Source organism: Chryseobacterium sp. PTM-20240506 (genome assembly GCF_048296755.1).
In the GTDB taxonomy this organism is placed as follows: Bacteria; Bacteroidota; Bacteroidia; order Flavobacteriales; family Weeksellaceae; genus Chryseobacterium; species Chryseobacterium proteolyticum.
On record NZ_CP182581.1, the window covers coordinates 1,669,643 to 1,727,313 of the forward strand.

At 38.1% G+C, this 57,671-nt stretch carries 45 protein-coding genes (2 of these 45 running past the window's edge); 21 read left to right on the forward strand and 24 right to left on the reverse strand.

What is annotated here, in order from left to right; all coding sequences use genetic code 11:
- The 6 genes in view from ACNFU2_RS07340 to ACNFU2_RS07365 are tightly spaced (at most 36 nt apart) and all read right to left on the reverse strand, a layout consistent with a single transcriptional unit that may run on beyond the window.
- Nucleotides 1–299 carry the start of a lycopene cyclase domain-containing protein gene (locus ACNFU2_RS07340; protein ID WP_172279163.1) on the reverse strand. The gene continues 409 nt to the left of window position 1, outside the view, so 299 of the gene's 708 nt are visible here — the first part of the coding sequence; the start codon lies at nucleotides 297–299; its stop codon lies off the left edge, out of view.
- Nucleotides 296–748, reverse strand: a complete 453-nt coding sequence (locus ACNFU2_RS07345; protein ID WP_172279165.1) for a sterol desaturase family protein — start codon at nucleotides 746–748, stop codon at nucleotides 296–298. Before ACNFU2_RS07345 ends, ACNFU2_RS07340 begins: the two co-directional genes overlap by 4 nt.
- A 1-nt stretch (nucleotide 749) precedes the next feature.
- Nucleotides 750–1,217: an SRPBCC family protein gene (locus tag ACNFU2_RS07350; RefSeq protein WP_418124473.1), complete on the reverse strand. Its 468-nt coding sequence runs from the start codon at nucleotides 1,215–1,217 to the stop codon at nucleotides 750–752.
- Nucleotides 1,218–1,229: 12 nt separating this feature from the next.
- Nucleotides 1,230–2,066, reverse strand: a complete 837-nt coding sequence (locus tag ACNFU2_RS07355) for a phytoene/squalene synthase family protein (RefSeq protein WP_273648485.1) — start codon at nucleotides 2,064–2,066, stop codon at nucleotides 1,230–1,232.
- A 1-nt stretch (nucleotide 2,067) separates the two neighbouring features.
- Nucleotides 2,068–3,564, reverse strand: coding sequence for a phytoene desaturase family protein (locus ACNFU2_RS07360; RefSeq protein ID WP_273648486.1), 1,497 nt, complete (start codon nucleotides 3,562–3,564; stop codon nucleotides 2,068–2,070).
- A gap of 36 nt (nucleotides 3,565–3,600) precedes the next feature.
- Entirely contained in the window at nucleotides 3,601–4,257 is a 657-nt protein-coding gene (locus ACNFU2_RS07365; protein ID WP_418124475.1) for a MarR family winged helix-turn-helix transcriptional regulator, read from the reverse strand.
- Nucleotides 4,258–4,629: 372 nt separating this feature from the next.
- Here ACNFU2_RS07365 and ACNFU2_RS07370 point away from each other — a divergent pair, with 372 nt between their 5' ends.
- Complete coding sequence (locus tag ACNFU2_RS07370) at nucleotides 4,630–7,032, forward strand: hypothetical protein (protein WP_418124477.1); 2,403 nt, start codon at nucleotides 4,630–4,632, stop codon at nucleotides 7,030–7,032.
- A gap of 161 nt (nucleotides 7,033–7,193) precedes the next feature.
- On the opposite strand, the gene ACNFU2_RS07375 is transcribed toward ACNFU2_RS07370, so the two are convergent.
- The gene (locus ACNFU2_RS07375; protein WP_418124479.1) at nucleotides 7,194–7,805 is read right to left on the reverse strand and encodes a DUF4142 domain-containing protein; all 612 of its coding nucleotides are present in this window, start codon (nucleotides 7,803–7,805) and stop codon (nucleotides 7,194–7,196) included.
- A gap of 467 nt (nucleotides 7,806–8,272) precedes the next feature.
- Between ACNFU2_RS07375 and ACNFU2_RS07380 the strand changes: the two genes are divergently transcribed.
- The 4 genes from ACNFU2_RS07380 to ACNFU2_RS07395 all read left to right on the forward strand — a co-directional run bounded on the left by ACNFU2_RS07380 (nucleotide 8,273) and on the right by ACNFU2_RS07395 (nucleotide 11,482).
- The gene (locus ACNFU2_RS07380; protein ID WP_418124481.1) at nucleotides 8,273–9,895 is read left to right on the forward strand and encodes a hypothetical protein; all 1,623 of its coding nucleotides are present in this window, start codon (nucleotides 8,273–8,275) and stop codon (nucleotides 9,893–9,895) included.
- A gap of 163 nt (nucleotides 9,896–10,058) precedes the next feature.
- The gene (locus tag ACNFU2_RS07385) at nucleotides 10,059–10,772 is read left to right on the forward strand and encodes a 2OG-Fe(II) oxygenase (RefSeq protein WP_306614666.1); all 714 of its coding nucleotides are present in this window, start codon (nucleotides 10,059–10,061) and stop codon (nucleotides 10,770–10,772) included.
- Nucleotides 10,773–10,848: 76 nt separating this feature from the next.
- The gene (locus tag ACNFU2_RS07390) at nucleotides 10,849–11,127 is read left to right on the forward strand and encodes an Ada metal-binding domain-containing protein (protein ID WP_306614667.1); all 279 of its coding nucleotides are present in this window, start codon (nucleotides 10,849–10,851) and stop codon (nucleotides 11,125–11,127) included.
- Between the two features lie 178 nt (nucleotides 11,128–11,305).
- Nucleotides 11,306–11,482, forward strand: a complete 177-nt coding sequence (locus ACNFU2_RS07395; RefSeq protein WP_273648494.1) for a hypothetical protein — start codon at nucleotides 11,306–11,308, stop codon at nucleotides 11,480–11,482.
- A gap of 79 nt (nucleotides 11,483–11,561) precedes the next feature.
- Here the strand turns inward: ACNFU2_RS07395 and ACNFU2_RS07400 are convergent, their stop codons facing one another.
- Both ACNFU2_RS07400 and ACNFU2_RS07405 read right to left on the reverse strand, forming a co-directional pair.
- Complete coding sequence (locus tag ACNFU2_RS07400) at nucleotides 11,562–13,070, reverse strand: adenosine kinase (protein WP_418124484.1); 1,509 nt, start codon at nucleotides 13,068–13,070, stop codon at nucleotides 11,562–11,564.
- Between the two features lie 293 nt (nucleotides 13,071–13,363).
- Nucleotides 13,364–14,530, reverse strand: a complete 1,167-nt coding sequence (locus ACNFU2_RS07405) for a cupin domain-containing protein (protein ID WP_172279189.1) — start codon at nucleotides 14,528–14,530, stop codon at nucleotides 13,364–13,366.
- Nucleotides 14,531–14,766: 236 nt separating this feature from the next.
- On the opposite strand from ACNFU2_RS07405, the gene ACNFU2_RS07410 reads away from it, so the two are divergent.
- Nucleotides 14,767–15,408 carry a FadR/GntR family transcriptional regulator gene (locus ACNFU2_RS07410; RefSeq protein WP_418124486.1) on the forward strand — a complete coding sequence of 214 codons (642 nt, stop codon included), beginning with the start codon at nucleotides 14,767–14,769 and terminating at the stop codon, nucleotides 15,406–15,408.
- A gap of 126 nt (nucleotides 15,409–15,534) precedes the next feature.
- Here the strand turns inward: ACNFU2_RS07410 and ACNFU2_RS07415 are convergent, their stop codons facing one another.
- From ACNFU2_RS07415 to ACNFU2_RS07425, 3 genes are all read right to left on the reverse strand, one after another.
- The gene (locus ACNFU2_RS07415) at nucleotides 15,535–16,140 is read right to left on the reverse strand and encodes a hypothetical protein (protein ID WP_418124488.1); all 606 of its coding nucleotides are present in this window, start codon (nucleotides 16,138–16,140) and stop codon (nucleotides 15,535–15,537) included.
- A gap of 1 nt (nucleotide 16,141) precedes the next feature.
- Nucleotides 16,142–16,642 (reverse strand): RNA polymerase sigma factor, encoded by a 501-nt coding sequence (locus ACNFU2_RS07420; protein ID WP_228456965.1) that lies wholly within the window; start codon nucleotides 16,640–16,642, stop codon nucleotides 16,142–16,144.
- 124 nt (nucleotides 16,643–16,766) lie between these two features.
- On the reverse strand, nucleotides 16,767–18,038 hold the full coding sequence (locus tag ACNFU2_RS07425) for a retropepsin-like aspartic protease (protein ID WP_418124490.1): 1,272 nt from the start codon (nucleotides 18,036–18,038) through the stop codon (nucleotides 16,767–16,769).
- A 1,223-nt stretch (nucleotides 18,039–19,261) separates the two neighbouring features.
- Here ACNFU2_RS07425 and ACNFU2_RS07430 point away from each other — a divergent pair.
- From ACNFU2_RS07430 to ACNFU2_RS07485, 12 genes are all read left to right on the forward strand, one after another.
- The gene (locus ACNFU2_RS07430; protein ID WP_418124492.1) at nucleotides 19,262–26,323 is read left to right on the forward strand and encodes an SDR family NAD(P)-dependent oxidoreductase; all 7,062 of its coding nucleotides are present in this window, start codon (nucleotides 19,262–19,264) and stop codon (nucleotides 26,321–26,323) included.
- 19 nt (nucleotides 26,324–26,342) lie between these two features.
- Nucleotides 26,343–30,581, forward strand: a complete 4,239-nt coding sequence (locus ACNFU2_RS07435) for a beta-ketoacyl synthase N-terminal-like domain-containing protein (RefSeq protein ID WP_418124494.1) — start codon at nucleotides 26,343–26,345, stop codon at nucleotides 30,579–30,581.
- A gap of 14 nt (nucleotides 30,582–30,595) precedes the next feature.
- Nucleotides 30,596–30,868: an acyl carrier protein gene (locus ACNFU2_RS07440; protein ID WP_273648502.1), complete on the forward strand. Its 273-nt coding sequence runs from the start codon at nucleotides 30,596–30,598 to the stop codon at nucleotides 30,866–30,868.
- A complete protein-coding gene (locus tag ACNFU2_RS07445; protein WP_273648503.1) occupies nucleotides 30,859–31,659 on the forward strand; it encodes an alpha/beta fold hydrolase in 801 nt (266 codons plus the stop codon). The genes ACNFU2_RS07440 and ACNFU2_RS07445 overlap by 10 nt, the downstream gene beginning before the upstream one ends.
- Nucleotides 31,652–34,057 (forward strand): glycosyltransferase, encoded by a 2,406-nt coding sequence (locus ACNFU2_RS07450; RefSeq protein ID WP_418124497.1) that lies wholly within the window; start codon nucleotides 31,652–31,654, stop codon nucleotides 34,055–34,057. Before ACNFU2_RS07445 ends, ACNFU2_RS07450 begins: the two co-directional genes overlap by 8 nt.
- Nucleotides 34,058–34,060: 3 nt before the next feature.
- Nucleotides 34,061–35,332, forward strand: coding sequence for a condensation domain-containing protein (locus ACNFU2_RS07455; RefSeq protein WP_172279206.1), 1,272 nt, complete (start codon nucleotides 34,061–34,063; stop codon nucleotides 35,330–35,332).
- Between the two features lie 209 nt (nucleotides 35,333–35,541).
- A complete protein-coding gene (locus ACNFU2_RS07460) occupies nucleotides 35,542–36,813 on the forward strand; it encodes a condensation domain-containing protein (protein WP_172279208.1) in 1,272 nt (423 codons plus the stop codon).
- Nucleotides 36,810–38,069 carry a condensation domain-containing protein gene (locus tag ACNFU2_RS07465; protein ID WP_172279210.1) on the forward strand — a complete coding sequence of 420 codons (1,260 nt, stop codon included), beginning with the start codon at nucleotides 36,810–36,812 and terminating at the stop codon, nucleotides 38,067–38,069. Before ACNFU2_RS07460 ends, ACNFU2_RS07465 begins: the two co-directional genes overlap by 4 nt.
- 2 nt (nucleotides 38,070–38,071) lie before the next feature.
- Nucleotides 38,072–38,605, forward strand: a complete 534-nt coding sequence (locus ACNFU2_RS07470) for a hypothetical protein (RefSeq protein WP_172279212.1) — start codon at nucleotides 38,072–38,074, stop codon at nucleotides 38,603–38,605.
- A 458-nt stretch (nucleotides 38,606–39,063) separates the two neighbouring features.
- Nucleotides 39,064–39,618 carry a hypothetical protein gene (locus ACNFU2_RS07475; protein ID WP_172279214.1) on the forward strand — a complete coding sequence of 185 codons (555 nt, stop codon included), beginning with the start codon at nucleotides 39,064–39,066 and terminating at the stop codon, nucleotides 39,616–39,618.
- Between the two features lie 82 nt (nucleotides 39,619–39,700).
- Nucleotides 39,701–40,396, forward strand: a complete 696-nt coding sequence (locus ACNFU2_RS07480) for an ABC transporter ATP-binding protein (protein WP_172279216.1) — start codon at nucleotides 39,701–39,703, stop codon at nucleotides 40,394–40,396.
- A gap of 76 nt (nucleotides 40,397–40,472) precedes the next feature.
- On the forward strand, nucleotides 40,473–40,913 hold the full coding sequence (locus ACNFU2_RS07485; protein ID WP_418124501.1) for a hypothetical protein: 441 nt from the start codon (nucleotides 40,473–40,475) through the stop codon (nucleotides 40,911–40,913).
- Between the two features lie 37 nt (nucleotides 40,914–40,950).
- Here the strand turns inward: ACNFU2_RS07485 and ACNFU2_RS07490 are convergent, their stop codons facing one another.
- From ACNFU2_RS07490 to ACNFU2_RS07535, 10 genes are all read right to left on the reverse strand, one after another.
- Entirely contained in the window at nucleotides 40,951–41,751 is an 801-nt protein-coding gene (locus ACNFU2_RS07490) for a patatin-like phospholipase family protein (RefSeq protein WP_172279220.1), read from the reverse strand.
- Between the two features lie 148 nt (nucleotides 41,752–41,899).
- A complete protein-coding gene (gene lpdA, locus ACNFU2_RS07495) occupies nucleotides 41,900–43,288 on the reverse strand; it encodes a dihydrolipoyl dehydrogenase (RefSeq protein WP_273648506.1) in 1,389 nt (462 codons plus the stop codon).
- 461 nt (nucleotides 43,289–43,749) lie between these two features.
- The gene (locus ACNFU2_RS07500; RefSeq protein WP_273648507.1) at nucleotides 43,750–44,010 is read right to left on the reverse strand and encodes a hypothetical protein; all 261 of its coding nucleotides are present in this window, start codon (nucleotides 44,008–44,010) and stop codon (nucleotides 43,750–43,752) included.
- Nucleotides 44,011–44,110: 100 nt separating this feature from the next.
- Entirely contained in the window at nucleotides 44,111–46,771 is a 2,661-nt protein-coding gene (locus ACNFU2_RS07505) for a glycoside hydrolase family 3 N-terminal domain-containing protein (RefSeq protein WP_418124504.1), read from the reverse strand.
- Nucleotides 46,771–48,213 carry an alpha-L-fucosidase gene (locus tag ACNFU2_RS07510; protein ID WP_418124506.1) on the reverse strand — a complete coding sequence of 481 codons (1,443 nt, stop codon included), beginning with the start codon at nucleotides 48,211–48,213 and terminating at the stop codon, nucleotides 46,771–46,773. The genes ACNFU2_RS07505 and ACNFU2_RS07510 overlap by 1 nt, the downstream gene beginning before the upstream one ends.
- A 183-nt stretch (nucleotides 48,214–48,396) precedes the next feature.
- Nucleotides 48,397–49,290, reverse strand: a complete 894-nt coding sequence (locus ACNFU2_RS07515) for a TIGR01777 family oxidoreductase (protein ID WP_172279228.1) — start codon at nucleotides 49,288–49,290, stop codon at nucleotides 48,397–48,399.
- A 41-nt stretch (nucleotides 49,291–49,331) separates the two neighbouring features.
- Nucleotides 49,332–50,036 (reverse strand): YqjF family protein, encoded by a 705-nt coding sequence (locus ACNFU2_RS07520; RefSeq protein WP_172279230.1) that lies wholly within the window; start codon nucleotides 50,034–50,036, stop codon nucleotides 49,332–49,334.
- Nucleotides 50,017–50,481, reverse strand: coding sequence for an SRPBCC family protein (locus ACNFU2_RS07525; protein WP_172279232.1), 465 nt, complete (start codon nucleotides 50,479–50,481; stop codon nucleotides 50,017–50,019). The genes ACNFU2_RS07520 and ACNFU2_RS07525 overlap by 20 nt, the downstream gene beginning before the upstream one ends.
- On the reverse strand, nucleotides 50,474–51,286 hold the full coding sequence (locus ACNFU2_RS07530) for a DCC1-like thiol-disulfide oxidoreductase family protein (protein ID WP_418124508.1): 813 nt from the start codon (nucleotides 51,284–51,286) through the stop codon (nucleotides 50,474–50,476). The genes ACNFU2_RS07525 and ACNFU2_RS07530 overlap by 8 nt, the downstream gene beginning before the upstream one ends.
- Before the next feature lie 142 nt (nucleotides 51,287–51,428).
- Nucleotides 51,429–51,932, reverse strand: a complete 504-nt coding sequence (locus ACNFU2_RS07535; protein WP_172279236.1) for a GbsR/MarR family transcriptional regulator — start codon at nucleotides 51,930–51,932, stop codon at nucleotides 51,429–51,431.
- Between the two features lie 206 nt (nucleotides 51,933–52,138).
- Between ACNFU2_RS07535 and ACNFU2_RS07540 the strand changes: the two genes are divergently transcribed.
- Both ACNFU2_RS07540 and ACNFU2_RS07545 read left to right on the forward strand, forming a co-directional pair.
- Nucleotides 52,139–53,341 carry an aminopeptidase C gene (locus ACNFU2_RS07540; RefSeq protein ID WP_273648510.1) on the forward strand — a complete coding sequence of 401 codons (1,203 nt, stop codon included), beginning with the start codon at nucleotides 52,139–52,141 and terminating at the stop codon, nucleotides 53,339–53,341.
- A gap of 179 nt (nucleotides 53,342–53,520) precedes the next feature.
- Nucleotides 53,521–53,682 carry a bacteriocin-like protein gene (locus ACNFU2_RS07545; protein ID WP_273648511.1) on the forward strand — a complete coding sequence of 54 codons (162 nt, stop codon included), beginning with the start codon at nucleotides 53,521–53,523 and terminating at the stop codon, nucleotides 53,680–53,682.
- 136 nt (nucleotides 53,683–53,818) lie between these two features.
- Here ACNFU2_RS07545 and ACNFU2_RS07550 read toward each other — a convergent pair whose 3' ends face one another.
- Nucleotides 53,819–56,251: an alpha-ketoacid dehydrogenase subunit alpha/beta gene (locus tag ACNFU2_RS07550; RefSeq protein WP_273648512.1), complete on the reverse strand. Its 2,433-nt coding sequence runs from the start codon at nucleotides 56,249–56,251 to the stop codon at nucleotides 53,819–53,821.
- 137 nt (nucleotides 56,252–56,388) lie between these two features.
- On the opposite strand from ACNFU2_RS07550, the gene ACNFU2_RS07555 reads away from it, so the two are divergent.
- Nucleotides 56,389–56,682, forward strand: a complete 294-nt coding sequence (locus ACNFU2_RS07555; RefSeq protein WP_172279244.1) for a hypothetical protein — start codon at nucleotides 56,389–56,391, stop codon at nucleotides 56,680–56,682.
- A gap of 212 nt (nucleotides 56,683–56,894) precedes the next feature.
- Here ACNFU2_RS07555 and ACNFU2_RS07560 read toward each other — a convergent pair whose 3' ends face one another.
- A protein-coding gene (locus ACNFU2_RS07560; RefSeq protein WP_172279246.1) for a polyprenyl synthetase family protein crosses the window boundary here: on the reverse strand, nucleotides 56,895–57,671 show its 3' portion. The gene runs 201 nt beyond the window's last position; 777 of the gene's 978 nt are visible here — the last part of the coding sequence; its start codon lies off the right edge, out of view — the gene reads right to left on this strand; its stop codon occupies nucleotides 56,895–56,897.

Below are 57,671 nucleotides of genomic sequence, written 5' to 3' on the forward strand. Positions count from 1 at the left end.
AAAAATTTGTCCAGACAGTAGTAGGTAAAAACACACGCAAAGGGAATGCAGAAAAAAAACAGCCACTCTTCAATAGGAAGTCCGGCCATCTTAAATCCCATAGTGTACCTGAGATCAAACCACCACACCCCTTTTGCAGTGAACCATATATCCCAGCCAATAAAAGGAATGGCTACAATAGCAGAGGAAATCAAAAACTTTCCGAAAAGCTTATGAAACTGTATTCTCTTATCAAAAGAAGCCAAAAAGCAAATGATAACAGTGAAAAAATTGATTAGTATGTAAGTATAAGGCATCATTTTTTATTGAAATACATTTTAAAATATTTTACAGGAACCCACAAAAAACCAAAGCACTCCCCGCTTTCCTTTCCCAGATGTTTATGATGCTGTTTATGGGCACGTCTGATGGCAAGGAAATACGGATTCTTTGTCTTAGTAAAGACCTTTGCCCTTTGATGAATAAAAATATCATGCACAAAGAAATAGGCCATTCCATAAAGGCTTATTCCAAGGCCTACAAAAAAAAGATAACTGAATTCCTGTTTTACTCCAAGGTATAATAGAGCAATGGCCGGGCTTGCGAAAATGAAAAAGAAGAGGTCATTTCTTTCCAGTTTTCCATCATGACTATGGTCATGATGATCGCGATGCAGGCTCCAGAGAAAACCGTGCATAATATACCTGTGGATGAGCCATGTTGCGCCTTCCATTGAAATAAAAACACCTAAGACGATCAGAAAATTCATGTTAATAATCATTATTGTTAAAAAGAGCATTTAAAACGCCGGACCTTAAATCGAATATACTTTCGAGCTTTTTCTTTATAAATAACCGATGGGCTATTCTTCCTATGATCCCCAGGGGAAGTTCATAATCTACGGTATCTTTCATCAATACTCCTTTATCATTTGGAATGAATTCATGAAAATGATTCCAATACTTATACGGACCTTTTTTCTGGAAGCCGGTAAAGCTTTTATAATCTTCTACCTGGCTGATCATCATTTCCCATTTGATCGGGCTTCCTAAAAAAGACAAGACCCTATACTCTATTTCCATTCCTTTAAAAACCGGCCGGTCCAGAATACCCGAAACAACCAGAAAATTCATTACTTCAGGAGTTGCTTCAGAAAAATGATCATGCGATGAGAAGAAATTCCAGACCGATTCGATAGTACAATTTAACTGTTGCTCCCTGTATAATCTGTGTAACATTCTTTTTATTAATTAGAAATAAGCAGCTTTGTATCTTATATAGCTTTTGAACGCAACAAAAAGTTTCTGTGAATTAGCGATCCTCACCCTTTGCTGTAAAATACGATGAGAGCTTGTCTTCTTTATTTTTTCAAACAATGACAGATAGTATCTGTATGCGAGGTATACTCCGAACATAGAGGAACCCGGTAATTTTTTAATCCCCTGTAATGCTTCTTTAAATTCTCCTTCAATTTCTTTTTCGATCTGCCCTTTCACGGTGTTATCAAAGACAGACATATTTACAGACGGGAAATAGGTTCGTCCAAGGACCTGATAGTCATCTTTCAAATCCCTTAAAAAATTAACTTTCTGAAAAGCAGAGCCCAATTTCATGGCAAACGGTTTCAGCTTTTCAAATTGCTGCTTGTCACCTTCAGTAAAAATCTGCAGACACATCAAACCCACCACTTCAGCAGAGCCATAGATATATTCATCATAGAGTTCCGAGTTATAATCAATTTTATGAAGATCCATTTCCATGCTGTGTAAAAACTGCCTGATCAGCCTTGTATCGATATCATACCTGCGAACTGTTTCCTGAAAGGAATGCAAAATGGGATTCAGCGATATACCCTCTTCCAGTGCCCGATAGGTTTCAGCTCTTAATCTTTTCAAAAGTCTCTCTTTATCATAGCAATGAAAACTATCAACAATTTCATCTGCCAGGCGTACATAACCATAAATAGCATAAATAGCAGGTCTGATGGATGGCTTCAATGCCAATATTCCTAGTGAGAAACTGGAACTGTATTTTTGTGTGGTGCTCTTACTGACTTCGTAAGACAATTCATCAAACAATTTTTTCATATTAATTTATTTTTAGTTTACTAACTTCAGCCGCTACAATTTTTCCGGAAATTACTGACGGAGGAACACCCGGTCCCGGAACTGTTAATTGTCCTGTATAAAAAAGATTCTTAATCTTTTTGTTTCTTATTTTAGGTTTTAAAACAGCCGTCTGGGATAATGTATTGGATAATCCGTACGCGTTACCTTCATAAGCATTATAATCTGAAATAAAATCGCTGACACAATAACTTCTTTTGTATTCAATTCTGGATAGGAGACCGCTTTCTCCCGTATGTTTTTCAATTCTTGCAAGCATTTTCATCAGATATTGCTCTCTTAGAGACTCTTCGTCATGTATTCCCGGAGCAAGAGGCAACAGCAAGAAAAGATTTTCGCCATCCTGAGGTGCTACATCCGGATCTGTCTTTGAAGGACAGCATACATAAAACAAGGGTTTTGACGGCCACTTCTTATCTTTATAAATACAATCTATATGATCATCAAGCTCATTTTCAAAAAACAGGGTGTGATGCTTTAAATGAGGAATTTTCCCTTTAACACCGAGATAATAGATGAGACATGAAGGAGCAAAGGTTCTGGTTTTCCAATAGGCATCGGTATAGTTTCTGAGGGATTCAGGAATTAATGTTTCAGTATGATGATAGTCTGATGAGGCAATGACGGCATCAAATTCATGGTCTTCCCCATTGATCCTGATGGAAGTAACTTTGCCTTTTTCCGTATTGAACTGCTGTACGTTATGGTTAAAATGGAAAGTTGCGCCTTGTTTTTCTGCCACCTTCTTCATGGCAAGAACAAGCTGATAAAATCCTCCCATAGGATATTTTGTTCCCAGGACATATCCTCCGTAATTCATCAGGCTGTACAATGCGGGAATATGTTGCGGTGAAGCACCGAGGAATATAACCGGAAATTCCATCAGTGATCTGAGCTTCGGATCCGAAAAGTAGCCCGAAACATATTTTCTGAAATTACTTACAAGATCAAGTTTCAGAGCACTGCCCGCTATTTTTAAAGACGCGAATTCAAGCCAGCTGTAACATGGTTTTGTCACAAAGTCTTTCATCCCCGTTTCATATTTGAATTGAGCAGACTGCATAAACTGATCATAACGCCGGCCAGCTCCGGGTTCTATTTTTTCAAATAAATCCCGGATTTCACTGTTTTTCTCGGGAACTGAGACTTTCTCTTTTGAAAAAACCATTTCAAACTGAGGATCTAACGATACCAATTGAAAAAAATCGGATGCTTTATAATCAAAATCACTGAAAAAGTCTTCAATGATATCAGGCATCCAATACCAGCTTGGTCCCATATCAAAAACATACCCGTTTTCCGTTTTAAATTGTCTTGCCCGTCCGCCAGGCTGGTTATGCTTTTCAAATACATGTACTTCATGTCCTGATTTTGCAGCATACGCAGCAGCAGAAAGTCCGGAAAATCCCGAGCCTATCACGGCAATTCTTTTTCTTAAGCTATTGGTATTCGTTATCATTTATTTAATCATTTTAACACAGACTTTTAAACTTCATCAGTTCAGCTTTTTATAGACAGCGTCCAGTAATTCCTGGGCTTCCAGATTCATACGGTAAAGGGAATGATGAAATTCATCCAATTTAGAGAGTATGGCAATGAACAGCATTTGTTCAGAATGGGTAAGGTTTCCTACTACAGCCCTTGAGGCTTTACGGATTTCATCCATATGCTCATTTAATACAGTAAGGCCTTCCTGTGTTAGCTGAACATGTTTTGTTCTTTTATCTTTTTGAGAAATCTCCTGTTTTACCCAGCCATTTCTGATCAAACGATTAATAATAAGAATGCCCGAAGATTTTTCATGCACATTACGTCTTATCAATTCCATTTTGGTCATGGGTCCTACAGACTTCAGGCTTACAAGGTAAATGAAATCATCCTGGCTTGAAAAAACGGAGTGGTAGGTTGCTGATCGCGAGTAAGATTTTGCATATCTCCCCATCCTTGTCAATAAAGTATTGATAATACTGTCGGTGCTCCTTCCTGATTCCATCCCCAGCCATCCAGGTTCTGATTCAGAATCCTCAGGATGCGAAATAATTAACCATTCCGCAAAACCCTGGATGTCGTTACTGTATAGAGCTTTGTCTTCATTTTGCTCCATAAATTGCTGAATAAGCTCTACCACTGTTTTGATAAGATCATAATTCATAGCGAATAAATTAGTACACAAATATACTTATAAAAGAATATAAATATACTTTTATTGTATTTTATTTTTGTTCAAAGTCGTATAAGTCAATTGGTAAGAGCATTTAAATTAAAGAATACCATGTGATCATAAAATCCAATAACATACTGATAAACAATTAATTAAATAATTTCAAAACACCAAGGAACAGAATAAAAAGAGAGGAAAAAAAAATGTATATTAATAAACTATAAACAAGCTTATAACCAAAATTTTATATATAAATCTCATAATTAATTAAAATCTCATTAATTTTTTAAGTTAAAAGACAAATATCAAATTCGGAATCTTTAATTGAGTAATTTAGCATTGGACAAATGCACTAAGATTTTTATGAAAAATATCTTCTTTTTAATGCTGATTTCAACGGTTCAACCCTTATTATCACAAACCAAACTGGAAAAAGCAATCACTAATCTTGAAAATAATTACGAACAGGAAAAAGTATACCTCCTTACCGATAAACCTCAATATGCAGCGGGAGACCAGATCTGGTTTAAAGGTTTTGTATTTGACGGTTACAACCGTTCGACATTATCCACCACCCTGTTTGTGGAATTGTACGATTCCGATAAGAAATTAATAGACTGGAAAACAGTACTTCTTACCAATGGCGAAGGCAGCGGAGATTTCAAGCTTAAAGCAGACCTTCCGGAGCAGGTTTATTTTGTAAGGGCCTATACTCCGTACATGACGAATTTCAGCGATGATTTCCAAATTGTTAAAACCTTTCCGGTTTACAATCCTACCTCAACTAAAGCATTAGAAGTTGCTAAAAATTCAGATTGGTCCGCGAAAGCATTTCCTGAAGGTGGAAACTTCATTAATGGTACACCTACAAAATTTGCTATAAGACTTTATGGCAATGTTTCTCTTCCGGAAAAATGGAGTGGAAAAATAATAGACGTACAAAATCCAAATGTTCCTATAACCACTTTCACCTCGCTTGATAAAAATGTAGCTTCTTTTAAAATAACACCGGCATCAGGAAAAAAATACCAGGCCATCATTGAAGATAATGCAGGAAAAAAGCAAACCATCAATTTACCCGAAGTTACAGACAGCGGTCTTCATGTAGAAGTTTCCAGCTCGAATGAAGGGATAAAATACAGTTTAAAAGGAGTTAATTTAAAACAACAGCTTCAGAATTATAAAATTGTAGGGACCATTAATAATCACTTAGCTTACAAGGCAAATATTACCCAATTAACCAGTGAAGTCTCAAGCACGATCCCTACAAAAATCAGCAATGGGGCCAATGGTGTTTTACAGCTGGCTATTTTTGATGAACAGGACAATCTGGTCGCAAAAAGACTTTGCTTTATCAAACCGAATAATTTAAAGATTGAGAAAGCAGAAATTGTTGGCCAGAATTTAAAAGAAACACCAAGATCTTTCAACAGTATCGACCTTTCACCGGAATCTTATTTTAAAAATTATACGGTTCTGGTAAGTGAGGATGACGGAAGTAACATAACTGAAGAAGAGAATATCCTGAGCAGCCTTTGGTTAACGGGAGATCTTTCTTCAAAAATAGACAGTCCAGCCCAATACTTCTCTAAAAATGCCAATACCGAAGCTTTGGATGCCCTGCTTATTTCTGAAAACTGGAAAAGGTTTGACTGGAATTCAGTACTTAGCGGAACGGTTCCCGCCATTAAAGCCAATTCTCAGAAATTTCTTTCTTACAGGATAAAACCCCTTAAAGACAACGCCCTGATGAGAGATACCAATGTAAATGTAGTTCTAAAATTAGGGGAAAACGAACCCAGTATCAATCAGTTCAGAACCGATCAGATGGGATATATTTATTTGAACAATCTTAGTTTTGATGAACCCCTGAACGTTTCCGTATTTGCAAATTCTGAGAAGGGTAAGGAATCAGAAAATGATCATTTATTCGTGACGGTAGAACCCTTGGTTATCCCAACACCCTTTAAAGGAAGCTTGCCGGCTACGAAATACACATTGGTAACAGCCCCTGAGAATAAAAAACTTCCTCCGGCCATTTCAAAAGCCATCAACACTCAGAAAAATATTAAAAAGCTGGAACATATTGATGTCCAAATTGAAGAAGTCCAATTAACAGGAAAAAAGAAGGATCCCAAAGAAGAATTAAACAAACAACTATCCTCGGGAATGTTCAGTTCCGTGAATTCCACTATATTCGATTTCGTTAACGAGGACCAACATGTCGCCGGATCAACCAATATATTGGACTGGCTGCAGGGAAGAGCTGCCGGTTTAACATTCCAGAGAAATAACTCAGGGATCAATGTACCCTATATCCGTGGTCAGCAAGCCAAGCTTTACCTGGATGAAACCCCTACCGATGCAAGTATGATCACCAGCCTTCCGGTCAACAATATTGCCATGGTGAAAATTATTAAGGGTTCCGGACTAATCGGTAACGCAGTACTCATCTATACAATGAGAGGCAATATGAAATCTAAAAGTAACGAGAAGGATCCTCAAAAGAACAACCTATCGGTTATAAAGGGATACGACAAACCATCAGAATTTCCTATTGAAACACTGGATACGGATGATCCTGCAAAGAAAATTGAAAATGACACGCGGGAAACGCTTTACTGGAATCCTAATCTGTATGACAGTGATTATGTTCCTCCAAGAATTAAATTCTTCAATAACGACACCGCAAAACAATATAAGGTACTGATCATCAGTTTTGATGAAGATGACAATATTCTGTATGAAAACAGGGTGTTTAAATAGTATTTATCTATCTCCAAATAAAAAGATTCGAAAACTGCACGTTTTCGAATCTTTTATTATTTGTTAATCCGTAAGATTAATAAAATAAAGCCACAGGATCGAAAAAAACGGTTCACACATCATTCTAAGATTTACGTTTCTTACAATTTGTGGCTTTATTTTTACTTTATTCCGGATTTTGTTTTTTGTGCTTCCATTAAATGGTGATCCAAAGTTGGCAAGGTTTTGCTTGCAAATGACTTCAGTGAAGCTTCCTGACCATCAGCAGCTTCTTTTTTGAACTCTGCAATATCTTCTTTGTGGTCACTCACCATAAGATCACTATACATACGATCGAATTCTGCTCCTTTTTTAGACTTCAGCTCATCGTATTTCTTTTGTTTTTCAGCATCTAAACTTGTTGGTAAAGTATAACCAACTGTTGACGCCCAGCTTTTTAGTTCTTCATTCGCTTTACTGTGATCTTTTACCATCATTTCACCCAGGTTTTTTACATTTTTGTCGGAAGCATTCGTCGCGGCAAGCTTCCCCATCATTACCTCCATCAAACCTCCCTGAGCTGCCCCATCGGCAAATTTCTTATCCTGATCCGAAAGGGAGACTTTGGTATTGGTAGTGCCTGATACAGTGGTAGAATCGGCCGTCACAGCTGGTGAATCAACGGAAGGAGCCACTGCTGTACTGTCCATCGGTTGATTAACTGTCGTTGTTTCGCTTTTCTTACAGGCCAACATCGTGGAAACTGCAAGAAGGGTTAAAATTGAATTTTTCATAATATAATTAAATTGGTTTGGTCAGTAAATAAAAAAAATCATCCCTTACACCGGAGAAGATCATTTCTGTTTCACATCGAATTTAGAAAAGTAAAACCGGATACTTTATGACCTGAATCATATTCATCAATCACTTTTTATCTTTTTATGTTTCTAAAAGGGTAAATCTTTCTTATGGTAAAACATTGTAAAACCAATACCTCGGTAGTCTAAAACCTATATACTCAATTCATTAAGAAAAAAAGAAAACAATACCCCAATCCAACACCTGATTTACAAAAAATAGGGGTATGCCCTGAACCACAAATTCAATTTTCATAGGAAATTAGCAATACAAACCTGGTTTATGGAGATGTTTCGGGATTCAGTTCAATAGAATTCCAGAATCATAATGTCCCATAAGATGGAAAATCAAACCACAAAAATGGAGAGATGGAAATATTACATATCGCTTAAGAAATAATACTATGAAAGAAAAACTTGTAAAGCAAAAGGAAGAACTATCTCAGATACGAACTATTTTACAAAGCCTGGATATTGACAACGATGAAAGATTTCAATGGGGCTCAGAAGGATCACTACAGGACTATGAATATGACTTAAAGGTTGTAAAAAAAGATGTCAGCTTTTACCTGAAAGAGGATTTGTATTACATAAACCGTATAAGGCAAAATTACATCTCATCTGCACCCGATACGGAAGAGCAAAAAATCTTAGAAGCTGAGTTAAGCAGAATGAAAAAAATGTACAATTATAAGATCAATTATCTGACTATTATGTCTCACCTGAAAGATCTGGAGGATAAGCCTAAGATTGAATTGGCTAAACTTGAAAAAAGATACTCAGATCAAATTCGCCAGCTGGAATATGAACGTTCCAGACCAATACATTTCAGGCAACGTACCCATGAAGGATACAAGAGGAAAATAATCAGAAAGTCTGAGCGATCATATGATCAAAAAATAAAAAAAACAAAAAAAGACCTCGAAGATGAGAAAAAAGAAACAGCTATCAGGATAAAAAAAGAAGAAAAAGAGCTATTCAAAGAAGTTACTCAGTTTCTGAAAATTGATGAACGTTATATATCGCTTATAAAATCCGGTGTTATGTTATTGCCTAGTGACTCACGCCTGGCAGCAATTTTCCCAAAAAGCCGGTGGCTCACATTCAACAGTTCCAACAAAATTAACAGACATGAAATCATGCATCAGCATGCGCGCAAACTTTTAATGAAGCATAATTTGTTTACAGGAGAAACAGGCATATTACCTGGTAGCAGGAAAGGATGTATTTGTATTATGTACATTAAAGAGGGACATATGAAAGATCGTAGTGGAGCAACTTTCAGACCCGTCTTTGGAGCCTCTGGTATCAGGCCTTATGGTGAAAAATTTAATTTAGAAGAAGTACAGATTGAAAGAAATAGTTATATCAGCATGGGAGTCCCCGATCCCATAGATGCAGCCGGTAATTCTTATGAAAAAACAGTCGAAAGGTTACTTAAGCATGTGGATATTATGCAACGCCTTGGCATAAAAACACCTTCAATGCAATCCAGCTTATATTTCCTGCAAACTCCCGAATATAGGGACAATAAAAATAGACAAAACAGGATCACTATGCTTGAAAACTGGATGCCAAGTAACTGTGCTGAACCAGCTATTATGACGGCCATTTACCAAATGTACAGCCGGCCGGCTGATATTTACCTGTCCGTACCTTTTGAAGGTTATTTGTCTGAAGGGAAACTTTTACTTAAATATACCTGTGCGAGGTGTGCCCTATCGGAACCTGCTTTTATGTCACCAGTCGACACAAGCACAGGACAAAGGCTTACCGACATGCGCTTACAGAGTAATAGATCGTTCCTGATAAGCGATCGTATATTATCTAAAGGGCTAATGTATAATCATGCCAAGAAGAAAAACAATGAGGAGGACAAAGCTCATCCTTATAGTAAAAAGGATGTTGCTATAAAACGTACAGCTCTTCTCAATCAGGCATATGGTTTTGAACATGTAAAACGTGGACACGAGCAAGTCGCTATGGATACCACAATGATACTCATGATAGGTCTGAAATTTAAATAAAATAGATACTGACCATATACTGCAATAGTAAGATGCGGATATCCATATGGCTGCAACAATAGCGTCGTTAAAGAAAATCCACATCAATTTTAGTACAATACCGCAAGTTTCGGATTTCTTATTTCTCTGTGTAAAGCTAATTTTATTTCATAAAGATCATGATATGAAAGATATAGAAAAGAGGCTTGCTGCGAAGGATTGGCATTCAGTAAAAAGGGAATTGCACGATAAGGGTTTTGTGATTGTCCGGGATGTATTAACAAAAATGGAATGTGACAATTTAATTACTTTATACAATGCAGACAACACGTACCGCAAAACCATCAATATGGAACGATATCGTTTTGGCCGGGGAGAGTATAAATATTTCCAATATCCTTTACCTGAACTCATTACCACAATACGGGAACAGGTATATGCTGAAATAGCACCGGTGGCCAATCAGTGGATGCAGGAACTTGCTATTGAAAAAACATTCCCTTCCACGCATAAGGAGATGAAAAAACTCTGTATGGAACATAACCAGGAAAAGCCAACAGTATTAATATTAAAATATAGTGAAGGTGGATTTAACACCTTGCATCAGGATCTGTATGGTGAAATTTATTTTCCGATGCAGATCGTTTTTATGCTGGATCAGACAGAGGAGGATTATACAGGTGGAGAATTTGTTATAACAGAGCAGATTCCCCGTGCGCAATCCAAAGCTAATGTATTAAAACCCAACCGGGGCGATATGCTGATACTCACCACCAATTTCCGTCCGGTGAAAGGCTCTAAAGGGTATTACCGGGTTCATATGAAACATGGTGTAAGTCCTGTTCACAGTGGACACAGGCACAGCCTGGGTATTATTTTCCATGATGGATTGAGTTAAGTCTTACCTCCATCAAAACGGTTTAAAAGACTTTTTGAGATAAAAATAAATCTGGAAACCAATATCAAGCAATAAGATGATAAAGCATACCGATCTCGGCCAGACTTCCGAGGAAAGAAAAAAAGCGCTCAGCTCTCTGATCCGTAATGGCGTTATAACACTTGGTGGTTATAAAAAAGCAAAGATTTATGGTTTACTTTCGTGTTCTTCAGGTAAAAGAATGAAGACCGAAAACCGTGTTTTCTTTAAAAACGAAGAAGAAGCGCTTACATATAACTATAGGCCTTGCGGAAACTGCATGAAGGAAAAATATGAGGAATGGAAAAAGAAGACTAGTAAAGTGAGAACTACATAAGAATCATCGGATCATACATAATAAAAGTGAATATTAATATTGCTGTATCCATTATTAAATACTTTGAAAAGGAATTTACGGAATCCTCATTCGCTCCTCACATCATATTTTAATAAAGTTTATTTATGTATATTGGATATGTATTTTTTATAAAAAAATAAAAACTAAATACCAATTTATGAAAAACTTAAAAAACTTACCCCAAAAGCTCACCAAAAGAGAACTGAAAAAAATTACAGGAGGAAATGATCCGGATCTATCTTATCCGATGTGTACACCAAGACAATGCGAGACGCTTGATATGAAATGTGACCGCCTTAACAGCTGTCCACCACTCTATCCGGATCCGGACTAGTAATGAAATATTGTGATCCACTCACATAAAAAGCATCATTATTTTAATGATGCTTTTCTTATATTTATAGTATATCTGATTACTTAAGCCTGCCATTCATCTCCTTAACAAAGTCATCCCATTGCTTATTCAGATACGTCAATGACTGTTTCTTTTCACTCTCATTCAGAGACGAATAATTAATTGAATTAAAAACAAGCTTCTTCAGGGCTTTTACATCAAGTTCCCAATACACATACGCGACCCAGAAATCATATCCAAGACCTTCGTATCCGTAAACACTAGGATCATCACTGTTAATGGAACACTGTATTCCGTTACTTAGCAAAACTCTTGCAGGATGATTTCTCAGATCACTCACATATCCTAAAACCTGGTTACTGATCGGGCTAACCTCTACAAGCTTATTTTGTTTTTTGATCAGTTCCATAGTTTTGGGAAAATAGATCAGATTCAAACCATGTCCGATTCTTGGGTTGTCCAGTGATGCAATATCGATCATATTTTTATTAAAGACAGAAACGCTTTCCCCTGCATGAAGGAAAAGAGGCATCTTTACGCCATACTTTTTACTGAGTTCATTCAGCTTCGCCCAATCTTCCCGAAAAGAGTAAATACTATTCCCGGCAGCCTCATCGGCCACAAGGTCAAAACCTGAAATAACATCCGGAAATTCTTTTTTAAGTTCAAAAGCTGTTTCAAGTTGTTTTCCTACAGCCTGTGGATCTAAAAATTTAAAACTTGAGTAAATTAATTTCAGACTGAATTCCGGGTACTTTTTCTGTATCTCTTTCACTACTTCCTGCAAATCTGTGACTGAAGTTTTCAGAGGGTATTTTCCATGCTGAAAATCGTACAATTCATCAAAAACATATCTTATTTCTACATGCTGTACTTTATTTGCCGCTAAATCTTCAAATCCTTTTTTATAATACTCTTTGAAAAAAGGACGATAAGGCAACAGGAGGCTTATCCTTGTAAAGCGTTTTTCAAATTCAATCCAGTAATCCGAGTACGTACAGAGTGATTCCCGCTTCAGCAGAAGAAGTTCTGTCAACTGTTTTTCAAAGCCGGGTTCGGAACTCAATTTTTGATCAAGGCTGACAAATCCTTTTGGGACTTTCCCATCTTGAAAAAATGCCAGCTGCCCGAAAATAAAGTCTTTGGTATCCGCCTGATCATAGATATAGCATTCTTTATATTTTCTTGCTGCAGTAATTACCCATTTAGCATCCGTGATCCCGCCACTATGTGTATGCAGTAATCCTCCTTTAGGCATTGATTGGAAGATCTCAAATAATCTACTGCTTTCAATCAGAGGTTTTAATTCATTAAATGAGCTATTATACAAAGATATTTTTTGCTTTTCCGCTCCGGCCAGGAAATCTTTTCTTATCTGAAATAGTTTTTGATCCAAAGAAATTTCAGCATCAGATAACTTTACATCAGCATCGAAAGCAATTGCTTTATTCTGCTGTTCCAGCTGCATCCAGTTTTGTTGATATGCAGAATTTTCAGCCACTTTGCTTTGGCATCCAAACAAAGGAAATCCAAAAAATAACAGATAAGTAATATATTTTTTCATCATAATATCGAGGGTTATATGGCATAATTCGGCATGCCTAAGAATTAATTATTATCAAAAATATAATTAATTTTTTGAGTAAAACAACTTCAATCTGGCAGAATCTCAGATAAAATAAAGGAATGCAGTCGGTAAGAACTGAGTCTCAACGACTTTATTTTTGATACTCCTGATTTATATTTTGTTCTTTTAGGATCATCAAAATTATTTCAACCTGAATGAACCCAAACAGCCTCTTAGTAATAAGGCTTCTGAGATTATACTTCAGAAGCCTTATTTTTCCATATTTTCCAAAACTAAAAAATTCCTTTTTTGTGATTTGCTATTTTAGCCGTCTGGGCTGGGGTAATTCCAAAATGATCTTCAACAAGTTGCGCCGGATTAGAGGCCAGCCAGTCATTCAAGGATATATCCTGATATTCGTCAGAGTTGAAAACAATAATCAATTTAAGGGTTTCAGTGCCGGTGTTTTCTATATAGTGACCGAAACCTTGCTTGATAAAAGAAACCATACCTTTTTTATAAGGCATTGTTTTTACCCGTCCATGTGAACCAAAAATACTCAGATTTCCCTGTCCGCTCATAACGTATTGCCACTCGTCGGCATTAGGATGCCAGTGCAGTTCACGGATTGCTCCTGGTTCGATATCCATCCGTAAAGCAGTTAAAGTCTTTTGAATAGGAAATTCCTGAGCAGATACTTTTATAGTAGAACCACCAGGATATTTTTCATAAACACCATCGGTCTCCATGCGAAATTTATGGGCCGCATAACTTGGAGGTATATTGGGATCTATGTTTTGTGGTTTTTTGGCTGTGGCTATTTTCCCCGTACCAATATAAAGCTCTTTATGAGGAGAGGATGCAAATGCATTTGCCGGTAATCCGGAATTGCGTGCCAGTATCTCAGGAGAGAGATGGTTGATCCAGTCTGTGGAACTGAAAGTTCCAAATTCAGAAAAGTGACCATTGTCAAAGACTAATAAAAACAGGCATGATTGATCACCAATACACTGCAGGCAATGTCCGTGGCCCTTCGGGAAATACCAGATATCACCTTTCTCGAAATCATCTGTTGCCGTAGTTCCATCCGGAGCAACAACAGTTGTACGTACACTTCCTTCTAACACATAAGCCCATTCTGCTGCGATTGAATGCCAGTGTAATTCACGGAAGCTACCCGGGTTTAACCGCATAATTACTCCTGCAATACTTTGCGATACCGGAAATTCTTCTACAGTCGCTTCTTTGGCTGTACCACCGGGACCTACCCAGCCCTTACTACCATTTTCAATGTCGTATACAAAATCTTCCAATTCTTCTACCTTGGGATCGTTTGACCCATTTTTTACTGAAGTTTCGGCCTTTTTTGGAATTAATAAATCTAGGCCTGTTGATGCTGTTACCAAACCAAAGCTTGATAAAGATACTGCGGAAAGAAATCCGCGTCTTGTTGTTGCCATATCTTTTTATATTAATATTAAAACAAATGTAAAATTTAAATATGACATCTCAAAGCAAAACATCATATGTTTTTAAAAAACATCATATGTTTAATTTTTATACTTATATAACTGTATTGAAAGGCGTTTGCTGGTAAAATAACATTTTCAACGAGTCCAACTACCTCAGAATCCTAAGGAATTATATGATGTTTACCAGAAATGTCGTATGTTTGCTGCAAAGGAGTTAGCGAATCATGAAACTTTATGAAAAGGTAATTAGTCTGATAAAGAAAGATATTTCTCAAGGGAAATACAAAGCGGGGGAAAAGATACCTTCCGAACCTGAACTGATGAAGTTATATGGCGTAGGTCGTTCCACGATCAGAGAAGCGATTAAAACCATGGCCATTTCAGGGATTCTGAAAGTACAGCAGGGATCCGGGACTTTTGTTAATAACAGCTTCCAGGAGGTCAGCATTGAGCAGCGCTTAAGACGTGCAGATTTTGATGACGTCAATGCAGTAAGGAGACTTCTGGAGAAGGAAATTGTAAAATTGGCCACACAAAATCGTACTGAGGAACAACTTCAGGAGATCGAACAATATTTAGAAAATCGCAGACTGGCTATTCATGCTGAAGACGCTCAGCTTTGTGCCGATACAGATATTGCTTTTCATACAGCGATTGCCAAGGCTTCCTCAAATACAGTATTATCTGATTTATATTACAGTTTCACCTTAATCATGCGTAATTTTTTTCTTGCAAGAGAAAAGCAAGGAATCAGCCGTTTTGCAATGAATCATCATTTGCATGAACAATTATTTAAAGCGATTAAGAACAAAAAAACCAACCAAGCCCAATTAGTTCTTCAAAGAATTCTGGACAATAACTATTAAGATTTTTGATATATACCAGCCGTTATTTGTGAATCTTGTGTACAACAATAGCTACAGCTAATAATTATTGGACAGTTTCACTTTTAAGGAAAACAATAGCCCCTCTGTATTTCAGAGGGGCTACCCTTATTGCATTTCAGCTAATACATCCTTCAGTTTTTTAAGATATTGTCCAAAATATTTATTAAATGTGTATTCACTGATCAGATAATGGAATCCGAATATCGCCGCATATATACATAATCTGAGAAGAAAATCAATTTTAGCCAGCAGGTCAAGTCCCTGAATCCAATCCACCCTATTATATCTGAGTAAAACTTCCGAAGAAATGATCAGCAATAAAAAAAGGAACCTTGTTGCTATAAGATAACGACCATTGCTTTTGATAAGTTTCCTGATCTTCATTTCAATATCTTTCTTTACCGGGCCATTAAACGTTTCCAAACCATTGATCAGTTTTAAATTGAAAAAATGATAAATGATCATTACAGGCAGAATGGCGGCCGCCACCCATATAAAAAAACTGTTTCCCGTTTTATTTGCATTTATGCCTGCAATTATTAAAAAAACGAAAAGAGCGGGTAAAATCATCAGCTGCTTTTTTGTTCTTTTTTTGAGGGCATCAAGTGGAGAGGCTATCCCTCTTCTAGTAGCAGAAATAATATCAAATTCGTTCTGATCTACATTTACTGAAATTGTTTTCCAGTTGTTTTTCAATACATCTAATTCCATCTTATTTGTTGTTTGTTAAGGTTCTTAATTTGTCTTTAATCCTGTTCATCTTTACTCTCAACGTTGCATTGCTGATCCCCAGAATCTCTTCCATTTCATCGTAAGATTTATCTTCCAGGTACAACATTACAACCGATTTTTCCACATCATTCAGTTGTTGTATCGCTACATACAACTGTTGATGCTGTTCTTCTTTCAATCCCGTATCTTCTTCATAGGAGACCTGAACGTACTGCAGTTCAATATCACTGATCTGAATAGAACGTTTCGGTTTGGAAAGACTCATCAGAACCGTATTAATAGCAATCCTGTAGAGCCAGGTACTGAATTTTGACTCACCTCTGAATTTCGGATAAGATTTCCACAACTGAATAATAATATCCTGATACATCTCCTGAATAGTATTGGGATCATTGCTATACATCCTGCAAACCTTATAGATTAAAAGTTTATATTCTTTTAGCCTGAGCTCAAACTCTAATTCTAAATCTGTCTTTTTCAAATCTTTAGATTTTAGCTATTTGTTACCCGTTGTAACAAAATGTTACGAAATAATTGATCTAAAAAAATAATCCCTCCTGATGTTTTCCGGAGGGATTATTTTCTAAATCTTTTTCTAATTTATACTAATCAAACTTAATGAACATCTGATCGAAATTCATCGTCATTTTATTAAATTTTCGGATAACATCCTGCCCTATATTTCCATACACGGTTTCTTTATTGATCTTATCTTTTAATAAACGGATATCCCTTAATTCGATTTCTTTTCCAAGGATATGGAAAGTATGATTTATTTTAAATCCATCGTATTCGGCTTTTCCACCAGCTCCTCCCATGCCGATCTTACTTACTTTATAATGCTCATCGATTTCTTTTTTATTCTCCTGGTAAAAGGGAGCATATAACATCGTCTGATCTGCTCCCGTATCAAAACTATAGTGTTTTCCATCTATAAAAATAAGAGGTGAAAGACCGTCGATCGCCATATTGGAAGGACTACTTATTTTGGTTTCAGCCTCCGGTACAATAAAATAGTCATCCTGTGTCAGCTGCACTTCACGAAGTGCTTCAATAACAGGAAATCCAAGAATGCCATTGATCTGGTATTTAATTTGCGGAAAGCTAAGCGCAGTATCTGCAAACACCAAAAAAACAGCATTTTCTATGATGACATTCCCTAGCTTAAACTTTTCACAAACCGCCAGGTTAGCCTTTACGGATATACCGGTAATTGCATCCACATCTATGCCTGCGGGAATAATCTTCATTTTCAAACGCTTAGCCGCAGATTCTGAAATAGTAGATATATTAGCTCCCGTATCGAAAATAAAATTCATAAAATCGTCACCAATCTGCACTTTGAGATTTTTTAAATTAGCCACATCTTTTTCCATTTTCATGTTTGTACTCCCTTTCATCGTAACTTTCTGACGAGGCTCCTTTTCAAGTGCCGTCCAGATTTTCAGGTTATTCTTCAGATCACTCCTCTCTTCTTCTGTCAATATCTGATCATATTTTTTCAGGGTATTCTGTACCGCAGTTTTTGCTCCCGCATAATCATATTGCTTCATACTGTTATCCTCTTTGAGATGAGATATTTTCAACAGTAGTGAATCTGGTAGCGTTATTGTTTTCAACCCTTCCAGTTTCAAAATCTTCAGGTCGGACTCCCGGGGCTTATTGAATGCATTATTAAGAATTGCTTCCGTAAAGTATTGGTATTCCACCGGCAATTTTTTCCCGGCTGTTGCAAAAATTTCACGTGCACTGAAGAAGTTTTTTTTCTGTATTTGCGCATACAAACTATTAAATTCAGAATTATGGGTTTGGCTAAAACTAAAGCTACAAACGAACAGGAAGGTCGTTACCATAATTCGACAGAAAATCTTATTCATATGAAACAACTTTCCTCTTTCTAAGTTTTTTCTAAATCTTTTAAACTTTATTTTATAATTTTTCATACTACCAAACTTTTCATTAATAATTTAAATAGTTAGTCCGCTAATTTATTAAATACAGCAACGATACACGGATAAATTACTTAAAATTTTAAACAATTACCTTCAATCCATTTTCCCTGATCATCCCTATTATCAATAATCTTGTCATATTGTTGCTGCAACCCTGTTCAATTATCAGCACTTAAACTGACCAGCTTGGTACAAAATTATTGAAGCAATTCATCGAATTGATTCTTATTCGTTTTGTAAAAAAGACAACGTTTTTAATATTATATTTTTGTAATACAAAAAACAAATCCCTACCCGTTGAAATATTTAATTTTTATTTGTACATTTGCGTGACGTTACCGAATAATTGTAAACATTTTACAATTGAAGTAACACAGATTGTACCCGTTTAATGACCGGAATAAAAATTTAAGAAACAGATAATTAGCATTATTTGGAGTACGGATTTTATGATATGGATGTGACCATCTTTATACAAAATCAACTGAATTTTCTACCAATTCAGTCTGCTCATTTTTTCCAAATATACCCCTATTTGTATGTTATCTTTTTGTAATATTAAAAAAACAAATCTCCACCTATTGAAATATCACATTTTTATTCATATATTTGCTTAATATTGCTAAATAATTATAAATATTTATAATTATTATCACATAGATTGTACCAGTTTTTTCATAAGAATAAAAATATAAGTTTCAGGTGTTTAATGATATTTGAAGGCTAAAAAGAGTCATTATTAAAAAATCATTACCAAATCGCCTTTATTATTAAACATATCACAGAATTAATTATTTTTATTCCATCATAACAGACGATCGTTCTATATATCGGACGTTCAGCATCCTGCTATGACATTTCCCGCCGTTTATCTCAAAAATTATAAATGTAATGAAAAATCTAATCACCATCGACTTAAAGCCCCATGAAAAGAGCAATGTAGAATGCATGCCTTATAAGCACCGCTCAATAGCATTTTGGAAAACCAATTCTTTCAAAATTAAAGAATAATCATTAAATACTATTTATTATTGAATATATAATATAATTTTACTATTTTTATTCCTCCATAACAAAACAACCGGATATAACATTAAACGTTTTACCGATTGGTTATAGGAATCCTGATCACTCAATATAAAAACGCCATGAAAAACATAACTATTATTGGGCTTACTCCTTTCGAGAAGCCGGATGCCCATCTTATATTAAAACTACACCAGGCAGGTGCATTTGCTGTTTTAAGCTTGGGACATGAGTCAGCAATCGCCCAGGCAGCACTTCATCAATTAGACCAGACCGATATACCTTCTTACGGTATTTATTCCTCCGATGATAAATTCGAATCCCTTCAAATTTCTGAAAAAGTAGAATTTGTGATCCTTCCATTTGGCACTTCCGCCAATCTCTTCCCGAATTTACCGATTGTTTATCAGGTAAGCAGTCTGGAAGAAGCCAAAGAAGCTGAACGTATGGAAGCTGCAGGTATTATTATTAAAGGAAATGAAGCCGGTGGACTTGTAGGATATGAGTCAACATTTGTTTTATTTCAGCGAATCATAAAAGAAGTAACCTCTATCCCGGTATGGATCCAGGGAGGCGTGGGACTTCATACCGCTGCTGCCGCAAAAGCACTGGGAGCAACCGGTGTTGTACTGGACAGCCAGCTTTCGCTGTTTCCGGAAAGTTCTGTTCCACAGGATCTAAAAGATCTCTGCTCAAAGCTTAACGGAACCGAAACAAAAATCATTGCTAACCATCGTGTTTTGGTAAGACCCAACTCACCTTCTTTACCGGAAAATGCCACCGCAGAAGACCTTAAAGAATTTTTCACAGATCTTGACCCGGCTAACAGCTATATCCCAATGGGACAAGATATTTCATTAGCAACAGACCTCTTTGAAGACTTCAAAAACCTTAAAAAAATGGTTTTTGGATTTAAAGAAGCCATGTATGGCCACCTTAAACAGGCAAAAGCCCTACAGGTAATTGACGAGGAAAATGCTTTAGCGAAAGAGCTAAACCTTCGTTACCCTATTGCTCAGGGCCCAATGACCCGTGTCAGTGATGTTCCTTCGTTCGCTAACGCTGTAGCTGATGCAGGCGCCTTGCCTTTCGTTGCCCTTTCTTTACTTAAAGGAAACCAGGCTAAAGATTTGGTTATGGATACTAAAAAGCTTGCGGGAGAAAAAACTTGGGGTGTAGGAATTTTAGGATTTGCCCCCCAGGAATTACGAGATGAGCAAACCTCTTATATATTGGAGGCAAAACCTCCTGTAGTTTTAATTGCCGGAGGAAGACCTGCCCAGGCAAAAATATTTGAAAAAGCAGGAATAACGACCTTTCTTCATGTTCCTTCACCGGCTTTGCTGGATATTTTCTTAAAAGAAGGAGCCCGAAATTTCATATTTGAAGGACGCGAATGTGGCGGACACGTAGGACCCCTTTCAAGCACTGTTCTTTGGGAAAAACAAATTGAACGTATATTAAAAGAAGAACACCCGGAAAATATCAGCGTCTTTTTTGCAGGTGGGATCCATAATGCATTTTCAACGGCATTTGTTTCTATCATGGCAGCACCTCTTGCAGCAAGAGGTGTAAAGGTTGGAGTATTGATGGGTACGGCATATCTTTATACCCAGGAAGCCGTAATTACAGGTGCTATTCAGGAAGAATTCCAGATACAAGCCATGCACGCAAAAGACACCGTTTTATTGGAAACCGCACCGGGACATGAAACGCGTTGCCTGAACACGGCATTTGCTCAACATTTCAGTGCTGAAAAAACAAAACTTCTGGCAGCCGGAATGGATAAAAAACAGGTTTGGGAGCAGCTTGAAAAGCTCAACGTAGGCCGTCTGAGGATTGCAGCAAAAGGAGTAGATCGTCAGGGGGATCAACTCGTTAATATTCCTAAAAATCAACAGCTGGATCTTGGGATGTACATGATTGGTCAGATCGCTACCATGCATGACCGTGTTATTTCGATTTCGGACCTTCATGAAGATGTTGCTGTAGATAATTTTAAATATATACAGGATGCCGCTTTACCGGAAGAACCATCTTCTCATGAAAAACCGCTTGACATAGCAATCATAGGTATGGAATGTATATTTCCGGGTGCAAAAAATCTGGAAGAATACTGGCGTAATATCATTTTAGGAAAAGACAGTGTAACAGAAGTACCCGATGAACGATGGAATAAAGAGCTTTATTATCATCCGGATTCAGATGGACCGGATGTATCCCATTCCAAATGGGGTGGATTCATTCCGAAAATTGATTTTGATCCGCTTGCCTTCGGAATACCTCCTCAATCTCTCGCCGCTATTGAACCTACACAATTATTAACATTACTGGTGGCCAAACGTGCCATGGAAGATGCTGGTTATGGTGAGAAACATATCAACAGAGAAAATATCTCTGTAATCATAGGAGCTGAAGGCGGTAATGACCTTGCGAACAGCTACAGTTTCAGAGGTTATTACAAACAGGTTTTCGGGGAACTTCATGATGAAGTAAAAGAAGCATTCCCAAATACTACAGAAGATTCATTCCCAGGTATTTTAGCCAATGTAATCGCCGGAAGAATCACCAACCGTCTGGACCTTGGTGGAAGAAACTTCACGGTAGATGCCGCTTGCGCATCATCTCTGGCCGCAATAGAACTGGCATGCCAGGAACTTGTATTGGGCAAATCGGATATGGTGCTGGCCGGTGGAGCAGATTTGCATAACGGGATCAACGATTATCTTATGTTCTCAAGCACACACGCACTTTCCCGAAAAGGAAGATGTGCAACTTTTGATAGTGAAGCCGACGGAATTGCCCTGGGAGAAGGGGTTGCTATTCTTGTCCTGAAACGATATGAAGATGCCTTACGTGATGGTGACCGCATTTATTCGGTAATCAAAGGTGTCGGAGGATCCAGTGATGGTAAGGCTTTAGGGCTTACTGCTCCACGGAAAATTGGCCAGGTAAGAGCACTGGAACGTGCTTATGCCCAAGCAGGTATTAGCCCTGCAGCTGTAGGATTAATAGAAGCTCACGGAACTGGAACTGTAGTCGGAGATAAGACCGAACTTAATGCATTAACCAATTTATTCAGCCGATCTGGAGCGATACCGGGCCAGACTCACCTGGGATCTGTAAAAACCCAGATCGGACATACCAAATGCGCGGCAGGATTAGCAGGGCTGATCAAAGCATCATTAGCAGTGTATCATGGTGTAAAACCACCTACCCTTCACCTTCAGCAGCCTAATGCTTATTATAATGCACAAACCAGTCCTTTTGCATTCTATGCAGAAAGCGGATTGTGGGGCGATAAAAACCGTTATGCGGGAATCAGTGCTTTTGGATTTGGCGGAACCAATTTCCATACTGTGATTGCCAATCATTCGAAACAGGAAGAGCCTGTGACCATGCAATCATGGCCATCGGAATTATTTGTATTCCGTGGAGATACTTATGAAGAAGCAAAAAGCCAGCTAAGCCAGATCACTTCTTTACTGGAAATCAATGATGATATTTCATTGAAAGATATAGCATACAGCTTAAGCGTAGGTTCTGAAAAGCCTGTCCAGTTGAGTATTGTAGCGGACACAGCTGAAGATCTGATGATGAAGATCGAGCTGATTCTGTCCGGCATCGAAACCAAAGACACTTTTACCGTTAATAAGAAAGCCGGTAAGGTAGCCTTTTTGTTCCCTGGACAAGGCAGTCAGCGTATCAATATGGCGCGTGATCTGTTTGTCGTATTCCCTGCAATGCGTAAACTTCTGGACCAGTACCCTGAGCTTGAAAAAGTAGTTTTCCCTTCTACGTCTTTCGATCCGGAAACTTTAAAGCAACAAAAAGAAACCATTAAAGATACCCGCCTGGCACAACCTCTTTTAGGAATTGTGGATCTTGCACTGGCTAAATTCCTTCAATCTCTGGGGATTGTTCCGGATATGCTGGCAGGTCACAGCTACGGAGAACTGCCTGCATTATGTTTTGCCGGTGTTTTTGAAGAAGAAAAACTTGTAGACCTTAGCAGACGCAGGGCGCATGCTATTCTGAACTCTGTGGAAGGCGGAGATCCGGGTACCATGGTAGCTGTAAGCATAACAAAAGAACGTTTATTACCGATCCTTGAAAAAACCGAAGGCTGCTATCCCGTAAACTATAATGCACCTTCCCAGTGCGTGGTTGCAGGAAGTACCAATGCAATCAATAACCTGATGACAATCCTTAAACAGGAAGGAATTTCTGCTAAAAAGCTGGAGGTTGCCTGTGCATTCCATAGCCCTGTTGTTGCCAAATCCAAAGATCTGTATACAACGGTACTCAACGATATTCCATTTGAGGAAATGCAAATTCCTGTCTGGTCGAATACTACCGCAACAGTATATCCGACAGAATCTTCAGAAATAAAGGAAAGGCTAACAGACCATCTTGTACAGCCGGTGAGATTTGTAGAGCAAATTCAGGCGATGTACGAAGACGGAGCGAGAATATTCATCGAAGTAGGACCAGGAAAAGTACTTACCGGATTAACGCAATCTTCCTTAGGTAAAGATCAGTTGACCCTGTATGTGGAAGACAACAGTCGTAATAAATTCAGCCATCTTCTGTGCATGCTTGCCCAATATTTAGGTACGGGTCGAAACTTTGACATCAGCAAGCTTTTCGATGGCCGCAATACCCGATTTATTCAGATTGACCAACCTGATCTTTATAAGAAAAACCCGGCCATCTGGCGTGTTAACGGACAAACAGCACACCCTACTACAGGTAATTTGCCTGCCAATGGTGCACTACCCATTTTAAACCCTATCCAAATGAACAACTTTACTAATAATCAAGCACCTGCAACCGAGAATTTACCCGCTGCCGAGCGTATGCTGCAGGAATATTTAAATAGTATGAAGATGATGATACAGGCTCAAAGGGATGTAATGCTTTCATTCCTGGGTCAGAATCCTCAAATTACTTCTGCTCCCGTGTATCACGCACCAGTAACAAACGGAACCAATGGAACCAACGGGGCTAACGGGGCTAACAACGTGGTTACTATACCAACTTCGCAAATCGTTACAGAAAAACCGGCAGTTGTTACTCAGACAAAACAAGCCCCAACAAAAGACGTTAAAACTTTATTACTACAGGTTGTAAGTGAAAAAACCGGATACCCGCATGAAATGCTGGGCATGGAAATGGATCTTGAAGCGGACCTTAGTATCGATTCCATCAAAAGAGTTGAGATCATAGGAACACTTCGAAGTGAGCTGGGTGCTTTATCTATGGACAGTTCTAATGAAGACACTGTAATGGAGCAACTTGCCTCTATCAAAACTTTAAACGGGCTGGTTTCCTGGCTTACGGAATTTATGGGAGCTCCTGCTGCAGTGAATACAAAAACTGAGGCCGTAGAAGTTGCAGAACCGAAAAATCAGTCTTCTTTTTCCCTGGAAGACCTTCAAAATGCAATCCTGGATATTGTAAGTGAAAAAACAGGATATCCGAAAGAAATGCTGGGACTAGACCTGGATCTTGAAGCAGATTTAAGCATCGATTCCATCAAAAGAATGGAAATTATCGGAGATCTGAAAACCAAAATAGGATTCGGACAGGATTTAGAGCAGGCAGATGACATCATGGAGAAACTGGCAGCAATTAAAACCCTTCGGGGATTGGCATCATGGATCAGTGAGCTTAATGGAAAAAGCAGTGAAGCCAGCCATGAAGCAGAAGCTAAAATTACTGAACAGATATCAGGAGAAGCTCAGGAACAGGCCATGTTATCACGTCTAAGATTTGACCTTACGCCAAGTGATGTTTTAGCAATACAAAATACAGAAACAATAAAAGGAAAACGTTTTGCCATTACTCCTGCTACGATTATAGAAACATTAGCCATTAAAAATATACTTGAAAAATGCGGAGCCATCGGTGAAGTGATCGATATGGAAACGGACCTTAAAAATTTTGACGGGCTTATCATTCTTGACATCTTCTCTTCTGAAGTAAAAAACGGCATCATTGAATATGTTGACCTTATAAAGAAGCTGGACTTCGATAAAGTAAAATGGGTATACCTGATATCCGATATTCCTGCACATCTTCAGGAACTGACCGATATTAAAGTATTACGCCATTATCAGGGATATCCAGGCTTCTTTAAGAGCCTTGCCAGGGAGTATGAGCAAACTTCATGCAGACTGATCAACCTGAGTACTCCTCAGGATCTTGATCAAATTGCAGAAATCGCGTTAAAAGAAATACTTACGACAGACAAGCCATCCGAAGTTATTTATAAAGATGACCAACGTCACAAGGTAGATATTATACCATCTCCTCTATCAACCAGCCTGGAGGAAGCACACATCCAATTGAACAAAGAATCTGTAGTGCTTGTATTAGGTGGTGGACAGGGCATCACGGCTGAACTTGTTAAACACATGTCCGAAGCCTATCCTTGCACCTATATCCTTGTTGGCCGGTCTGCAGATCCGCGAGAAGGAACGTCTGATCTTAAAGAATTGGAAACCCTGAAAACGAAAGAAGAAATCAGAAGTTACCTGATTAAAACAGGACAATTTACTTCTCCTTCAGAAATAGAAAAAGAAACGGTTAGGGTATTTAAGAGCAATCAGATCCTACGGACTATCAGAGATATGGAACAACTTGGAAGTACGGTAGTTTATCATTCCCTGGATCTTTGTGACGAAGACGGATTATGCGATCTTATCAATACTATTTATGAAAAATATGGGCAGCTGGATGGTGTGATCCACGGTGCAGGCCTTTTGGAAGACAAACTATTTAAACAGAAAACAACCAGTTCGTTCGGACTTGTATTTGATACCAAAGTAAAACCGTTACGTGTATTAGCAGAACAGCTTCGTCCGGAATGCCAGTTTGTAGTTCTCTTCTCAAGCATTGCTTCCGTATATGGAAATAAAGGGCAGACGGACTACGCAGCAGCCAATAGTGTATTGGATGATTATGCCAAAGCTCTGGATAAAAAATTAAAAGGAAAAGTGATCTCCATCAACTGGGGACCATGGAAAGGTGCCGGTATGGTTTCCTCAACCCTGGAAACAGAATATGAACGTCGTGGAATCTCTCTCATTCCATTGGATCAGGGAAAAGAAATCTTCCTTAATGAGATCAAGTACGGAACGGAAAGCCAGGTGCTGATCATGTCAGGAAATAATTGGTAAATCGCTGTATCAGATAACTATGAAAAAAACAGATATTGCTGTAATTGGCCTATCCTGTGTCTTCCCCGGAGCACAGGATGCCAACACCTTTTGGCAAAATATCATTAATAAGGTAGATTCTACCCAAACTGCACCTGCGGATCGTATTGATCCGATCCATTTCAGCGATACACCAGGTTCGGTTGACCGTTTTTATTGTCAGCGTGGCGGATTCATTCCCGATTATGAATTTGACCCCACCGCCTATGGTATTTTACCGTTAGCTGTAGAAGGCACCGAACCTGATCATTTGCTAACCCTTGATCTGGTGCAAAAAGCATTAGACGATGCCGGTGTATTCAAAAAACAGGTTTCGCTCGAAAAAACAGGAATCATCATTGGTAAAGGAAATTATACAGGCCCGGGAGCTACCCGTGCTATCGAAATCGTTAGGACCGGGGAACAAATATCTTCATTGCTTCAGGAGCTGCTTCCACAAATATCTCCTGCAGAAATTGAAAAAGTAAAACATGCTTTCCAGGAAAGAAAAGGACGCTTTGCTGCAGATACTGCAATGGGACTCATCCCTAACCTTGTTGCTTCTTTAGTGGCCAACCGGTTCAATCTGGGAGGAGCCGCGTTCACAGTAGATGCCGCTTGTGCCAGTTCTCTGATTGCAGTAGACCACGCTGTTCAGGAGCTTAACAGAGGCCGTTGTGATATGGTTATTGCCGGAGGCGTACACACCGGACAAAATGCAGCTTTTTGGAGTATTTTCGCCCAATTGGGCGCCATGTCACGCCAACAGCAGATCAAACCTTTCAGCATGGATGCCGATGGATTATTGATTGGAGAAGGCTGCGGATTTATTGTCCTGAAACGTCTGGAAGATGCCATCAGGGATCAGGATAAGATCTATTCCGTGATCAAAGGAGTTGGTGTAAGCAGTGACGGCAGTGGCACCAGTGTTATGAGCCCATCTGCAAAAGGCCAGCTGAAGGCACTACAACAGGCATGGATCAATGCAGACCTTGATGAAAAGAAAATCGGTTATCTTGAAGCCCATGGCACAGGGACACCGCTTGGAGATAAAACAGAACTTCAGACGCTCGCTCAGTTTTTTGGAAAAGAAGAATCTGCTCTTACGGCAGGTATCGGATCCGTTAAATCCAATATCGGACATGCCATGCCGGCAGCCGGTATTGCAGGTTTAATAAAAACGTGCCTGGCCCTGCATCATGATATCCTTCCTCCAACATTATATTGTGAGAATCCTATTGCCGATATGCAGCAAACCAGATTCGCACCGGTCCAGGAACCTACAAGCTGGTCTAAAACCGGCTTACCGAAAGTAGCCGCTGTTAACGCATTTGGGTTTGGAGGAATCAATGCCCATGTGGTTCTTGAAGGATACGATATGCCTAAAAAAGACCGCGTATTGCTACTGGCCAGAAAAACACATCAGGAGTTACTTTCAGCTTTACAGAATAACGAAAGTACAACCGGAGAAGGGAACTACAGAGTGGCCATGTTTGATCCTACTCCTGAAAGAATAGAAAAACTTATTAAAATTGTATCCAAGGACAAACCTTGGCGTAATAAACAGGATATCTGGTACACCAATACTCCGTTGCTTCATGATGGAGGAAAAGTTGCTTTTGTATTCCCTGGACTGGATGGACTGGCAAAAGGCGAAGTAGAAAGTGTAAGCCGTTATTTCGGATTAACAGAACCAATACAAACAGAGGGCGAAGGCTTACTTACGGACGCATTAAACATATTCAACAACTGCAGCATCCTGGATAATTCATTGAAAAAACTAGGCATAATACCGGATATGAATGCGGGACACAGTTTGGGAGAATGGCTGGCCGGCTACTCCTCTGAGCTGGCAGAAGTGAATTCTGTAAAAGCATTGATCGATGTTCTGAATCCTGAAACATTTGAACTAAAAGATTCTAAGTTTATTGCGATCGGGGCAGGTATTGATATCATCACCCCCATTATTGAAACAATTCCGAATATCTATATTTCCAATGATAACTGCCCGAATCAGGTAATCCTTTGTGGCAGTAATGCTGCACTGGAAGAACTGGTCCCTTTATTAAAAGCCCAGCAGATATTTCATCAGATACTTCCCTTCCAATCAGGATTCCATTCACCTTTTATCGCAGATAAACTGGATATAATCCTGCAGGGAATGGAAAAAGCACAATTCCAGAAAACGAAAATCCCGTTATGGTCTGCAACGACGTTGGAGCCTTATCCTTCGGACGAGGAGGCCATCAGAAAACTAAGTGCGGAACATTTGGTTCAGCCTGTACGCTTCAGGGAACTGACGGAGAAATTGTATGAAGAAGGAGCCAGATTCTTTATCCAGATAGGTACCGGAGGACTGATCGGCTTTATAGATGATACCTTGAAAGGGAGACCATTCAGTACATTAGCATCAAGTGTCGCTACCCGATCTTCTCTTGCCCAGCTACAACGTGTAGTTGCCGCATTATTTGTGGAGGGTAAAGATATTTCACTCGACTTTTTAGAAATACATCACGCTTCTAAAAAATCATCAGGTAAAGGTATTAAACTGGAATTAGGATCACCTATCATCCGTAATTTTAAAGAAGCTAAAACACTGGCTAAATCTTTTGATGTACTAGCACAAAACGGAACTTCCGCCATCGCAACGAAAAGCGGGCATCCTCTTGTGCAGGCTTTCCAGGAAAATATTGCGGATATGATCCGTATGCAAGAAGAAGTTTTAACGCTATTCCAGCACGGACCAAAGACGACAACTCAAAGTCCGGTAATTACTCAACCTAAAGCACCTGTAAGCAAGAATTTTTCAAAATCCCTGCATGTGAATCTGGATACCCATCCATACCTCATCGACCATAGTCTGCTTAGACAACCTGCAGGCTGGCCTGATGTAACGGATATGGAACCTGTGATTCCCATGACCATGATCTTTGAATTACTAGCAGAAATAGCCCAGGCTGAGATCCCGGAAATGCAGGTCCATAAAATAATGAACATTAGCGTATTCCAATGGATGAACGTAGCCAAACCATTTGAAAAAACAGTGAATGGAGAATGGCGCTCTTCAACCCACGCTTATCTTGATATAGAAAATTTCGCCAATGCTGAAGTCATATTAAGATCTTCACCTCCTGTCGTACCGGTTTTTGATCTTTCGATCGGAGATCTGCTACCCATCCATCGTACTCCTGAGGAAATCTATGATAAACATATGTTCCATGGAGATGCTTATCAGGGAATTACAGAAATTTTATCCGTTGGAAGTAAAGGTATTATAGGAACTATTAAAGGAAATGGCGGAAAAGGTTCCCTGTTGGATAATGCAGGACAGCTGTTTGGCTTGTGGCTGCAACTTACCCTTACTAAAGACAGGATTGCTTTTCCGGTAAAAATAAGGGATATTGAATTCTTCGGAAACATGGAAGGTCAGGACGGATTATTCGAATGTACCTGTATTCTTACCGATTTAAATGAGGAATTTGCCACCGCCAATATTATACTGAAAAGAGATGGAAAGGCGTGGTGTGCCATTACAGGCTGGCAGAACAGAAGACTTGAAATCGATGAAGCATTATGGAATGTTTCCATGTCTCCTCTTCACAACCGTCTTTCAGAAGAAATAGCACCCCAGGTATTTTTCTTCCATCAGGCTTATACCAGAGTGGCTTCCTGGGACTTTATCCTGAAGCGATATTTCAACCAGACGGAAAAACAATACCACCAAAAACTACTACCCAACAAGAAGAAAAACTGGATGGTGAGCCGCGTTGCCGTAAAAGATGCCGTAAGGAATTTACTCCGTGAACAAAAGAATCACGCCTGCTATCCTATTACATTTGAAATAGGCTCAGATGAACTGGGCAAGCCTTACCTCATCAGCGATTTCACACAGGATATCCACGTATCCCTTGCCCATAAAGGAAAGGAGGCTGTAGCTATTGCACGCCATGGTAAGTCCGTAGGAATTGATATGGAAACGATCGAGGAAAGAAGTTCCGGTTTCTATGATCTGGTATTCACAGATTCAGAGCTGGAATTATTAAAGGACAGGGATCAGGCGGAATGGACGACCCGATTCTGGGTTGCCAAAGAAGCCTATGGAAAGTTCCTGGGAAAAGGACTGCAAGGCAATCCTAAAGCATATGAAGTACAACTAATAAAGGATGATCATTTGTGGATCAACCAAACTGAAATAAAAACCATAAAACATCAAAATTATATTATCGGATGGACACTATGAACAACACATTAAAAATGAATCACGAGGAATTATTCATTCTTTTGAAAGGTTTTATCACTGAAGTTATAGGAGAGGAATTTGTTGAAGAGATGGATATCACTCCGGAGAGTTCATTTACTAAAGATCTTGAAATGGACAGTATAGAAATTGTCTCTTTCTCAGAAAAAATAAAAGCACATTTTGGAGATCAGATTGATTTTACAGGGTGGTTGTCTTCTATGGACCTCGACCAGCTGATCAACCTGGATCTCCGTATGATCATCAATTATATTTACGAATGCCAATAATTACAGTTGATAACAGGAAAATTCATATTCAGGAACTTAATAAAGGTGCCCGGGAAACGGTTGTGCTTATCCATGGGATGTTCAGCAATCTGTCCATTTACTATTTTAACATAGCACCCATCCTGGCACAGCATTACCACGTAGTAATGTATGATTTAAAAAGCCATGGAATGAGTGAACGTATACTCGATGGATACGATCTTGAAAATATGGCTTCCGATCTTCTTGGCCTTATTGATTTCCTTGACCTGAAAAAAGTTCATTTGGTAGGTTATAGTTTCGGGGGACTTATTGCTTTGAAAACAGCATTGAAATATGCAGACCGCATAAATCAGCTTGTAATTATGGAAGCTCCTGATCCCAGGGATGAAGAAACCCGGGGGATTATCGATCAGTACAGTAAGGAATTCCTGGAACATTATGTAGCCAATTTTACAGACACTACAAAAGTGCAGATGGGCAAAAGGCAAATGGAAAAAAATCACAGAATGTATGAATTCCTGTTTTATGAGACCAGTATCAAAGCGGATATGATCAGAGAGAAAGATTTCTTTACTGAAACCGATCTTACAAAGATAAATGTTCCGGCATTGCTTTTATATGGGAATCAGTCCAATTGTCGTCCTACGGGAGAATGGCTAGAGAAAGAACTCGGCCAGGCAAAACTTGAACTCATTCCTGGAGATCATAATATCCCGATACAGGAACCCGCTCAGATCGCTGAGGCTATTGTGCATTTTTTATCCAAATCATTATCTAAATCTAACACCTTAACACAAAATCATGGCTAAATTTGTATTTGTTGTTCCACCGTTGACGGGCCATGTCAACCCTACCCTGAGTATCGGGGCTGAATTATTGAACAGAGGACATGAAGTGGCATGGATCAGTCTTGACAAAAATCTTAATACCAAACTTCCGGCAGGAGGAGAGCTCCTGCTTATCCAATACGATCAAACTGACGAAGAAAAAAGAGATAGCGAACAGTACCTGGATATTATTTCCAAAAAAGTAGTATACGGAATAGACAGCATCAAATTTCTTTACGATGATGTACTTATCCCACTGAACAGGCATTGCTATAATGGTATTGTCCATTTACTCGATTCTTATAAACCTGACCTTGTAATCGGTGATCATCAGCTATTTGCAGCTGCTATTGCTGCAAAAAAGCTAAACCTTCCTTACAGCACTACTGTTACTGCTCCCGCTGCCATCAAAATCATGGATGAATTACCAAAGGTTCATGAGTGGGAAGTAAATAAAATCATTGAACTGCAAAAGGAACTGGGAATAATGAAAGACCATTCTTTGGCTTCCTCAGACCTCTTAACAATGGTTTTAACGTCCAGATATTTCTTTGGTGAAATGGAACTACCCTCCAATTACCAGTTTACAGGTCCTGTTCTTACGGAACGCCGGATATCCTGTGAGTTCGACTGGGAAAGGTTTAACAGCAGAACTCAAAAGAAAATTCTTGTAAGTATCGGTACGACTTTCGATCATGATCATAAAAAAGCTTTTTTCCAAAAAGTAATTGATGCATTTAAAGATGAAGACCTAACGGTTGTAGTTGTTTCAGATCCTCAGCTTTTCGACAGCTGGCCGGAAAATTTCATGGTATATCAGCAGGTTCCTCAATTGGATCTCTTGCCGCATCTTGATGGTGTCGTTTGCCATGGGGGACATAATACGGTATCCGAAACGCTTTCAAACGGACTGCCGTTGGTTGTTATTCCGATTGCCTATGACCAGTCCCATGTAGCAGGACGTGTAGTACGTACAGGAGCTGGTGAGCGTCTTAATTTTAACCGCTTCAAATCAAACCATTTAAAAGAGGCGGTACAGCAGATCCTTAACAATCCTGATTATCGTAAAGCAGCAGAAATCATCCGTCAGTCTTTTATTGAGGCCGGAGGTACGGTAACAGCTGCCAATTTACTGGAAAAAGCTATTACCGATGCCACACAAAAGATAAAATCCCGTTCGAAATTCCTGTTTGTTATCCCTCCTTTTTTTGGACATATCAGTCCTACTCTGAGCGTCGGTGTAAGCCTTATCGCAAGAGGACACGAAGTAAAATGGTTCGGGATTACCCCGCTAGGAGATGAACATATTCCGGAAGGAGGATCGTATTTCTACCCTGAAGAAGATCTTATTCCGTATCAGGATGAGATCAAACGTATTTTAAAAAGACAGGATGACGGACCCGCCTGTTCCGGGCCTGAAGTTATGAAACTGGCATTAGAGGAAACTTATGTTCCTTTTGCCAAAATGATGATGCCCGGATTAAGCCGTCTTACTGAAAACTGGAAACCTGATGTTATCGTTAATGACTGTATTACTTTCGGAGGTGCCCTTTTTGCTCATAAACACAATATTCCATGTGTAACAACTACTCCTGTCCCCCCGGATGTTATGGGAGATACAGAAAAAAGTGCTCCGAAAATATTTGAATGGCAACAAAACCTCATCAAAGATCTACAAAAAGAAGTGGGGATTGATGATGATGGAATTTTCATCCATTCCCATAAATTAAACCTTGTATTTACATCTCAGGCTTTCGCAGGTTTTGAAACAGTACCTGACCATATGAAATTTGTAGGTCCTGTGAAAGGACGTCCCAATGATGCTCCTTTTGACTGGGATCGTTTGCATGCGGCTACTACACCCAAAATATTTGTATCATTAGGAACACTCCTTGTAGACATCAGAAAAGCCTTTTTCGAAAAGATCATTGCGGCATTCGCGGATCAGCCGGTAACTATCGTTGCTGCCACGCCACCGGATATTTTTGAAGAATGGCCTTCTAATTTCATTGTAAACAGTTTTGTACCTCAATCGGCATTAATGCCTCATATGGATATGGTAATTTGCCACGGAGGTTTTAATACAGTTAATGATACATTCCGTAACGGATTACCAATGCTGATCACACCGATTGCCTACGATCATTTCCACATCGCAAAGCTCATCGAACAGGCTGGTTGTGGCAAGAGTATCCGTTATAAAAGATTACGCATAGATTCACTCCGTGAAACGGTTTTTGAATTGCTGGAAGATCCTGCTTACCGCAATGCAGCAAAAGAAGTTCAGACAACATTCCTTACTGCCGGAGGTAATGATAAGGCTGTAGAGCTACTGGAGAATTTTGTACAACAAGAACAATCAACATTAGTTTCTGTTTAAATCATGAAAAGAAGATTGTTATTTGGTGAGCGCATGTTGCTGGGGGATGGAACGGAACCCTTCAATGCAATTATTCCCTTCCGGTTAAAAGGAGATTTCAGGGAAGAAGACGTGCGGCATGCCTTATATCAGATCCAGGCCAAGCACCCTTGGCTGAGAGCACTCATCATACATGATGAAAAGAAAGTACCGTGGTTTGAAGTACCGGATCCTATTGTTCCTATTCCTGTAAGAACTGTGGTCAGAAAAGGGGAAAACGATTGGCAGGAAGAATCCATAAAGGAATGGCAAACCGTTTTTAAGTATGACCAATTTCCTCTTATCCGGTTTGTATGGATCAAGGGAGAAGGAGTATCAGATATGCTTTTTGTTTTCCATCATTGTCTGTCTGACGGTGGTTCTGCAATGGCATTTTTAGATGAATTTCTAAAGGTATTGGATAATCCATTGACAGATATTGGAACAGAGAATCCGATATTGGGAATTGAGGATGTGGTTCCATCAGCTATTTTATTGAACCGGAGACAGCGTCTGAAAGCAAAATTTATCGGGAGAGTCGCTGCCACAGCGATAAAATACATGCCCGTGAACAAAAAAGCCATTGACCGGAAAAATGACTACTTTATCCACTGGAAATTTGATCGTGAGACAAGCAGCCAACTGATCTCTTACTGTAAAGCCATGAAGGTTACCGTGAATACTTTTTTGAGCGCTTCATTACTTAAGGCTTTTAAGAAAGTAAAAGGTCCGGCGGCTTTCAATAAAGTTTCCTGTCCTGTAGATATCAGACGTTTTGCCTCACAGATAAAAGAGGATCATATCTTTGCTTTCGGGCTGATGATTACCCTGTCATCCAATGAAAAAGTGAGCTTTGAAGACAATCTGACGCTTATGCAGGAAGATGTGGAACGTAAAACATCCAAGCTTAACCCGTACATGGTAATGATGGTAATGGAGTCCGGACACGATGCCCTGAAAAACTTCACCAGGCTTCTGAAACAAGGAAGGTCTACCAATGATTGTATGTTCTCCAATCTGGGAAGGATCCAGATTCCTGAGAACTATAAAGAATTTTCCGTTGAAACCATATTCAGTCCTTCTGTAATCGGTCCTCTGGGTAATACAACAACCATGGTAACATCTACCTACAGGGGAGAAATGGATTTTTCTTTTATGGGTAGTGAGGGATATTTACCATACACTGAAGCTTTAGCCATACGTGATGAGATGATTGAGTCCATTCAACTTAAACTGGAATATGCCGAAGTATTATGATCAGATAAAAATCAGTGATATGAACTAAAAGATTGATAAAGTTACTTCTTGTCCGGTATTATTCGGGAAGCAGATGAAGTAAACGGAATGATATAAAACTAAAGAGATCCATTTTGGATCTCTTTGCAGCAGACAGCAAGAATGTAGGTTGGAATGATCAGAAAGCTTTTTGCATAAAAAACAAGAAAAACATTAATTTGATATAACCTATGAAAAGAAAACTACTATTTGGAGAACGAATGATATTAGGAGATGGAACAGAGGCTTTTAATGGCATTATCCCGTTCAGATTAAGGGGTACGTTCAAATTGGAAGAAATTCAGCGGGCTCTGGCTTTGCTTCAAAATAAACATCCCTGGTTAAAAGCACATGTAACCCATGACGAAGAAAACCTTCCATGGTTTGAAGTGCCCCAGAAAGTTGTACCCATTCCTATAAGAATTGTGATCCGGCAGGGAGAAGACGACTGGCAGAAAGAATCCATGAAAGAATGGTATATGCCTTTCGATCATGAAAAGTTCCCCCTGATAAGGTTTGTATGGATCAAAGGAGAAGAAGTTTCAGACATGTTTTTCTCATTTCACCATTGTTTATGCGATGGAGGTTCCGCAATGACATTATTGTATGAGTTTTTACAGGTATTGGACAACCCTTCCGCCGATATTGGTGTAGAGAATCCTATCCTCGGAATCCAGGATATTGTTCCTGCAAACATCTTAAACAGCCGAAGGCATAAGCTTAAAGCAAAAGTACTCGGCAGAGTGGCATCTACCATCATTAAATATGCTCCTGTAAACAAAAAACCAATAGAGAGGCAAAACGATTATATGATCCATTGGAAGTTTGACAAGGAAATGACTCAACAAGTAATTTCCTATTGTAAATCCAATGGTTTTACCGTGAATACTTTTCTTTGTGCAATTGTTCTTCAGGCATTTAAAAAAATAAGGGGGAAAGCTGCATTGAATAAAATTTGCTGCCCTGTGGATATCAGACGTCTAACAACACAAATCAAACATGATCATATTTTTGCCTTCGGGCTGATGGTTGAAGTTTCGATTAATGAAAAATTGAATTTTCTGGATAATGTACGGAAGATGCAGAAGCACGTGAAGCGTAAGACCTCAAAACTGGATCCATATACCAAGATGATGATCATTGAATCATGGCATTATGCCCTGGATAATTTCACGAGAATCCTGAGAAATGGAAAAGCAACCAATGACTGTATGCTTTCTAATCTTGGCCTTATTCAGGTGCCCCATGAATACAGGAACTTTACCGTAGATACCGTTTTCAGCCCTTCAGCTTTGGGCCCTCTGGGCCAGACTACCGGATTTGTAGTTTCAACCTTTCAGGGAGAAATGGATTTTTGCTTTATCGGTAGTGAAGGATATCTACCTTACTCAGATGCACAGGCCATTCGTAAGGACATCCTTGATACTATAAAATTAAAACTTGAATATTCAGCAGTATCATGATCAAGAGAAAACTAATGATGGTGGAGAGAATCATGTATGTTGATTCCGGAACACCCCTCAATTGCGTATTTACAGCAAAGATCAAAGGAACACTTCATGAAGCAGATTTTAAAACAGCTTTAGAAAAAATCCAGAAAAAACATTCTTTGCTCAGATCCAGGATCGATACCGATACTGAGCAATATCCCTTTTTTATAGAAGAAAGAGAGATGGAAGCCATTCCCCTTCGGATCATAGACCGGGAATCCGATGAAGATTGGTTGCGTGAGTCTGAAAAAGAATGGTTCCGCATGTTTGAAGATCATCGGAAACCTTTGGCTCAACTGGTATGGATTAAAGGAAATGAGGTTTCCGAAATTCTCTGGGTACTTCCCCACTGCATTTGTGATGGAACTTCCCAGGTAACTCTGATGCGGGAGCTTCTCTGCCTGCTGGATGATCCAACTATGGAACTGGATACATACCAGGCATTCAGCTCAGTTGATGACTTCCTGCCTTCCGGTTTTAATACCAAAAAGAAAGTACGCAAAGCAAGGCTATACCTGCTTATGGCCAGGCTCTTCTTTCTGATGCAAAAGAAAAGTAAAAAAAGAAATCTTGGAAAAAACTATGTGATCCATTGGAAACTGAACCCGGAAATAACGAACCAGATCACCAGCAAGTGTAAAGCGCATGGTGTTTCTGTACACTCGCTGTTGTGTGCTTCATTCATGCAGGCATTTCAGGAAATCCGGGGAGCTGAGGCTAAAAGAAAAGTGATCAGCCCCGTGGACGTGCGCCATTTTATTCCGGAAATAAAGCAGGATCATGTATTTGCTTTTGCTCCTACCATAGAACTATCATTGAAAAAAGGAAATCATGGGATATTTGACCAGGCAGGACACATCAAAAAAGACCTTCTTGAGAAATTAGAAAAAATAGAAGCACGGGAACTTCTTTGGATGGGTGAACAGATGCACCCGCTTGTCGAACGCATGATCAGCATGCTTAAATCAACCCATGGCGGACATGATATTACCCTATCCAACATGGGAAAAATTAATATTCCGGATCAATATCAGCGTTTTGAGCTCGAAACGATTATGAGTCCCACCGTTGCTTTTCCTTGGCTCAATTCGAACACCCTGGTTACCACTACCTACAAGCAGGAAATGGATTTTACGCTTATGTCGAATGAAGATTTCCTATCCAGACAGAAAGCCACAGAAATTAAAGATAAAGCCCTTGAACTACTTACTGTATCTTTACAGAACTAAACATGAAAACGGATAAATCCCCTACTATAAAAAAGAAAACCACTCTCAAACGCTTTTTATTAACGCGGACGATCTACTATGTTCTTCCGAATGCATTTCTTAATTTTATTATTGCCTATGCAAGCTTTCACGAGCTGGGTTATACTCATTTCTTCTCAGGTACCCAGAATCTGGCCCGGCTAACCTTGCCAATGGCCATTTTCCTGCCGGTTATCCTCACGATCGATATCACCAAAAGAGTCACTGCCGCTGCAGAAGAGGGAACAATAGAATTCATGGTAGATAACAAGCTGAATACAAAAAAGTTCATGACGAAATTCAGTATATTACATGGTGTTATCAGTGGGCTTCTTGTACTTTCTCTTCTGGTATTTGCTCAGTACAAATTTTCAACAAACTACAAGCTCGATGCTATGGCAATGGCCATACTCGTAGGAGCACTTGCAGGAATACTGTCTGTACTTTCCGTCTATTTACCCGTTAATAAACTAAGGAAATACCTGTATAAACCTGTTCCAGCAAACACTTCAGAATAATTGAATAGTAAATTCCGTGCTTATCAGACTCATCTATTCAAAACATAAAGACCTGCCATTGTAGGGTCACTGTTCAAAAATTTTCCAAACTTTTGGGATAAATTGAATTAATTAAATTTAATATCATAGATTTGTCTTAGTAACACAATTAAAACACATGAAAAATTTATTTTACCCATTTCTTACCGGATATCTATTCCGGGTGATCTGTTCCCCGCAACTTTCTGTTATCCAAAATCATATTACTCTTTTACATTTTCGTGAACAGCCGGGTAATTCAGCGTGATTCGGAATAAACTCTTTTGCGTTAGAGTTAGATGTTGCGCATAACATAGCGCATATTTCAAAAATAAATATCAAAAAAAAATGTTACTTTTGCTTTAGGGACGAAGTTTTTAATGCTATCTGATCCCGGAATTGCAAGGACGCCATATTATAAAATGTTAAAAATCAATCCAATGAGGAAAATAATTTTACTATTTACTTGTCTGTTCGGTATTTCAATTTTTGCACAAATTAAAGTGTTAAAAAATGAGACTCTAGTGGAAATTGGTAAAGATAACTCTGTTGGCTTATATAAAAAGGAGGATAAATTCACTATCAATTACCAGGATCTTAATACCAGCAACCTCAATACTTTCAGATCTTTTTCTTTTCAAAACCTGAACGGAGATGTCTCTGATCTATATAAACTGATTACGGACGGGTTTATTTCCCTTCCAGAAGGAAACATCGCTTTGGAGCTTCCAAACGATATCATTGAACTCCATTACGAGAAAAACTATGGCCAGCCAACCGTTCAGTTTATCCAGTTCATTAATAAAAACCGAAAATATGTTGGAAAATCTCAATTCTTAAATAAGAAGCAGGTCGATAAAATCTTCGGAAAAACAAATGGGAAATCATCTCTGTATGAGAGGACTGCCATGATGAACAATGTTCATTCCAATAAGCCGGACACTTCAGCATCATCTTATAATTCCGGCAATAAAAATAAGAAAACGAAAAAATAATAATTATTTTTACAATATAGCAGAGCTCATTCCTAAGAATGAGTTTTTTTATTTTATTTTTGCAAAAAGATCATTACACCCTATGTCGCTTCAAATAATCAATTTAACCAAAAAATTTGGTGACCAAACCGCCCTTAACCTGATTAACATCTCCATTGATAAAAATGAAATCATTGGCCTTCTGGGACCTAACGGCGCAGGAAAATCTACTTTAATGAAATCCATTGTCGGAGCTTTAAAAATAGATGAAGGGCAAATCATCTTTAATGATAAAGAAATTTCGGAATATGAGATAGAAGCTAAGAAGAATATTGGTTTTCTTCCTGAAAATAATCCTCTGTATCTGGAAATGTATGTTAAAGAATATTTGCAATTTGTGGCTAATATTCATAAAATCCCTGAAACACGAATTAATGAAGTGATAGAGCTTGTAGGGATCACTCCTGAAAAATCGAAAAAAATCAGTCAGCTTTCCAAGGGATATAAGCAGAGGGTTGGTTTGGCACAGGCTATTCTACATCAGCCTGATCTTCTCATTCTTGACGAACCTACCAACGGTCTGGATCCTAATCAGATTATTGAAATAAGAAATGTAGTAAAAGAGATCGGTAAAGAAAAAACCGTTCTGCTGTCAACCCACATTATGCAGGAGGTTGAAGCATTATGCTCACGGGTAATTCTTATCCATAAAGGAAATATCCTTCAGGATTGTCCGATTGAAGAATTCAAAGGAAAATTCGGCAGCCTGGAAGAAGCTTTTGCAAGCCATACCAGCTAAGATTTAAATTGTATTGATTGTTTAATGGCTTTATATTTGATTAGATTCAGGTAATCTAATTTTAAAACCTATTGCCATGATCAGAACAATCTTAATGGGCACATTTATTATAGCATTAGCTTCTCCAGCTTATGCATACGCTGCTAATGAAAATCCGGTTATAAAAACTGAAAACAGTTCAGAATATATCCAGCAGATTCCCAAAACCGTTATTATTAAAACAAAGAAATTTAAAATACGGATCGATCTTCAACCTAACGGAAAATACCTTTATCAGGCATGGGGAGCCAATTCAAAACTTACCTCAAAACCTAATATGATCATCAGTGACGGAGAGCTTGTTCCAGATGGTTCCGGAGGTAATTATTATTATGATTTCGTAAATAAAGGATTTCATTACCAGGTCTGGAGAAATTACCTCACCGATTCAGCAACGAAAGCACCCTATACGCTCGTTGTAAGTGATGAAAGTGGTAATACTGTGGTACAACAGGATGGAATCGTGGTAAAAAAGTAAAATAAAAACTCCCGCATTGGATGCGGGAGTTTTTATTTTATGTACCTAATTGTTTGATCTGGGTATAAAAATTACTCTCTGCAAAACTTTCTTTTGCCGAATTATAGCCTATATTGAAAATCTCTTCAAGACGATCCTTTTTCCTTTCAAAAGTTCCGTAATTGGAAAGATCCTGTGAGGTAATGAACCAATCACAATAATCGAACTTTCCTTTTTCTATTCTGTACGAAAGAAGGTCATAAGAGCGTGAAACAATAGCTTTAATGGATTTTAAATCTTTAATATCGATTTCATGGGGCGGAGATACAAAAACCCCGATCAGCTTATCACATTCCTCCCTGATGATATCTGCAGGAAAGTTATTTAATACTCCTCCATCACAATACATCTCTTCGCCGATGATATAAGGCGTTGTAATCCCGGGAATAGAACATGAGGCAATAATTGCATCTGTAACTTTAAAATTTTCATCAAAAATTTTCTGCGTCCCGGACACCAGTTCCGTAGCTACGATCTTAACCTCTTTATCCAGATCTTTCAGCTTCATATCCTGAAAAATGGGTCTTAAATAGTTGGTAAAAATAATGGAGGATACCAGCCCGGGCTGGTTGAATGTAAAATGCTTCCAGTTGAAAAAATAAACCGAATTGAAGAATTCCAGAATTTCTTCAGGTGTTTTACCGACTGCATACAGGCATCCTACGATAGAACCTGCACTGCAACAAGACAATACATCAATATCAATATTCTTCTCAATCAGGAATTTTAAAACTCCGGCATGTGCAATACCCTTGGTACCGCCACCTGATAAAACAAGCCCTACTTTCTCAAGATTCATAGAATAAAATTAAGAAAACAGGGCGAGAAAATCTGATTATTTTTTTGAAATATTCTAATTTTAAAATTATTTTAATAAATATTCCTGCATAAACTATATTGAAAAAGCCCAGAATAATCTGGGCTTTTAAATATTTCTGTATTATAGATTAAATGTGGATCACTTCTCCATAAGCTGCCGCAGCTGCTTCCATGATTGCTTCAGAAACAGTTGGGTGCGGGTGGATAGATTTAATGATCTCGTGCCCTGTTGTCTCTAATTTTCTTGCAACAACAGCTTCGGCAACCATATCAGTTACTCCGTCACCGATCATATGACATCCTAACCACTCTCCATATTTAGCATCGAAAATAACTTTGATGAAACCATCTGTATTTCCGTTTGCAGTTGCTTTACCACTTGCAGAAAGAGGGAATTTACCTACTTTGATTTCATATCCTTTTTCCTTAGCCTGCTTTTCTGTAAGACCTACAGAAGCAACTTCAGGGTGACAGTAAGTACATCCAGGAATATTGCCATAATCAATTTTCTCTACGTGCAATCCTTTGATCTTTTCAACACATGTAATTCCTTCTGCAGAAGCTACGTGTGCTAAGGCCTGAGTCGGGATAAGGTCACCGATGGCATAGTATCCGGGAACTGAAGTTTCGTACCACTCATTAACCAAAACTCTTCCTTTATCTGTCTGGATTCCTACTTCTTCCAATCCTATATTTTCGATATTGGCAGCAATACCAACCGCTGAAAGTAAAATATCAGCTTCCAGGGTAATGTTTCCATTAGCAGTTTTTACATTTGCTTTTACACCTTCCCCGTTGGTATCCACGCTTTCTACAGAAGCATTGGTCATAATCTCGATTCCTGATTTTTTCAAAGATTTCTCAAGATGTTTAGAGATCTCTTCATCTTCTACAGGAACAATGTTCGGCATAAACTCAACAATAGTCACTTTTGTTCCCATCGTGTTATAGAAATCGGCAAACTCTACTCCGATTGCACCTGAACCTACAACAATCATAGATTTTGGCTGCTCAGGAAGAGATAATGCCTGTCTGTATCCGATTACTTTTTTACCATCCTGTGGTAAATTTGGTAATTCTCTTGAACGTGCACCTGTTGCAATGATAATATGACTTCCTGCATATTCAGTCACTTTACCGTCTTTATCTGTAACAGATACTTTTTTATCTTTTAAAACTTTAGCCGTACCAAGGATAACATCGATCTTATTTTTTTTCATTAAGAACTCGATTCCTTTGCTCATTTTGTTGGCAACACCACGGCTTCTTTGAATTACGTTTGAAAATTCAAAACTTGGCTCTACTTTATTTAAACCATAATCTTCAGCATGATTAATATAATGAAAAACCTGAGCAGATTTCAATAAAGCTTTAGTTGGTATACATCCCCAGTTAAGGCAAATTCCACCTAAATTCTCTTTTTCGATAATTGCAGTTTTGAAACCCAACTGTGCCGCTCTAATCGCTGTAACATATCCACCAGGACCACTTCCGATGACAATAATATCGTAATTCATTAGCTTAAAATTTTTATGCGAATTTAAGGAAAAAATATGGGATGATTCACGTTTATGCAAATTCATCCAATAATGAATCATATAGAAAATTTCATTTGATTATAATTAATTAAAAACATAACACAACAAAATATTCATAACAAATATTATATTATACCAAAAATTTCACAATACAAAATCTTCTCCCGAAACAATTTCAATTTTAATAATCCTAAAAAATCCCTGTTATTTCAGCTTTTAAATAATCACCGGTACTTTCATAGTCTTAGCTAATTGGTGATTACAGGTTATAAGAAACAGGCAATAGAAATGCGTGCACTAGTTACTATCTTACAAAAGATTTGGAAGTTCCGTGCCGATTGGTTTAATTAATAACGATCCGATATACTGAGTTTTAAAATAACATAATAAAAAGAGCAGGTATTTCCTGCTCTTTTGAGTCGTATATAAATTCCGGAGTATTATAGTTTTTTCAGTAATTTTTTTTCAATCCTGTACTTCTCATCCAAAGCCTTTAACTGGTCTCTTTTCATCTTTTTGGTAGCCAGCGGATGGTTCAAAATAAGTTTCCTTTCCCGATTGTATTTTCTTTCCAGCTCTTGCGATTTCTTTTCTATCAATTCGGTTCTCGAAGGATGTGGCGGAGGTGCCGGGCGCCTCTGAGCCTGAACATTCATCGATAAACCTATTAATACTACTGTTGTTATAAAAAACTTGTTCATGACCTTTACTTTTATGAATGATTTTAATAAAAAAAATATAATTAATTAATTTCATTCAGGTTCGGAGTAAATATTACATATATCATACCACAATCTTAAATTACTGAACTTCAACATCCTGCTTTAAAGTCAGATTTTTGGAAGAGTTCCCAATCATAATACGGTAAGTCCCTTTTTCTACGATCCAGTTCATTTTCTCATCCAAAAACTTCAGATCTTTTACGGGAACTTCTATAGATACCTTCTTTAATTCTCCCGGTTTCAGATATACTTTCTGAAATCCTTTTAGTTCAAGAACAGGTCTGGAAACTGAAGCCAATTTATCTCTTACATAGAGTTGGACAACTTCGCTTCCACTCACCTTTCCGGTATTTTTAATAGTAACCTTCGCAATAATGGTATCGTTTGTGTGATATTGGGTCTTGTTCAATTGTAAATCCGAAATCTCAAAAGTCGTATAGCTCAATCCATATCCAAAGGGATACAATGGCTCGCCACTCAGGTCATAATAATCATTTCCCCTGCCGGTAGGATGATGGTTATACGTTAACGGAAGCTGCCCTTCTTCCTGTGGAAACGTAACCGGCAGTTTTCCGGATGGGTTTTCGTCCCCAAAAAGAACTTTTGCGATTGCATTTCCCCCTTGCTCTCCAGGATACCATACATCTAAAATAGCTCCGACCTCATCTTTCCACTTTGTTGTTTTTATTGCTGAACCTCCGACTAAGACCACGGTAGTCGGTTTACTTAACTTCGACACCTGATGAATAAAGTCTTCCTGATTTCCGGGAAGGGCTAAAGATGAGCGATCCTGAAACTCGCCTTCATGAATTCCTGCGGTGACAATAATATGATCTGCCGTTTTTGCCAGTTCCAAGGCTTCATTAAAATTCTTTTTCTGATCTTCTACACCATAATTCCATATCAGTTCTATATGAGCTTCGCCCCTGTTTTCTTTAAATTCGATCTGAAGATCATAACTTTTATTTTTAACAAAATCTATTTCTGTGGTTTGAGTGGAATAGCTTAGCTTTTCCCACTGATCTACAACCAGTTTGCCGTCCAGATATAATCTGAAACCATCATTTCCACGAAGGCCCAACCGATACTTGCCTGAATCCGGAGCTTTTAATTGCCCGGTCCAACGCACACTGTAATTATCCGGCTGAAGCTTTTCCACATCAGGAGAATACAAAGTCCATTGAAAATTAATCTGTTCATCCTGTCTTTCAAATGCAGGATTTCCTTTGAATTCACTATTTGAAAAATAAAATCCTTTCAAGCCCTTTTGATTTCCAAAAGATAAAAATTCAGCAGGAACAGTCAGTACATCTTTCACATTCCGCTCAATTCCTTTAGCATATACTACCTCAATCCCTTTCTTTGAGCAAAAGTTCTTAATGCCTTCCAATATACTCACCTTATGATTTCCCGGTCCTGAATACCCGCCTAATCTGGCTTCCGTCGCATCAGCACCTACTAAAAGGATTCTTTTTGCATTTGCGGAAACAGGGAGTGTGTTGTTTTTGTTCTGAAGCAAGACAAAAGACTCTATTGCAGCTTTTTCTGCAAGACTTGCATAATTAAGCTTTTTTAAGCCCTCAATATCTTTATCGGATATGTATGGATCGTCAAATAACCCGAGTTCGAATTTAGCCCTCAGTACCCGCGAAACAGCATCATCTATTCTCTCCTGAGATATTCTTCCGTCCAGGAATGATGGAATAAATAATCGGTAATGCTCGTAATCCGTCTGAAAAATTACGTCCAGACCTGAATTAATTGCCTGAGCTGAGGCATCCTCATAATCTTTTGCCGTAAAATGCAATACATTGGCACCACCAACTGCACTTGCATCACTGATTACAAATCCTTTAAAATTCCATTCTTTTTTCAATTTTTCTGATAACAACCAGTGGTTTGCTGTGGCAGGTCTTCCATCCAACAAATTATAAGAAGTCATTACAGATCTGCTTTTTCCCTCTGTAAATGCTTTAAAAAACGGAATAAGGTGGGTTTCTTCCAGATATCTTTTGCTCCAGTGGATAGGATAAGAATCTCTTCCTCCCTCCCCCACGTTCGCAAGAAAATGTTTAGGCGTTGTAATGATTCCTGTATTTTCGAATGAGCTTACAAAACCGGTTCCCATCACGGAGGTCAAAAACGGGTCTTCTCCATATGTCTCCTCTGTTCTGCCCCATCTCACATCACTGGCCAAATTAACTACAGGAGTTAAGATCTGACGGATTCCCCTCAGTTTCGATTCTTTTGCAATCGCCATGGAGACTTCCTTCATCAGCCCTTGATTAAAAGATGAAGATAAAGCAATGGCTTGTGGAAAGGCCGTAGCGCCTTCTCTCATTAAACCGTGTAAAGCTTCATCAAATGGAATAATCGGAATTCCCAATCTTGATTCTTCAATAAAATATTTCTGAATACTATTGATTTTTCTCGCCAGTCTCTCTGCATCCTCATCTGCATTATATTTTAGCATTTGTCCGGCTACACCATCTCCTTGATTGGTGGCACTCACCTGTAATCCAAAAATCCCATGCCGGTACTGATCTTTGGAAACATGATCCAGGTCTCCGGGAATCATAAAACACTGCCAGAACTTTTCTTCAGGCGTCATTCTTTTGAGCAGATCCTGAACCCTTAGCTCAACAGGTTGTTTTGAATCTTTATACAGTGGTTTTTGAGCGGAAACAAAGCTTAGACTTAATAGCAAAGCGATTCCTGGAAATCGAAAACGGAACTTCATTATTTCTGTAGTTGAATTACAGTTGAATATATGAGCTGTTTACGTTCTGAAGGCAGGTGCACCTCAATGCTGTTTCCTTTCTGCTTCCACTGTACCTTCGAATCAATACCCAGAATTTTCAGGGATTTAGGGGTAAAGTTTTCAGGGACTGAAAAACTCAGGTCAGAAGGAGCTGCATAACTTGTTTTTTCATCGGTATGGAATACATTCACCGTTTTTCCGTCTTTGCTCGTGGTGTAATAAAAGTCCCCTTCATGAAAAGGAGCCAAGGTTCTTGTTGCAAAAACAGCTGCCCCATTCTTATCCATCCAACCGGATATTTCTTTCAGCCTTTCATATACCACAGCATCATAATCCCCATTAGGACCGGGAGCAATATTCATCAGATAGTTTCCTCCTCTTGAAATGATTTTAATGAGGGTTTCAATGATCTTTTGGGAGGACTTATAATGATCATTAGGTACGTAAGAAAAAGAATCTCCCATGGTAATACAGCTTTCCCAGGGAATTGAAAGAGGCTGATCGGGCACTGCCTGTTCCGGAGTTACATAATTTTCCCATTTTCCGGGAACCGTACGGTCTACGATAATGATTCCCGGCTGGTTTTTCCGGGCCATATTACCAATCTTATCCATATCGATATCCTGTTCCACCTTAATGGTTTTTTGCCATTCTACAGCAGGATCAATTGTTTTAAAGGGGCGCACCCAGCCACCATCCAGCCACAGTATATCTATTTTACCATAATTTGAAGTAATCTCATTGAGCTGATTCCAGGTAAACTTCTTAAAGCGTTCCCATCTTTCCGGATATTTTTTAGGATCATAATTTACATTCCGGTCTTTTGGAGGAAAGTAAGGCCACCAATAATCATCGGAATGCCAGTCCGGTTTAGAAAAATAAGCTCCGATCTTAAATCCCTCTTTACGGAATGTGGTAAAAATTTCTTGTACAACATCTGCTTTGGGATTTTTAGAAAAAGGAGTTTTAGCAGACGTTATTTTGTAATCAGATTCTTTCGTATCAAACATGGAAAATCCATCATGGTGCTTCGTTGTAAAAACTACATATTTCATTCCCGCTTTTTTAGCTGCATCAGCCCACTTCCGGGGATTAAACTGAGTTGGATTGAATGTTGTCTGAAGATTTTCATAATTCTTCACATATTCATTATATGTTTCTCCGTGTTCAGGCTTACGCTGAGTCCACGATTCGTCTTCCGGGCATAGACTCCAGCTTTCTACAATTCCCCATTGGCTGTACGTTCCCCAATGCATAAAAAGTCCGAATTTAAGATCCTGCCATTCTTCCAGGTTTTTCACAACCAAAGGGTCCGTTGGCTTCTCATAGCCTTTTGAAACATTATGGGCCTGTGAAAGAAAGGTTGCCGATATGAAAAGTGATGAAAGAAAAAAGGTTTTAGTTTTTTGTGGAATCAGCATAAAAAATACTTTTTGCTAATGTAATCATCCTGCTGTAAACTCGCAAAAATTACTTCCCTGTATGACTCCTGATGAGTAGCTTCAGAGCTTTTAAACATTCAGGGTTTTTAAAAATATTTTCTCCCCGCGGATGAAATTTCTGTTTTTAGCTTACTAAGACTAATCCTTTATGGGGTTTCAAACCTAGATAAGTTTCTGTAAAGCAGAATCAATATCAGGATAGAGGAATTGAAAGCCATTTTTCATCAGTATTTCCGGATATACATTTCTGCTTTTAAGTAATAATTCTGTTTCTGTATTGAGAAATACAGACGCCAGTTCCAGTTGCCACACAGGGGAATTAATTCCAAACGGAATTCGTAAACGTTTCCGTAGTTTTTTCATTAATTCTTCATTAGTTAAAGGCTGAGGAGCGGTCACATTAACACAACCTGAAATGTATTCATGATGTATGATCCATTCAATGGCACGACAAAAATCTTCAATATGAATCCAGCTAACATGCTGATTCCCTCTTCCCTGTCTTCCTCCTAACCCTAGTTTTGTAACCTGGCAAAGTTTTGGGAAAGCTCCTCCGTTTTTCCCCATTACTATAGAAGTACGTAACGCCACTTTCCTTATCTCATCATGATGCACGGCAAAGAATTCCTTTTCCCAGCTTTTACAGATATTCATCGAAAAATCATCTCCTATAACTCCGTTTTCTTCTGTATTCAGATTCTTTTCAGAGTGCACATAAATGGTTGCCGAACTTGCATTCAGCCATATTTTCGGTTTGTCAGTGCATTGGTCTACCGCTTTTTGAAGAACTCTTGTACTTTCAATTCTTGAGGAATAAATTTCTTTTTTGTTTTTATCATTATACCTGCAGTCAACAGATTTCCCCGTAAGATTGATCAGGACATCACAGCTCTCAAGCTTATGTGACCACTCGCCGATATGGGTTGCATCCCAATACATTTCGTGTTCATTTTTAGGATTTCTGGTTAAAATATAGACCTGATTTCCTTTCGCACGGAAATACTCTTTCAGGTTTTCACCAAGAAATCCTGTACCGCCTGCAATAATGATTTTCATAAATTTAGGGTTTTAGAGGGTTAATTATTCTGAACTCCGTTTCAGATAATATATTTTTTTATTTTTACTTTAATCTCGGAACCTTCTGCAAGCATTACAGACAGAGGATCCTGAATGTTCAAAAATTTAAAATCTTTTCCGTAGATTCTTTCAAAATCTATCTTCAACTGATGATCTTTTACCAGATAATATTTCCATTGAGGGTGGCAAACTTCATACTCGGAAGTCTTGTTATCATTTTTTGTAAATCCGTAATAGTGTTCGGTAATGAACTCAAATTCAGAATCAGATTCCATAGGAAGTGCCTGAAGATCTGCAGTAATTTCCATAGAATGCCATGTTTTATCTTTCCATGAATATGTAACCAACATTTCGTGTTCCTTTTTTGCTATTGCGTTTTTCATCGGCAGCGTTTTATAATTTTCATTATAGATAGCATTTGCAATAAAGCTTAAGGCCGGTTTCGGAACAATCTCTTTAATAAAGACCACTCCTCTTTTCCATGCATTATTTTCTCTTTTTTTCACATAAAACCTAAGGTTAACTTCCTCAAAGTTGCGGTGAAAAGGGATGCGTAAACCGAGTAATCTGGTATTTAAAAACATAAATCCGACAAGACTTATATAGCATTTCCCTTTATAGAAATCAAGTTCTGTACCTTCAGGAAGATATTTTATCAGTATTTCAGGATCTATTTCATAATTGATGATCGCCAGTTTGCGCCATTCAGCCTTTAAAAAGTTCATAATTCTGCATTTTTTTGATGATTTCATTTCTTTTTACTAAAAAATCTTTGAGGTAATTTTTAAGAAAAAAATAATTAAACAGCATACCGATCATTCCCAAAGGAGATTCAAATTCGAAAATATCGGTCATGATCGTGTAATTTCCTTCCTGTTTGAAAAGGTGCTGATGCTTTAATGATTTAAAAGTTCCTTTCAGCATAACATCAGTAAACTCCAGAGGCTTTTCCATACTGATTATTTTTGAAGTGTGCGTCTGATATATTCCCAGATGCTTTGCACGCCATGTTACCGTTTCATTCAGTTCAATAAGTCCGTGCATACGTCCGGCAATAGCTTTCTCCTCTGTACCGGATGTTGATTGCTGATGCAGATCAATATCCCTTGATAGATCAAAAACTTTACAGATGTCTGCCTTAATGATTGTTTTTAAATAAATTCTAGACATAGTAATACAATAAAGTGATCAAGACAATAGTTCTGTAAATAATCCAACTTATGGACGGAATAAAATTCAATTCCAATATTTTGCAACGTCTTATGTGCTCTAGAAGCATCATGAAAACCACAATTCCAAAGTAAAAAATATAAAATAGAGAATTGAATTCTGTAAAGAGAGCAGGCAATAAAAGCAGGGTCCCGATCAGGGAAACAGTCATCATATTTCCGATATAATCCCATATTTTATCTTTCAGGTAGGCCTTTAAAAAAACAGTTTGCCAAGCGATCTGCCCTAAACAAATGGCCAATTCCCTTAAAAAATTCCGGCTAAAACCTAATCCCGTTTTTGTAACAAATACACTTAAAATACAGGAGGAAAAAATCACCACAAACAGGATGTATCCGATCCTGTACTTCATGTTAAAATCGGGAACACATGACTCTTCTGTATAAGGTTTAGATAATGGAATAATCTGTTTTCTGTTATATGACACAAAAGAATATAATTTTCTGAAAAACCAGTAAAAAGGTTGTATTCTCGCTATCTTCTCCAATACCGGAAATGAGTTTCCAATAATAGCAAGCAGGCTGTCCAGACCGTATATCACTTCATTTGTGCTATGATCAATCAACGCAATTTCATTTTTTGCCCGCTTATAATCAATAACCGATCTGCTCTTAACACTCAATTCACTAAAAGCCTCTCTCCCATTTTCATCAAGCATTCCACATTGTATAAAACCTTTAGAGTAAATATTACACATAGGACATTCATTGTCGTAGATGAGGGTCTGGTTCTTTAGAGTTTTCATATCCTTAATTTTAAAATGATTTTCTTTTCGAGAAGTACAAAATCAAAAACAAATGAATGATTAAATTTTTCATAATTATTATATTTTCAATAATTTTTGAAAGTTTATTTGAAATAAAAAAGGAACACTGTCCTTTTTAGCCTTATTTTAATAGATTCGTGATCTTTCCTACCAGCCAATGATCATCACTTTTGATCGCGAGATCCATAATATTATTAATCTTCCCCGTAACCGAACTAAAATCTTCCATCAACTTAATAAACTCTTTGGCTTCATCAGAATCACGGTCTTCAATATTCTTTAATTCTTCTAAAAAAGAAATTACCGGTTCGATTTCCCTTTTTCTTCTTTCTTTTGTGATTTGCTTAAACAGAAACCACACATCTTTTTCAGCAATGAAATACTCTTTCCGGTCTCCTTTTACAAATTCCTTTTTTACAATTCCCCAGTCCATGAGAGCCCGTAAATTCATATTGGCATTTCCTCTTGAAATTTCAAGCTGCTCCATTACCTCATCTGTTGATAATGGCTTTCCACTTGCCAAAAGCAATGCATGAACCTGTGCCATTGTCCGGTTAATCCCCCAATTGGTAGCAAATGTTCCCCACGTCTGAATATATTTTTCCTTCGCCTCTGAAAGTTGCATATTGATCTCTTTTTGAATTTCTATTACAAATGTAATAATAATTTTCGAACTTTCAATAATTTTTGAAAATTAAATTTAAAGTTTTTATATTATGGTAACATAGAATTCCTGCTTTTTCACCCAAATAACTCTAATTTAAAATTTAACCTTTTCCTTTGTAACAAATCTTGTATTACAACGACTATTCAATAATAATCTTTTTAGTAATGAAATATAACAAAATTGCCTCATTACTTTTTGTTTTGTCTGCAGGAAGTATGATGTTCGCACAGGATGACTTGATCAACAAGTTGAAAAACAATCAATCCCAAAATGCTAACTTTAAATTTACGACTCTTAAAGATGTTGGTGCTACTTCAGTAAAAAACCAGGGATCTTCAGGAACGTGCTGGAGCTACTCGGGGAACTCTTTTCTTGAGTCTGAAATGCAGCGTATGGGTAAAAAACCTGTAGACCTGGCAGAAATCTTTACCGCAAGAAACTCTTACCATGACAAAGCAAAATTATATGTTTTAAATAACGGAGCTATCAGTTGGGGAGACGGAGGTGAATTGCACGATGTAATCAATATGTACAAAAAGTACGGTGCAGTTCCTCAGGAAGTGTATACAGGATTGAAAGCCGGACAAACCACCAACAACTTCAAGGAAATGCAGGGTAAATTAAAGACTGTATTAGATAGTTTGGTTCAGGCTTCATCTAAAGGAAAACTTTCCGACAACTGGATGTCTTCTGTGGATGTTATTCTGGATGAGTACCTTGGAAAAGTTCCGACTAACTTTACATATGAGGGGAAATCCTACACTCCGAAAACATTTGCTAAGGAGGTCGTAGGAATCAATCCTGAAGATTATGTAGAATTATCTTCTTACAAAGATTATCCTTATTTCCAGAAATTTGTAAACCCGATTCCTGATAACTGGAGCCATGATTCTGACTGGAATATTCCGATGACAGATATGACTGCAATTGTTGACAATGCAATTTCAAAAGGATATTCTGTAGGTTGGGCAACAGATGTATCTGAACCTTATTTTTCATATAAAAACGGAGTGGCCTATGTTCCGGATGTAGATCTTGACCAGATCACTCCTGAAGTAAAAAAAGAATTGTTTACAGAGCCTAAAAAAGACAAAGCGATCACAGAAGATATGCGTCAGAAAGCTCTTAACAACCTTTCAACCACGGATGACCATGGTATGCATATCGTAGGTTTAGCAAAAGATCAAAGCGGAAAAGAATATTATATGGTAAAGAACTCATGGGGTGTTACCAATGATTTTGAAGGATATATCTATGTAACAAGACCATACGTTGAATATAAGTCAACTGCTATTCTTGTACATAAGAATGCCATTCCAAAAAATATTTTAAGACAATTAAAACCTACCAAAAACATCGGTTTATAATTAACAAAATCACTTTGTCATTTGATGACAATTTTAAATATTTACTCGGTTAAAAAACAGCTTCTGTAAACCAGAAGCTGTTTTATTTTATGTATAAGAATTATTTGATTAGTCATAAATCCAATAAGAGTGAAACCAAAACTGTTATATTTGTAATCTAATCAACAAATTAAAGCAATATGAAAAATTCAAAAAAATTATCCAAATCTGAATTAAAAAGAATTAGTGGTGGAAATCCACCGGACTGCGCAGAAGGAATAGCTTGTTATCATCGTCCCAAAAACGGATTTCCGGGTTACTGGACATGTAATGCAGGATCAAGCAGTTGTCCTGAAGATTAATTGATTCTACAGCCAAAATCCCCAAATTTTCCGGGGATTTTTTGTATAATAAATTTCTGAATTAAAATTAAATGAAATCAATAATGCAAAAAAAAGCTTCCGGGTTACCCGGAAGCTTTTTTGTATATTTTTGTCTTTAAAATATCGCCGGATATTTTTGAGGATTGGTTTCATTAAACATCGCATAGATCTTTTCTACCATATCATCTGCAGAAGGTTTGCTGAAATAATCTCCATCACTTGCATAAGCAGGACGGTGGTCATTTGCGGCAATTGTTAAAGGATCAGAATCAAGATATCTGAAAGCTTTTTGCTTCTCCAAAATCTGCTGAAGAATAAATGCTGAAGTTCCTCCTTCCACATCTTCATCGATCACCACTAATCTGTTGGTTTTCTTCACACTCTCCGCAATTTCGTTTGTTAAATCAAAAGGAATTAAAGACTGAACATCAATAACCTCTGAAGAAATTCCTAATTTCTCCAGCTCTTCTGCTGCCTCCATTACAATTCTCCATGTAGACCCATAGGTTACTAACGTTACATCCTTTCCTTCTTTCGTTACTTCAATCTTCCCGACAGGAACAGTAAACTCTCCCAGGTTATCAGGCTGCTTCTCTTTTAAACGGTATCCGTTCAGACACTCAACAATTACTGCCGGATCATCACTCTGAAGCATTGTATTATAGAATCCTGCAGCTTTTGTAAGGTTTCTTGGTACTAGTACCAGAATCCCTTTTGAAAGATTAAGAATTCCTGCCATCGGAGAACCTGAATGCCATACCCCTTCTAATCTGTGCCCTCTTGTTCTGATAATTACGGGTGCTTTCTGCCCTCCTTTTGTTCTGTACTGAACTGTTGCCAGATCATCACTCATTCCCTGCAGGCAGTATAGGATATAGTCTAAATACTGGATCTCGGCAATTGGTCTCAGACCTCTCATTGCCATACCGATTCCCTGGCCTAAAATAGTCGCTTCACGGATTCCCGTATCTGCAACACGAACTTCACCATATTTCTCCTGCATTCCTTCAAGTCCCTGGTTTACATCACCGATGTTTCCGGCATCTTCTCCAAATACAAGGGTTTCAGGATATTTTTCAAAAATTTTATCAAAGTTGTTTCTTACCACTACTCTTCCATCCACATCTTCTGAGCTGTCTGAATATACAGGCTTGATCTCTTTAACGTTTTCGGCCTTCCACTGAGACTGAGAATACAGATGAGAAGAATAGTTGTCTTTTTCTACTTCCAGGATCTCATTGTACTTCTGTATTAGCTGGTTTCTTTCAGGAGTATTGGTTCCTCTTGTTGCCAGTAAAGACATTCTTACCAAGTGGAAAATATCTTTTTTAGCTTTTGAGACTAATTTATTAAAATGAGTAATGTAATTTTCTATTTCTGCATTTTGACCTTTAAGGTTTTCCACCAAAGGTAGAACTGCTTTTGACAGGTCTGAAATGGTTTTCTGATAGTTTTCCCAAGCCAGTTTCTGTCCGGCTTTTACTGTCTTTTTAGCCTCGTCATCGATAGCATCCAGTTCTTCTGCGGTTGCAATCACCTCTTCTTTACCTTCAATTTCAATGGAATAGTTGAGAATCCACTCTCTGAACTTGACCAACCCGTCAAAATCTGCTTCCCATGAAAGACGTTCTTCATTCTTATATCTTTCGTGAGATCCTGAAGTAGAGTGCCCTTGTGGTTGCGTAACTTCAATGACGTGAACAACTACAGGAACACTTTCAGTTCTTGCAAAATGTTCAGCTCTTGCGTAGGCATCCAATAATGCAGGATAATCCCATGCTTTTACCTGAATGATCTCGCATCCCTGGTTTTCTCCTTCTTTTCTCTGGAAACCACTTAGCATTTCAGAGATATCCGCCTTTGCTCTCTGGTTTTTAGTAGGAACAGAAATCCCGTACCCATCATCCCAGATCGAAACGATCATCGGAACCTGAAGTGCACAAGCCGCATTCAGAGTTTCCCAAAAATGGCCTTCTGCTGTGGAAGCATCGCCAATTGTTCCGAAAGCTATTTCATTTCCATTGTTTGAAAACTTTTCAGAACCTTCAAATTGTACTGATTTATATATTTTAGAAGCCTGAGCTAACCCTAATAATCTAGGCATTTGTCCTGCTGTAGGAGAAATATCAGAAGAAATATTTTTTTGAGCCATAAGGTTTTTCCAGCTCCCGTCCTCATGTAAGCTTCTCGTTGCGAAATGCCCGTTCATCTGTCTTCCTGCTGATGCCGGCTCTCTTTCTACGCTGGTATCTGCATATAGCTGTGCAAAAAAGCTTTCAACCGTTAACGCATTGACGGACAAAGCAAAGGTCTGATCCCTGTAATATCCTGAACGGAAGTCGCCATTTCTGAAAACTTTCGCCATTGCCAGCTGTGGTAATTCTTTACCGTCACCGAAGATCCCGAATTTAGCTTTTCCTGTAAGAACTTCTCTTCTCCCCAGGTAAGACATTTCACGAGAGATTCTCCCTAATTTATAGTCTTCAAGTATTTGATTTTTAAAATCTTGAAAGGAAATCTTCTGTGTTTCAATATAGGTTGTTTGCATAGCCAAATATAAAAATTTTTAGTTCTAGAAGTATTTTGCTAATATACACTTTTTAAATTAATTTTAATTTTTAATAATCTTTTTTAAAAATTTGATAATAAGGCAAATTGTGTTTTATTTTAAATAAATTTGTATAAATGGAAAAAAAATCACCTCATATATTAAATGCATCCAGCAATCTTTTAGGATTTTCTCTGATTATAATCACTTCATTGAAAATCACTAAAATCAGTGGTAGTACGTATCTGGACGAATTTGCAGGTGTTGCTTGTATACTTTTTGCCTGCAGTTGTTTTTTTTCATTTCTGGCTATCAGAACGAAGAATGAAAAAAGAGAAACCAAGTTTGAGAACATTGCGGATTATTTATTTTTAATTGCTTTATTCTGCATAGTCCTGGCAGTTATCATCGTAACCATAAGAATAATGTAATCATTTATCCCGAATTGAAAGATAAACATTAAGTAGAGTTGAATATAAATGAATATTTAGGCCATATAATCAAATTCACTTTATTTTAAGATAATCTGATTATAAAAGCATTTATAGAATTTCCCAACGGATGGCAATTACAGAGAACTATAACAGGAAAAACCGCTTTAAGGATTAATTATTTACGGGAGATAAAAAAAGTACCGGCACTTTTAGAATTTTCTTTCGATCACATAATCCAGCATGCTGTGGAGTGATCTTTTAGCATCTGAATCGGGGAATTCATTAAGCAGGTCTTTTGCTTTTTGCTGGAAATCTTTCATTACACTGATAGCATAATCCAGCCCACCTGAGCTCTTAACAAAAGCGATAAGCTCTTTTACACGCTTCTGATCATTATTATAGCGTTTGATCGTATTGAGATAGTATTTTCTGTCTTTTTCACTTGCTATTGTAAGGGTATGGATCAAAGGAAGTGTCATTTTCTGTTCCTTAATATCAATCCCCACCGGTTTCCCGATAACATTTGAACTTAGATAATCGAACAGGTCATCTTTAATCTGAAAAGCCATTCCGGTATAAGTTCCAAAGTCCTGCATTCTTTTTGCAAGCTTTTCATCAGCGTTATTTGACAAAACACCTATTTCGCAACATGCGGCAATCAGGGTTGCTGTTTTCTGACGGATAATTTCATAATAAACATCTTCAGTAATATCAAGCTTTCTGGCTTTTTCCAATTGAAGAAGCTCTCCTTCAGACATTTCCCTGATGGTCCTTGAAATAACAGAAAGTAAATCATAATCTTTATGGTCGGTAGACAACAGAACTGATTTCGATAAGAGATAATCCCCAACCAATACTGCAATTTTATTCTTCCATAAAGCATTAATAGAGAAAAAATTCCTTCTTTTAAAACTTTCATCCACTACATCATCATGGACCAATGTTGCGGTATGGATCAACTCTATCATCGAGGCTCCGCGATAGGT

Bases quoted from the DNA above. Each gene is read 5' to 3' on its own strand.
- ACNFU2_RS07345 (WP_172279165.1), bottom strand. From the start codon at position 748: ATGAATTTTCTGATCGTCTTAGGTGTTTTTATTTCAATGGAAGGCGCA.
- ACNFU2_RS07350 (WP_418124473.1), bottom strand. From the start codon at position 1,217: ATGTTACACAGATTATACAGGGAGCAACAGTTAAATTGTACTATCGAA.
- ACNFU2_RS07355 (WP_273648485.1), bottom strand. From the start codon at position 2,066: ATGAAAAAATTGTTTGATGAATTGTCTTACGAAGTCAGTAAGAGCACC.
- ACNFU2_RS07360 (WP_273648486.1), bottom strand. From the start codon at position 3,564: ATGATAACGAATACCAATAGCTTAAGAAAAAGAATTGCCGTGATAGGC.
- ACNFU2_RS07365 (WP_418124475.1), bottom strand. From the start codon at position 4,257: ATGAATTATGATCTTATCAAAACAGTGGTAGAGCTTATTCAGCAATTT.
- ACNFU2_RS07370 (WP_418124477.1), top strand. From the start codon at position 4,630: ATGAAAAATATCTTCTTTTTAATGCTGATTTCAACGGTTCAACCCTTA.
- ACNFU2_RS07375 (WP_418124479.1), bottom strand. From the start codon at position 7,805: ATGAAAAATTCAATTTTAACCCTTCTTGCAGTTTCCACGATGTTGGCC.
- ACNFU2_RS07380 (WP_418124481.1), top strand. From the start codon at position 8,273: ATGAAAGAAAAACTTGTAAAGCAAAAGGAAGAACTATCTCAGATACGA.
- ACNFU2_RS07385 (WP_306614666.1), top strand. From the start codon at position 10,059: ATGAAAGATATAGAAAAGAGGCTTGCTGCGAAGGATTGGCATTCAGTA.
- ACNFU2_RS07390 (WP_306614667.1), top strand. From the start codon at position 10,849: ATGATAAAGCATACCGATCTCGGCCAGACTTCCGAGGAAAGAAAAAAA.
- ACNFU2_RS07395 (WP_273648494.1), top strand. From the start codon at position 11,306: ATGAAAAACTTAAAAAACTTACCCCAAAAGCTCACCAAAAGAGAACTG.
- ACNFU2_RS07400 (WP_418124484.1), bottom strand. From the start codon at position 13,070: ATGATGAAAAAATATATTACTTATCTGTTATTTTTTGGATTTCCTTTG.
- ACNFU2_RS07405 (WP_172279189.1), bottom strand. From the start codon at position 14,530: ATGGCAACAACAAGACGCGGATTTCTTTCCGCAGTATCTTTATCAAGC.
- ACNFU2_RS07410 (WP_418124486.1), top strand. From the start codon at position 14,767: ATGAAACTTTATGAAAAGGTAATTAGTCTGATAAAGAAAGATATTTCT.
- ACNFU2_RS07415 (WP_418124488.1), bottom strand. From the start codon at position 16,140: ATGGAATTAGATGTATTGAAAAACAACTGGAAAACAATTTCAGTAAAT.
- ACNFU2_RS07425 (WP_418124490.1), bottom strand. From the start codon at position 18,038: ATGAATAAGATTTTCTGTCGAATTATGGTAACGACCTTCCTGTTCGTT.
- ACNFU2_RS07430 (WP_418124492.1), top strand. From the start codon at position 19,262: ATGAAAAACATAACTATTATTGGGCTTACTCCTTTCGAGAAGCCGGAT.
- ACNFU2_RS07435 (WP_418124494.1), top strand. From the start codon at position 26,343: ATGAAAAAAACAGATATTGCTGTAATTGGCCTATCCTGTGTCTTCCCC.
- ACNFU2_RS07440 (WP_273648502.1), top strand. From the start codon at position 30,596: ATGAATCACGAGGAATTATTCATTCTTTTGAAAGGTTTTATCACTGAA.
- ACNFU2_RS07445 (WP_273648503.1), top strand. From the start codon at position 30,859: ATGCCAATAATTACAGTTGATAACAGGAAAATTCATATTCAGGAACTT.
- ACNFU2_RS07450 (WP_418124497.1), top strand. From the start codon at position 31,652: ATGGCTAAATTTGTATTTGTTGTTCCACCGTTGACGGGCCATGTCAAC.
- ACNFU2_RS07455 (WP_172279206.1), top strand. From the start codon at position 34,061: ATGAAAAGAAGATTGTTATTTGGTGAGCGCATGTTGCTGGGGGATGGA.
- ACNFU2_RS07460 (WP_172279208.1), top strand. From the start codon at position 35,542: ATGAAAAGAAAACTACTATTTGGAGAACGAATGATATTAGGAGATGGA.
- ACNFU2_RS07465 (WP_172279210.1), top strand. From the start codon at position 36,810: ATGATCAAGAGAAAACTAATGATGGTGGAGAGAATCATGTATGTTGAT.
- ACNFU2_RS07470 (WP_172279212.1), top strand. From the start codon at position 38,072: ATGAAAACGGATAAATCCCCTACTATAAAAAAGAAAACCACTCTCAAA.
- ACNFU2_RS07475 (WP_172279214.1), top strand. From the start codon at position 39,064: ATGAGGAAAATAATTTTACTATTTACTTGTCTGTTCGGTATTTCAATT.
- ACNFU2_RS07480 (WP_172279216.1), top strand. From the start codon at position 39,701: ATGTCGCTTCAAATAATCAATTTAACCAAAAAATTTGGTGACCAAACC.
- ACNFU2_RS07485 (WP_418124501.1), top strand. From the start codon at position 40,473: ATGATCAGAACAATCTTAATGGGCACATTTATTATAGCATTAGCTTCT.
- ACNFU2_RS07490 (WP_172279220.1), bottom strand. From the start codon at position 41,751: ATGAATCTTGAGAAAGTAGGGCTTGTTTTATCAGGTGGCGGTACCAAG.
- lpdA (WP_273648506.1), bottom strand. From the start codon at position 43,288: ATGAATTACGATATTATTGTCATCGGAAGTGGTCCTGGTGGATATGTT.
- ACNFU2_RS07500 (WP_273648507.1), bottom strand. From the start codon at position 44,010: ATGAACAAGTTTTTTATAACAACAGTAGTATTAATAGGTTTATCGATG.
- ACNFU2_RS07505 (WP_418124504.1), bottom strand. From the start codon at position 46,771: ATGAAGTTCCGTTTTCGATTTCCAGGAATCGCTTTGCTATTAAGTCTA.
- ACNFU2_RS07510 (WP_418124506.1), bottom strand. From the start codon at position 48,213: ATGCTGATTCCACAAAAAACTAAAACCTTTTTTCTTTCATCACTTTTC.
- ACNFU2_RS07515 (WP_172279228.1), bottom strand. From the start codon at position 49,290: ATGAAAATCATTATTGCAGGCGGTACAGGATTTCTTGGTGAAAACCTG.
- ACNFU2_RS07520 (WP_172279230.1), bottom strand. From the start codon at position 50,036: ATGAACTTTTTAAAGGCTGAATGGCGCAAACTGGCGATCATCAATTAT.
- ACNFU2_RS07525 (WP_172279232.1), bottom strand. From the start codon at position 50,481: ATGTCTAGAATTTATTTAAAAACAATCATTAAGGCAGACATCTGTAAA.
- ACNFU2_RS07530 (WP_418124508.1), bottom strand. From the start codon at position 51,286: ATGAAAACTCTAAAGAACCAGACCCTCATCTACGACAATGAATGTCCT.
- ACNFU2_RS07535 (WP_172279236.1), bottom strand. From the start codon at position 51,932: ATGCAACTTTCAGAGGCGAAGGAAAAATATATTCAGACGTGGGGAACA.
- ACNFU2_RS07540 (WP_273648510.1), top strand. From the start codon at position 52,139: ATGAAATATAACAAAATTGCCTCATTACTTTTTGTTTTGTCTGCAGGA.
- ACNFU2_RS07545 (WP_273648511.1), top strand. From the start codon at position 53,521: ATGAAAAATTCAAAAAAATTATCCAAATCTGAATTAAAAAGAATTAGT.
- ACNFU2_RS07550 (WP_273648512.1), bottom strand. From the start codon at position 56,251: ATGCAAACAACCTATATTGAAACACAGAAGATTTCCTTTCAAGATTTT.
- ACNFU2_RS07555 (WP_172279244.1), top strand. From the start codon at position 56,389: ATGGAAAAAAAATCACCTCATATATTAAATGCATCCAGCAATCTTTTA.